This is a genomic window from Luteimonas sp. RIT-PG2_3, assembly GCF_054902115.1.
This window is the reverse complement of sequence record NZ_JBUBPF010000004.1, coordinates 403,318-460,988: the sequence shown is the minus strand read 5'-3', so window position 1 is coordinate 460,988 and position 57,671 is coordinate 403,318. Positions and strand designations below refer to the sequence as shown.

At 68.3% G+C, this 57,671-nt stretch carries 44 protein-coding genes, 1 tRNA gene and 1 pseudogene (2 of these 46 only partly in view); 22 read left to right on the top strand and 24 right to left on the bottom strand.

Annotated elements, in window-relative coordinates:
- The 7 genes from ACYX7E_RS08990 to ACYX7E_RS08960 form a co-directional block, all read right to left on the bottom strand.
- Positions 1 to 192: the beginning of a BatA domain-containing protein gene (locus tag ACYX7E_RS08990; protein WP_462080226.1), read on the bottom strand. It extends 1,074 nt beyond the left edge of the window; 192 of the gene's 1,266 nt are visible here — the first part of the coding sequence; the start codon lies at positions 190 to 192; its stop codon lies off the left edge, out of view.
- Positions 189 to 1,085, bottom strand: coding sequence for a DUF58 domain-containing protein (locus tag ACYX7E_RS08985; RefSeq protein WP_462080225.1), 897 nt, complete (start codon positions 1,083 to 1,085; stop codon positions 189 to 191). The genes ACYX7E_RS08990 and ACYX7E_RS08985 overlap by 4 nt, the downstream gene beginning before the upstream one ends.
- Before the next feature lie 13 nt (positions 1,086 to 1,098).
- A complete protein-coding gene (locus tag ACYX7E_RS08980; RefSeq protein ID WP_462080224.1) occupies positions 1,099 to 2,097 on the bottom strand; it encodes an AAA family ATPase in 999 nt (332 codons plus the stop codon).
- Between the two features lie 79 nt (positions 2,098 to 2,176).
- On the bottom strand, positions 2,177 to 2,848 hold the full coding sequence (locus tag ACYX7E_RS08975) for a DUF4159 domain-containing protein (protein WP_462080259.1): 672 nt from the start codon (positions 2,846 to 2,848) through the stop codon (positions 2,177 to 2,179).
- A gap of 565 nt (positions 2,849 to 3,413) precedes the next feature.
- Positions 3,414 to 4,748 carry a TldD/PmbA family protein gene (locus tag ACYX7E_RS08970; protein WP_462080223.1) on the bottom strand — a complete coding sequence of 445 codons (1,335 nt, stop codon included), beginning with the start codon at positions 4,746 to 4,748 and terminating at the stop codon, positions 3,414 to 3,416.
- 27 nt (positions 4,749 to 4,775) lie between these two features.
- Entirely contained in the window at positions 4,776 to 6,410 is a 1,635-nt protein-coding gene (locus ACYX7E_RS08965) for a TldD/PmbA family protein (protein ID WP_462080222.1), read from the bottom strand.
- Positions 6,411 to 6,675: 265 nt separating this feature from the next.
- Positions 6,676 to 8,319 (bottom strand): TldD/PmbA family protein, encoded by a 1,644-nt coding sequence (locus ACYX7E_RS08960; RefSeq protein ID WP_462080221.1) that lies wholly within the window; start codon positions 8,317 to 8,319, stop codon positions 6,676 to 6,678.
- A 312-nt stretch (positions 8,320 to 8,631) separates the two neighbouring features.
- On the opposite strand from ACYX7E_RS08960, the gene ACYX7E_RS08955 reads away from it, so the two are divergent.
- Complete coding sequence (locus ACYX7E_RS08955; RefSeq protein WP_462080220.1) at positions 8,632 to 10,440, top strand: DUF885 domain-containing protein; 1,809 nt, start codon at positions 8,632 to 8,634, stop codon at positions 10,438 to 10,440.
- Positions 10,441 to 10,658: 218 nt separating this feature from the next.
- On the opposite strand, the gene ACYX7E_RS08950 is transcribed toward ACYX7E_RS08955, so the two are convergent.
- Positions 10,659 to 11,606 carry a carbon-nitrogen hydrolase family protein gene (locus tag ACYX7E_RS08950; protein WP_462080219.1) on the bottom strand — a complete coding sequence of 316 codons (948 nt, stop codon included), beginning with the start codon at positions 11,604 to 11,606 and terminating at the stop codon, positions 10,659 to 10,661.
- A gap of 209 nt (positions 11,607 to 11,815) precedes the next feature.
- Positions 11,816 to 12,889: a substrate-binding domain-containing protein gene (locus ACYX7E_RS08945; protein WP_462080218.1), complete on the bottom strand. Its 1,074-nt coding sequence runs from the start codon at positions 12,887 to 12,889 to the stop codon at positions 11,816 to 11,818.
- Positions 12,890 to 13,179: 290 nt separating this feature from the next.
- Between ACYX7E_RS08945 and ACYX7E_RS08940 the strand changes: the two genes are divergently transcribed.
- The 4 genes and pseudogenes from ACYX7E_RS08940 to ACYX7E_RS08925 all read left to right on the top strand — a co-directional run bounded on the left by ACYX7E_RS08940 (position 13,180) and on the right by ACYX7E_RS08925 (position 18,538).
- A complete protein-coding gene (locus tag ACYX7E_RS08940) occupies positions 13,180 to 14,868 on the top strand; it encodes an OFA family MFS transporter (protein ID WP_462080217.1) in 1,689 nt (562 codons plus the stop codon).
- Between the two features lie 70 nt (positions 14,869 to 14,938).
- Positions 14,939 to 15,763: pseudogene (gene fdhD / locus ACYX7E_RS08935) on the top strand (formate dehydrogenase accessory sulfurtransferase FdhD); the annotation flags it as partial.
- A 116-nt stretch (positions 15,764 to 15,879) separates the two neighbouring features.
- Complete coding sequence (locus ACYX7E_RS08930; RefSeq protein WP_462080216.1) at positions 15,880 to 18,234, top strand: FdhF/YdeP family oxidoreductase; 2,355 nt, start codon at positions 15,880 to 15,882, stop codon at positions 18,232 to 18,234.
- A 37-nt stretch (positions 18,235 to 18,271) separates the two neighbouring features.
- On the top strand, positions 18,272 to 18,538 hold the full coding sequence (locus ACYX7E_RS08925; RefSeq protein WP_462080215.1) for a hypothetical protein: 267 nt from the start codon (positions 18,272 to 18,274) through the stop codon (positions 18,536 to 18,538).
- Between the two features lie 987 nt (positions 18,539 to 19,525).
- Here ACYX7E_RS08925 and ACYX7E_RS08920 read toward each other — a convergent pair.
- Positions 19,526 to 21,298, bottom strand: coding sequence for a serine hydrolase (locus ACYX7E_RS08920; protein ID WP_462080214.1), 1,773 nt, complete (start codon positions 21,296 to 21,298; stop codon positions 19,526 to 19,528).
- A gap of 243 nt (positions 21,299 to 21,541) precedes the next feature.
- Between ACYX7E_RS08920 and ACYX7E_RS08915 the strand changes: the two genes are divergently transcribed.
- The 3 genes from ACYX7E_RS08915 (at position 21,542) to ACYX7E_RS08905 (ending at position 24,531) form a co-directional block, all read left to right on the top strand.
- Positions 21,542 to 21,988 (top strand): VOC family protein, encoded by a 447-nt coding sequence (locus ACYX7E_RS08915; RefSeq protein ID WP_462080213.1) that lies wholly within the window; start codon positions 21,542 to 21,544, stop codon positions 21,986 to 21,988.
- Between the two features lie 147 nt (positions 21,989 to 22,135).
- Positions 22,136 to 23,110, top strand: coding sequence for an aldo/keto reductase (locus ACYX7E_RS08910; RefSeq protein ID WP_462080212.1), 975 nt, complete (start codon positions 22,136 to 22,138; stop codon positions 23,108 to 23,110).
- Positions 23,111 to 23,193: 83 nt separating this feature from the next.
- Entirely contained in the window at positions 23,194 to 24,531 is a 1,338-nt protein-coding gene (locus ACYX7E_RS08905) for an NTP/NDP exchange transporter (protein WP_462080211.1), read from the top strand.
- A gap of 37 nt (positions 24,532 to 24,568) precedes the next feature.
- Here the strand turns inward: ACYX7E_RS08905 and ACYX7E_RS08900 are convergent, their stop codons facing one another.
- From ACYX7E_RS08900 to ACYX7E_RS08870, 7 genes are all read right to left on the bottom strand, one after another.
- Positions 24,569 to 25,411 (bottom strand): 2,3-dihydro-2,3-dihydroxybenzoate dehydrogenase, encoded by an 843-nt coding sequence (locus ACYX7E_RS08900; RefSeq protein WP_462080210.1) that lies wholly within the window; start codon positions 25,409 to 25,411, stop codon positions 24,569 to 24,571.
- A 64-nt stretch (positions 25,412 to 25,475) separates the two neighbouring features.
- A complete protein-coding gene (locus ACYX7E_RS08895; protein ID WP_462080209.1) occupies positions 25,476 to 29,477 on the bottom strand; it encodes an amino acid adenylation domain-containing protein in 4,002 nt (1,333 codons plus the stop codon).
- A complete protein-coding gene (locus ACYX7E_RS08890; protein ID WP_462080208.1) occupies positions 29,474 to 29,752 on the bottom strand; it encodes a phosphopantetheine-binding protein in 279 nt (92 codons plus the stop codon). The genes ACYX7E_RS08895 and ACYX7E_RS08890 overlap by 4 nt, the downstream gene beginning before the upstream one ends.
- Positions 29,749 to 30,384: an isochorismatase family protein gene (locus ACYX7E_RS08885; RefSeq protein WP_462080207.1), complete on the bottom strand. Its 636-nt coding sequence runs from the start codon at positions 30,382 to 30,384 to the stop codon at positions 29,749 to 29,751. Before ACYX7E_RS08885 ends, ACYX7E_RS08890 begins: the two co-directional genes overlap by 4 nt.
- Positions 30,384 to 32,069, bottom strand: a complete 1,686-nt coding sequence (locus ACYX7E_RS08880) for a (2,3-dihydroxybenzoyl)adenylate synthase (protein WP_462080206.1) — start codon at positions 32,067 to 32,069, stop codon at positions 30,384 to 30,386. The genes ACYX7E_RS08885 and ACYX7E_RS08880 overlap by 1 nt, the downstream gene beginning before the upstream one ends.
- A gap of 102 nt (positions 32,070 to 32,171) precedes the next feature.
- Positions 32,172 to 33,476, bottom strand: coding sequence for an isochorismate synthase (locus tag ACYX7E_RS08875; protein ID WP_462080205.1), 1,305 nt, complete (start codon positions 33,474 to 33,476; stop codon positions 32,172 to 32,174).
- Positions 33,473 to 34,672 (bottom strand): MFS transporter, encoded by a 1,200-nt coding sequence (locus ACYX7E_RS08870; RefSeq protein ID WP_462080204.1) that lies wholly within the window; start codon positions 34,670 to 34,672, stop codon positions 33,473 to 33,475. The genes ACYX7E_RS08875 and ACYX7E_RS08870 overlap by 4 nt, the downstream gene beginning before the upstream one ends.
- A gap of 482 nt (positions 34,673 to 35,154) precedes the next feature.
- Between ACYX7E_RS08870 and ACYX7E_RS08865 the strand changes: the two genes are divergently transcribed.
- The 6 genes from ACYX7E_RS08865 to ACYX7E_RS08840 all read left to right on the top strand — a co-directional run bounded on the left by ACYX7E_RS08865 (position 35,155) and on the right by ACYX7E_RS08840 (position 43,329).
- The gene (locus ACYX7E_RS08865; protein ID WP_462080203.1) at positions 35,155 to 37,281 is read left to right on the top strand and encodes a TonB-dependent receptor domain-containing protein; all 2,127 of its coding nucleotides are present in this window, start codon (positions 35,155 to 35,157) and stop codon (positions 37,279 to 37,281) included.
- Positions 37,282 to 37,611: 330 nt separating this feature from the next.
- A complete protein-coding gene (locus ACYX7E_RS08860) occupies positions 37,612 to 38,535 on the top strand; it encodes an alpha/beta hydrolase (RefSeq protein ID WP_462080202.1) in 924 nt (307 codons plus the stop codon).
- Between the two features lie 85 nt (positions 38,536 to 38,620).
- Positions 38,621 to 40,009, top strand: coding sequence for a YncE family protein (locus ACYX7E_RS08855; protein WP_462080201.1), 1,389 nt, complete (start codon positions 38,621 to 38,623; stop codon positions 40,007 to 40,009).
- Positions 40,010 to 40,316: 307 nt separating this feature from the next.
- Entirely contained in the window at positions 40,317 to 41,456 is a 1,140-nt protein-coding gene (locus ACYX7E_RS08850; protein WP_462080200.1) for a heme/hemin ABC transporter substrate-binding protein, read from the top strand.
- A gap of 74 nt (positions 41,457 to 41,530) precedes the next feature.
- The gene (locus ACYX7E_RS08845; RefSeq protein WP_462080258.1) at positions 41,531 to 42,535 is read left to right on the top strand and encodes a FecCD family ABC transporter permease; all 1,005 of its coding nucleotides are present in this window, start codon (positions 41,531 to 41,533) and stop codon (positions 42,533 to 42,535) included.
- Positions 42,535 to 43,329, top strand: a complete 795-nt coding sequence (locus ACYX7E_RS08840; protein ID WP_462080199.1) for a heme ABC transporter ATP-binding protein — start codon at positions 42,535 to 42,537, stop codon at positions 43,327 to 43,329. Before ACYX7E_RS08845 ends, ACYX7E_RS08840 begins: the two co-directional genes overlap by 1 nt.
- 75 nt (positions 43,330 to 43,404) lie before the next feature.
- Here ACYX7E_RS08840 and ACYX7E_RS08835 read toward each other — a convergent pair whose 3' ends face one another.
- The gene (locus ACYX7E_RS08835) at positions 43,405 to 44,307 is read right to left on the bottom strand and encodes a DMT family transporter (protein WP_462080198.1); all 903 of its coding nucleotides are present in this window, start codon (positions 44,305 to 44,307) and stop codon (positions 43,405 to 43,407) included.
- Positions 44,308 to 44,406: 99 nt separating this feature from the next.
- On the opposite strand from ACYX7E_RS08835, the gene ACYX7E_RS08830 reads away from it, so the two are divergent.
- From ACYX7E_RS08830 to ACYX7E_RS08810, 5 genes are all read left to right on the top strand, one after another.
- The gene (locus tag ACYX7E_RS08830) at positions 44,407 to 45,291 is read left to right on the top strand and encodes a LysR substrate-binding domain-containing protein (protein WP_462080197.1); all 885 of its coding nucleotides are present in this window, start codon (positions 44,407 to 44,409) and stop codon (positions 45,289 to 45,291) included.
- A 69-nt stretch (positions 45,292 to 45,360) separates the two neighbouring features.
- Positions 45,361 to 46,302 carry a DMT family transporter gene (locus ACYX7E_RS08825; RefSeq protein WP_462080196.1) on the top strand — a complete coding sequence of 314 codons (942 nt, stop codon included), beginning with the start codon at positions 45,361 to 45,363 and terminating at the stop codon, positions 46,300 to 46,302.
- Between the two features lie 108 nt (positions 46,303 to 46,410).
- Positions 46,411 to 46,968 carry an RNA polymerase sigma factor gene (locus tag ACYX7E_RS08820; RefSeq protein WP_462080195.1) on the top strand — a complete coding sequence of 186 codons (558 nt, stop codon included), beginning with the start codon at positions 46,411 to 46,413 and terminating at the stop codon, positions 46,966 to 46,968.
- A gap of 68 nt (positions 46,969 to 47,036) precedes the next feature.
- Positions 47,037 to 47,705 carry a serine/threonine protein kinase gene (locus ACYX7E_RS08815; protein ID WP_462080194.1) on the top strand — a complete coding sequence of 223 codons (669 nt, stop codon included), beginning with the start codon at positions 47,037 to 47,039 and terminating at the stop codon, positions 47,703 to 47,705.
- A gap of 77 nt (positions 47,706 to 47,782) precedes the next feature.
- Positions 47,783 to 48,034 (top strand): RNA-binding S4 domain-containing protein, encoded by a 252-nt coding sequence (locus ACYX7E_RS08810; RefSeq protein ID WP_462080193.1) that lies wholly within the window; start codon positions 47,783 to 47,785, stop codon positions 48,032 to 48,034.
- 45 nt (positions 48,035 to 48,079) lie between these two features.
- On the opposite strand, the gene ACYX7E_RS08805 is transcribed toward ACYX7E_RS08810, so the two are convergent.
- Positions 48,080 to 48,664 (bottom strand): DUF4019 domain-containing protein, encoded by a 585-nt coding sequence (locus ACYX7E_RS08805; RefSeq protein WP_462080192.1) that lies wholly within the window; start codon positions 48,662 to 48,664, stop codon positions 48,080 to 48,082.
- Between the two features lie 165 nt (positions 48,665 to 48,829).
- On the opposite strand from ACYX7E_RS08805, the gene ACYX7E_RS08800 reads away from it, so the two are divergent.
- A complete protein-coding gene (locus ACYX7E_RS08800) occupies positions 48,830 to 49,393 on the top strand; it encodes a LemA family protein (protein ID WP_462080191.1) in 564 nt (187 codons plus the stop codon).
- Positions 49,390 to 51,162 carry a DUF2207 domain-containing protein gene (locus tag ACYX7E_RS08795; RefSeq protein WP_462080190.1) on the top strand — a complete coding sequence of 591 codons (1,773 nt, stop codon included), beginning with the start codon at positions 49,390 to 49,392 and terminating at the stop codon, positions 51,160 to 51,162. The genes ACYX7E_RS08800 and ACYX7E_RS08795 overlap by 4 nt, the downstream gene beginning before the upstream one ends.
- A 105-nt stretch (positions 51,163 to 51,267) precedes the next feature.
- Here ACYX7E_RS08795 and soxR read toward each other — a convergent pair whose 3' ends face one another.
- Positions 51,268 to 51,696: a redox-sensitive transcriptional activator SoxR gene (soxR, locus tag ACYX7E_RS08790; protein WP_462080257.1), complete on the bottom strand. Its 429-nt coding sequence runs from the start codon at positions 51,694 to 51,696 to the stop codon at positions 51,268 to 51,270.
- Between the two features lie 698 nt (positions 51,697 to 52,394).
- Here soxR and ACYX7E_RS08785 point away from each other — a divergent pair.
- The gene (locus tag ACYX7E_RS08785) at positions 52,395 to 54,242 is read left to right on the top strand and encodes an ABC transporter ATP-binding protein (protein ID WP_462080189.1); all 1,848 of its coding nucleotides are present in this window, start codon (positions 52,395 to 52,397) and stop codon (positions 54,240 to 54,242) included.
- 140 nt (positions 54,243 to 54,382) lie between these two features.
- On the opposite strand, the gene ACYX7E_RS08780 is transcribed toward ACYX7E_RS08785, so the two are convergent.
- From ACYX7E_RS08780 to ACYX7E_RS08765, 4 genes are all read right to left on the bottom strand, one after another.
- The gene (locus ACYX7E_RS08780; protein ID WP_462080188.1) at positions 54,383 to 55,705 is read right to left on the bottom strand and encodes a COG3904 family protein; all 1,323 of its coding nucleotides are present in this window, start codon (positions 55,703 to 55,705) and stop codon (positions 54,383 to 54,385) included.
- A gap of 183 nt (positions 55,706 to 55,888) precedes the next feature.
- A complete protein-coding gene (locus tag ACYX7E_RS08775) occupies positions 55,889 to 56,290 on the bottom strand; it encodes an MAPEG family protein (RefSeq protein WP_462080187.1) in 402 nt (133 codons plus the stop codon).
- 126 nt (positions 56,291 to 56,416) lie between these two features.
- Positions 56,417 to 57,430 carry an alpha/beta fold hydrolase gene (locus tag ACYX7E_RS08770; RefSeq protein WP_462080186.1) on the bottom strand — a complete coding sequence of 338 codons (1,014 nt, stop codon included), beginning with the start codon at positions 57,428 to 57,430 and terminating at the stop codon, positions 56,417 to 56,419.
- 168 nt (positions 57,431 to 57,598) lie between these two features.
- Positions 57,599 to 57,671: transfer RNA gene (locus tag ACYX7E_RS08765), tRNA-Val, on the bottom strand (it continues 2 nt past the right edge of the window).

Below are 57,671 nucleotides of genomic sequence, written 5' to 3'. Positions count from 1 at the left end.
CAGGCGCAGCAACAGCAACAGCCATTCATCGAAACGCACGCGTCGGCGCGGTCGTGGCTGCTCGCCCAGCCAGCGCAATGCCGCGAAGATCGTCGGCCGCTGCTGTTCGCGCCGCGCCAGGTGGATCAGCAGCGGCAACAGCAGTGCCGCCAGTGCGGCCAGTGCAGCGGGAAACAACAGGCCCAGGCTCACGGCGTCCCCGGCGACGCATCGGCCGCGAACAATCGCCGCAGGGGTTCGATCAGCGGCCGGTCGAGCACATGCAGCGCATGGCGGATGCCGGCACTGTCGAAGCGCGCATGCAGCTCGCGCTGCGCAAGGCCGAAGCGCGCCAGGAATCCGCTGCGCAGGCTGGCCCCGTCGCCAGCCATCGCCTGCCCGGTTTCCGGATCGATGAAGCGCCGGCCTTCCTGGAACGGGAAATCGCGCTCGGCCACGGTCAGCAGCTGGATCACCGCGACATCGCGACGCGCGCCGGCAAGACGCGTCGCCAGCGACGCGCAGGCCTCGTCGAAACAGTCGCTGATGACGACGACCAGCGCGTCGGTGTCGATGCGCTCCCAGACCGGCAGCAGGCGGTCGGCCTCGGGGCACGCGCCCTGCGCGGTCAGTGACTGCAGTTGCAGCAGCAGGCGATCGCGCTGTCGCGAGCCGGCGCCGATCGGCAGCAACTGCACCCCGTCTCCGCCCAGCGTCACCAGTCCGAAGCGGTCGCCCTGTTGCAACGCGACCTCGGCGATCGCTGCGGCCAGGGCCTTGCCTGCGTCCAGCCGCGCCCAGTCGGCACGCGTCTCATCGGCCTGCCCCATCGAGGCACTGGCATCGAGCACGATCCAGATCGCCAGCGGACTGTCGCGCTCGGCTTCGCGGACGAAGAAGCGATCGCTACGCGCGTACAGCTTCCAGTCGATCCGGCGCGGCTCGTCCCCGGGTTCATAGCTGCGGTACTGCGCGAACTCCAGCCCCGCGCCGCGATCGCGGCTGCGATGCGCGCCACCGCCACGCAAGGCACTGACGCGGCGCGCAGCCAGGCGCAGCGAGCGCAGTTCTGCACGCAGCGCCGGCGGCAGCAGGTCGCGTGACATCGGACGCGGAACCTCAGCGGCCGGGGTACGGCACGTCGCGCAGCAGGCCCGCGATCACGTCGTCGGGCTGCTTGCGCTCGGCTTCGGCCGCGAACGACAGCAGCAGGCGATGGCGCAGCACCGGCGCGGCCAGCGCGACGACGTCCTCGCGGGTCGCGGCCAGCCTCCCGTGCAGCAGCGCGCGCGCCTTCGATGCTAGCACCAGCGATTGCCCGGCACGCGGTCCCGCGCCCCAACGGACGTAGTCGCGCACGATGGCCGGCGCGCTCTCGCCCGGACGGCTCGCACGCACCAGCCGGGTGATCCAAGACAGCAGTTCGTCGCCCACATGCACCTGCCGTACCAGTGCCTGCAGGGCCATCACTTCCTGGCCATCCATGACCCGCGGCACCCGCGCCGTCGCGCTGCCAGTGGTCTGGGCCAGGATCGCGCGCTCCTCGTCCTCGCCCGGATACTCCAGCGCGATATGCAGCAGGAAGCGGTCGAGCTGGGCCTCGGGCAGCGGATAGGTGCCGGCCTGTTCGATCGGGTTCTGCGTCGCCAGCACGAAGAACGGCGCGGGCAAGGCATGCGTCACGCCGGCATAGCTGACCGTGTGTTCCTGCATCGCCTCCAGCAGTGCCGCCTGCGTCTTCGGCGGGGTGCGGTTGAGCTCGTCGGCCAGCAGCAGGTTGGTGAACACCGGTCCCTGCTGGAAACGGAAATGCCGATGCCCGGTGCCGTGGTCCTCCTCCAGCAGCTCGGTGCCAAGTAGGTCGCTGGGCATCAGGTCGGGCGTGAACTGCACGCGCCGGAACTGCAGCGCCAGCGCCTCGCCCAGCGTGCGCACCAGCAGCGTCTTGCCGAGTCCGGGCACGCCTTCAAGCAGGCAATGGCCACCTGCCAGCAGGCCGATCAGCAACTGTTCCACCACCGCATGCTGGCCAACGACCGCCTGCCCGATCGCGTCGCGCAACGTGGCCAGCCGGGCGACCTGCGCCTGGACCTGGGAATCGGTGATGTCTTGGCTCATACGGGGAGTTCGCTCGCGAGGCTGTGGCGGTGGGGTGGCGGATGATCTGCAGGCCTGCACGCGTCTGGCTGCATGGGCGTCAGGTGCTCAGGGCATAAATGACGATGTTGACGGCGAACCGGGTGTTGTCCTCGGCCAGGAAGCGCTTGTTGCGCCAGTCGTAGTCCCATTCGCAGCCATAGTCCTTGTTGCTGTAGAGCAGGCCCAGCCGGCCATCGAGCTCGATGCCCTTGAGGTAGTCATGGACCAGGTCGTCGCCCCAGCCATTGAGTTCGAAACTGGTCGCCGGCGGACCCTCGGGAAACTTGAAGAAGCTGCTGTAGATCGGATGCCGGTTCGGCAGCTTGCGCAACGCCGTCGCCCCGAAGATCGACGCCACCTGCGCCTCGAAGGAGGTCGCGAACAGGCCATCGATGTCGTGGTTGCAGTCATCGACGAAGACGAAACCGCCACTGCGCAGGTAACGCTCGAAGTTGCGCCGCTCGGCCGGGTTGAACTCGACCAGCTTGTGCCCGGCGAGGTAGCAGAACGGCGCCTGCAGCATCTTCGGGTCGGCCAGCTCGACCACATGTTCTTTGGGGTCCACGCGCAGGCTGGTGTAGTCGACCAGCGAGGTCAGCACGTTGGACGGCATCCGCGCATCGACGTCCCAGTCGCCGGAATCGTACTTCAGCCGGGTGAACCAGAAATCGTAAGGCGTGGATTGGGCCCGGAGCGGGGCGAGCGCAAGCGCGGCGGCACCGCCGAGCATCAGTTGCAGGGACATCCGGCGATTCAATGTGGAGTCGCTCCAGCCAGATCAGAAACCGAAGCATTCATCCATTCCTTTTGGGGTCTACCAAAAGAAATGAATTCGGCCCCGCCGGTGGACGAAAACCTTTCGAGCTTCCCATGAGGGCCGCGAGCGTCAAAAGCAGATGCGAACGCTTCCACTCGCCTGCGGCGAGCGTGTTCATTTCTTTTGGAAAGCGCCAAAAGAAACGAACCAAAGAAAAACGCTTCCTCGAGCAAGCAGCCCCACTTGTCATTCGTTCCGGGATTTTCCGACTCGCCATCCGTGGCTCGGTCGGAAAACGCCGCACATCCATGTGCGGCGCTCCTTGGGTCTGGATAGACGTGCATCAATTCGGGGGAAGCGCCGAAACTTCCCATCGTTTCAGCAGCCCGCGCGCCAAAAGAAATGAACTCGGCCGCGTCAGCGGACGAAAGCCTTTCGCTCCTCCCGTAAAGTCCGCGAGCCGCAGAAATGCCCCTGCATGCATTCCTACGGTCAAAACGAAAACAGAACACTGGACGCCGTCCCCGTCAGGCCAATCTCACACCGCATCCGACAACGACGTGAACGTGAAATCGCGCAAGCGCATCGGCGGGATCACCATCACCAGCTGGCTCTCATCGCCCCCCACCCGTACCGGCTTGCCCAGCTCGTCGATGTTGTTGAGCATGATCACCGGCGACTCGTTGAAGCGGAAATTCTTCAACGGGTATTTGATCTGGCCGTTCTCGATGTAGAACGTGCCGTCGCGGGTCAGGCCGGTCAGCAGCACGGTCTGCGGATCGACCATGCGGATGTACCAGGTGCGCGTCACCAGGATGCCGCGCTGCGTGCCGGCCACCAGTTCAGCAGTCGACTTGGTGCCGCCCGACATGATCAGGTTGCCGGGGCGGCCGATGGCGCGCTTGCCCTGCTGCTGCGCCCAGAAGCGCGAGTAGTTGAGGTTGGTGACCTTGCCGTCCTGGATGATCGGCATCTTCTCGCGCGGCAGGCCTTCGCCGTCCCAGGGCAGCACCGGTGCGGTCTCGTGCCAGGGGTCGCCGACCATCGTCACCTGCGGGTCGTAGATCTGCTCGCCCAGTTTGTTGCCGCCGCCTTTTTTGGACAGGAAGCTGCGGCCTTCGTCGGCGCTGCGGGCGTCGAAGAAGTTCAGCATGAACGAGATCAGCCCGGCCGCGGCGGCCGGCTCCAGGATCACCGTGTACTTGCCGGGCTCCAGCGCGCGCGCCTCGGACGAATCCTGGGCCTTGCGCATCGCGATGCGGATGTCGCGGTCGGCGTTGAAGTCGCTGGCGTCCCTGACGCTGCGGCCAACCCAGCCCGAACCGGTGCCGTCCTGGGTGCGCACGGTGCAGGTGTAGCCGAACGAGGTGCCGCGCTGGTACGCGAAGTTGCCGTTGCTGTTGGCGATCGCGACGAAGTTCTGGCTGTCTTCGAGGAAGCCCGCGGCGATCAGGTTCTCGGCCTTGCACGGGGCGATCGAGTTGGCGGCGACCTGGGCCCGGAAGTCCGGCGTGATCGCAGCGGTCGATTCGCTGAAGGTCGGGCTGGCCTGGTAGGTCTGCTTGCCGATGGCGGGGACGAACTCCGGGTTCTCCGGCGCCAGCCGGGCGAGGTCCTCGGCACGACGGACGACGCGTTCGAGCGAGGCATCGTCGAACTCGTTGATGGTCGCGGTGCCCACGCGCTTGCCGAACGCGACCTGCACGCCGAGCTCGGCGTTGCTGACGATGCCGCTGGTGGAGACGTTGTTGAGCGCGAACCGGATGTTGCCTTCGACGGCACCGGTCAGGCTGGCGCTGCATTCGTCGGCGCTGGACAACGCGACGACCTTGTCGAGGATGGCCTTGGCCTGGGCTTCGGTAAAGATGGTCATTACTTGGATTCTCCTGTTACCGGCCGGTCAGCCGAGCGAGCGCGCGGTGTTGATGACGTTGATGCCGTCGAAACGGGCCGTACTGGACCCGTGCGAGACTGCCGACACCTGGCTGGGTTGTCCCTTGCCGTCGAAGAACGAACCGCCGAGGCGATAGTCGCTGTCGTCGCAGATCGCGCTGCAGGCATTCCAGAATTCGGGTGTGCGGATCTGGTAGGCCACGTCCTCGATCATGCCGGTCAGCTTGCCGTTCTTGATCTCGTAGAACAGCTGGCCGCCGAACTGCGCGTTGTAGCGCTGCTGGTCGATCGAGAACGAGCCGTCGCCGACGATGTAGATGCCGTTCTCGACGTTCTTGATCAGCTCGTCGACGCTGAGCTTGCGCTTGCCGGCCGCCAGCGAGACGTTGGCCATGCGCTGGAACTGCACGCTGGACCAGGAGTCGGCATAGCAGCAGCCGTCGGACTCGGTCTTGCCGAGGATATGCGCCTGGTCGCGGATGGTCTGGTAGTCGACCAGCTTGCCGTCGCTGACCAGGTCCCAGCGCTTGCACTTGACGCCCTCGTCGTCGTACTCGACGGCGCCAAGGCTGCCCGGCTGGGTCTTGTCGGCGAACAGCGTCACCAGCTCGCTGCCGTACTGGAAGCGCTGTTCGCGCTTGTCCAGCGTCGCAAAGCTGGTACCGGCGTAGTTGGCCTCGTAGCCGAGCACGCGGTCGAGCTCCAGCGGATGGCCGACCGACTCGTGGATGGTCAGCCAGGTATGTGAGGGATCGAGTACCAGGTCGTACTTGCCCGGCTTGACCGACGGCGCCTTGAGCTTCTCCTGCGCCTGCCTGGCCGCGGCGACGGCGTCCTCGCGCATGTCGTAGGACAGGCCGTAGTTGATCACGCCATTGGGCGAGACGAATTTCTGCGAGGCATCGCCATCGAGGTATTCGTAGCCCAGCCCCATCGGCGAGGACAGTCCCTCGCGGGTGCGGAACTTGCCGCTGGCCTTGTGGATCGCGGTAACCGTCAACGGCGCCCAGATCCGGTGCACGTCCTGGTCGATGTAGGAACCATCGGTGCTGGCGAAGTACTTCTGCTCGTTGACCAGGAACAGCGTCGAGTTGACGAAGCTGGCGCCCGCCGCGGTGGCGGCGGCATTGACACCGAGCAGCAGCTCGACCTTGTCCTTGATCGGCACTTCCATCGCGTTGCGGCGGATCGGGGTACGCCACGACACCTCGCCGACGCCGGGCGCCTTGGCCAGCTGCACCGGCTCGAACTGGACCTTGGCGTTGGCATTGGCGATCGCGGCCGCCTGGCGCGCGGCCTGCGCGACGCCCTGCTCGGTCAACTGGTTGGTCGCCGCAAAGCCCCACGCGCCCTTGACCAGCACGCGCACGCCGACGCCGGTCGACTCGGCGTTGACGACGTTCTGGACCTTGTCCTCGCGGGTCATCACGAACTGCCGCAGGTAGCGGCCGATGCGCACGTCACAATAGGTGGCGCCGGCACTGGTGGCCGCGTTCAAGGCCACGTCGGCGAGTTTTTTCTTCAGTCCGACATCGAGCGTGGACAGCAGCTGCTCGGCGGCGATCGCCTTGCCGAAGAACGAAGGCAGCGCCAGGCCACCCACGCCAAGCCCTCCGAGGGCCAGAAAGTCGCGTCTTTGCAAGGCAGATTCTCCCGTTGTCGGACCCGTGCGCGATGTCGCTGCGGGCCCTGGATCAAGTGAGCCGGACCCGTCGAGCTGGATCCATTGCGTGGATGCGGCCGTGATGCCGGCCGCGGCGGTGCCCCGATTCTTGCCGGCCCCTGCCGGAGCGTCCAGTGACTTTTGGCATAGACGCCGGCCGGGCGCCATGACGGCTGCGCCGGCGCCACGACAGGCACCGGTACGACAGGCAGCGCCCCGGCAGGCAGCGATGTCGCTGCCAAGTTCAACCCAGCGAGCGCGCGGTGTTGATGATGTTGATACCGTTGAAGCGCGTGGTCGCCGAACCATGCGACACCGCCGAGACCTGGCCCGGCTGGCCCTTGCCGTCGAAGAACGAGCCGCCGAGGCGGAAATCGCGCTCGTCGCAGATGCCCACGCAGCCGTTCCAGAATTCGGGCGTGCGGATCTGGTAGGCGGCGTCCTCGACCATGCCGACGATCTCGCCGTTGCGGATCTCGTGGAACAGCTGGCCGCCGAACTGCGCGTTGTAGCGCTGCTGGTCGATCGAGTAAGAACCGCGGCCATGGATGTACAGGCCGTGCTCGACGTCCTTGATCATCTGCTGCACCGTCAACGGCGTCTTGCCTGCGGCCAGCGAGACATTGGGCATGCGCTGGAACTGCACGCTCGACCAGGAATCGGCATAGCAGCAGCCATCGGACTCGGTTTTGCCGAGGATATGCGCCTGGTCGCGGATCGACTGATAGTCGACCAGCACACCGTCGCGCACCAGGTCCCAGCGCTTGCAGGTCACGCCCTCGTCGTCGTACCCCACGGCTCCCAGGCTGCCGGGCTGAGTCTTGTCGGCGAAGAAGTTGACGATGTCGCTACCCCAGCGGAAGCCCTGCTCGCGCTTGTCCAGCGTCGCGAAACTGGTGCCGGCATAGTTGGCCTCGTAGCCCAGGACGCGGTCGAGCTCCAAGGGATGGCCGACGTTCTCATGGATCGTCAGGAACAGGTTGGACGGGTCGATGACGAGGTCGTACTTGCCAGGCTTGACCGACGGCGCCTTGAGCTTGTCGCGGGCCTGCCGGGCCGCGGCCACGGCATCGGCGCGCATGTCGTAGGCCTTGCCGTACATCACCACGCCGCCGGGCAGTTCGAAGCGCTGGGCAGGATCCGGATCGAGGTACTCGTAGCCCATGCCCATCGGCGCCGACAGCCCGTCACGGGTGCGGAACTTGCCGCTGGCCTTGTCGATCGCGGTCACCGTGAACGGCACCCAGATCCGGTGCACGTCCTGGTCGATGTAGGAACCATCGGTGCTGGCGAAGTATTTCTGTTCGTTGATCAGGAACATCTGCGAGTTGACGAAGCTCGCGCCAGCCTCGAGTGCCGCGCCGTTGATCGACAGCAGCAGGTCGAGCTTGTCCTTGATCGGCACTTCCATGGCATTGCGGCGCAGCGGAGTGCGCCAGGACACTTCGCCAAGGCCCGGCGTCGCCGCCAGCCGCACCGGCGCGGTGCCGAGTGCGACGTTGACCTTGGCGTTGGCGCTGGCGATCGCAGCCGCCTGGCGCGCGGCGTCGGCCACGCCCTGCACCGTCAACTGGCTGGTGGCCGAAAATCCCCAGGCGCCATTGACGATGACGCGCACGCCGGCGCCGCTGGACTCGCCATTGACGACATTCTGGACCTTGTCCTCGCGCGTCTGCAGCGATTGCCGCAGATAGCGCCCGATGCGCACGTCGCAGTAGCTGGCGCCGGCGGCGGTCGCGGCCTCCAGCGCGGCATCGGCCAGTAACTTCCGGCGCGCGACATCGACGGGGGCGAGCAGCTGCTCGGCGGCGATCGCGCGGAAGCCCGGCAGCCACAGGGCGCCACCCACGCCCAGTCCGCCCAGCGCAAGAAAGTCACGTCGTTGCATCGCATTCCCCCTTGAAGACAACAGCAGTGGATCGGGCCTGGGCTCGCGGAAGAGATCCCGCGCGCACATCGCGCAGACGCCTTGCACAGACCGATGGCATCGCCCTGCCGCATGCATCTCCGCTCCAGAGTGCGGGCAACGCGGCGACCACCCGATTCTTGCCACTCGCGCCCGCAGCGTCAAATCGCGGCGGCCTCGTCCGACTGCCGACACGGGTCTTGCGGGCCCGCACCGACGATGGTGCATCCGCACATGCGCGGGGATCGGACGCGGACTATCCTTTCCGGCTTCCGTTCCCGTTGCAGGCCTTCCATGCGCAAGCTCGTGCTCTGTGTCGCCCTTTCTTCGGCCCTGGTGGCCGGCTGTTCTCCGTCGCCCCCGTCCAGCGAGGCCACGCCGGCGACCGCGCAGGCGAGCGTCGATGCAGCAGCCGACAGCGCATTCAGCCTGCTGTCCAAGCGTTACCTCGAAGAGGGACTGGCGTTGTCGCCGGTCTCGGCGACCAGCATCGGCGAACACCGCTACGACGGCGACATCGACGACCTCAGCGCGACCGGCCGCCAGGCGTCGCTGGACTTCACGCGCAAGCTGCTGACCGAACTCGATGCCATCGATGCCAGCCGCCTGTCGCGCGACAACCAGGTCGACGCGCAGATCCTGCGCAACACCCTGCAGTATGCGCTATGGGATACCGAGACCCTGCAAAGCTGGGCCTGGGATCCTCAGGTCTACAGCTCGCTGGCCGGCGGTGCGATCTATTCGCTGATGGCGCGCGAGTTCGCGCCGATGCCCGAACGCCTGGCGTCGGCCACCGCACGCATCGAGAAGCTGCCGGCGCTGTTCGCGCAGGCGCGCGCCAACCTCGATCCCGCGCGCGTGCCGAAGATCCACGCCGAAACCGTCGCCCGCCAGAACGCCGGCGTGCTGGTGCTGCTGGATACCTTCATCACGCCCAACGCCGACCAGCTGTCGGGCGAAGCGCGCAGCCGACTGGATGCCGCCGTAACCGCCTTGCGCGCGGCCGTCGGCGAACACCAGAAGTGGCTCGACGGTACCCTGGTGCCCAACGCCAAAGGCGACTTCCGCATCGGCACCCAGCGCTACGACGAGAAGCTGAAGTTCTCATTGAACGCCTCGCTGTCGCGCGACGAGATCCGCAGCCGCGCCGAAGCCGCGCTGGCCGACATCCGCGAGCAGATGTACCAGGCCGCGAAGGTCGTGCTGAAGGACAAGCCCGGCGCCGTCGCGACGCCCGACGCGCCCAGCGAAGCGCAGCGCCAGCAGGCGATCGAAGCGGCGCTGGAGTTCGCCTATGCGCAAAGGCCGGCCCGCAACGAGGTCGTCGATTTCGCCAGGAAGACGCTCGAACACGCGACCGCGTTCACCCGCGAGCACGACCTGGTGACGGTACCCGACGATCCGGTCAAGATCATCCTGATGCCGGAATTCCAGCGCGGCGTCGCGGTGGCCTACTGCGATTCGCCCGGTCCGCTCGACAAGGGCCTGGACACCTATTACGCGATCTCGCCGATCCCCGACGCCTGGAACGACAAGCAGGCCGATTCGTTCCTGCGCGAGTACAACAACTTCATGATCCACCTGCTGAGCATCCACGAGGCGATGCCCGGCCATTACCTCGAAGGCGTGCATTCTGTGAACCATCCCTCGGTCCTGCGCGCGGTCTTGCGCTCGGGCCCGTTCGCCGAAGGCTGGGCGGTCTATACCGAACGCATGATGGCCGACGCCGGCTACCTCGACAACGATCCGCTGTTCCGCCTGGTGCAGTTGAAGTTCTACGCGCGCTCGGTCGCCAATGCCCTGCTCGACCAGGGCGTGCATGTCGACAACTGGAGCAAGGAACAGGCGATGGACCTGATGGTCAACAAGACCTTCCAGCAGCAGAGCGAGGCCGAGGGGAAATGGGTGCGTGCGCAGCTGTCTTCGGCACAGCTGGCGACGTACTTCGTCGGCGCGCAGGAACACTTCGACGCCCGCAAGGCCGCCGAGGCCAAGCTCGGCGAACGCTTCAACCTCAAGCAGTACCACGACGGCATCCTCGCCCAGGGCGCGCCGCCGGTGCGCTTCGCGCGGCAGCTGCTGCTGGACGAACCGATCCGGTGATCGCAGGCACCCTGTCGCATGCGCAGGCATGCGGCAGGGTGGCGGCAACGGCCGTTGAAATTCCGGTCGACGCCGGCTCACGCACGCCGGCTCACGCACGCCGGCTCAACGCACGCAAGATCGACGCGCGCCAGCTCCAAGCACGCAAGCTCGACGCATGCCAGATCAACGCAGGGTCATGGCCCGGCGCATGTGCCGATCACGCAGCCTTGCGCGGTCTATTCCTCGCGCACAGCCTCGTCGTCGCGCTCGAAGACCACCGCCTGCTTGCGGCGGGTATCGACCTTCAGGCTGAACACGTCCGGGCGCGCGTAATGCCCGGTGACATCGAAGTCGTAGCGCGCCTGCACGATGCGGTCGGTCTCGATCTCCGCGATCACCAGGCCGCTGCTGTCGAGCAACGGACCGGCCAACACTTCGCCCAGCGGATCGACGATCAGGCTGCCGCCGCGGATCAGCGGACGGTCGCGGTCCCAGCCCGGCGCATCGATCCCCAGCGCCGCCGGCGAGGGTTGCACCTGGCAGGCGCTGACGACAAAGCAACGCCCTTCGAACGCGATGTGCCGCATCGAGGCCTGCCAGATCTCGCGATCGTCGACGGTCGGCGCGCACCAGATCTGCAGGCCCTGCGCATACATCGCGGTGCGCAGCAGCGGCATGTGGTTTTCCCAGCAGATCACGGCGCCGGCCAGACCGGCCGCGGTGGGAACCACCGGCAGCGTGGAGCCATCGCCCTGCCCCCAGATCAGGCGCTCGGCGCCGGTGGGCATCAGCTTGCGATGCTTGGCGACGAGGCCCTGCGCGGGATCGAAGAACAGCGCCGTGCAGTACAGCGTGGCGCCGACGCGCTCGATGACGCCGATCACCAGCGAGGCCCCGGTGCGCCGCGACAGCTCCGCCAGCGCCGCGGTTTCGGGTCCCGGCACGTCGATCGCGTTGGCGTGGTAGCGCGCGAAGGCTTCGCGGCCTTCCGGCAAGCGGTAGCCAAGTCGCGTACCGAAGATCTCACCCTTGGGATAGCCGCCCAGCAGCGCCTCGGGCAGCACGACCAGGCGCGCACCCGACGCGCGGATGTCGGCCTCGTACGCAAGCACCTGGTCCAGCGTGGCCTGCTTGCCTTCGGGTGCGGCGCCGATCTGCAACGCGGCAACGATCGATCGTGTCATGGCGGGTCCTGTTCAACGCGGAGAAAGGGAACATGCCGGCCGGTCATGGCCCGATGGCGCAGGCCGACCGGCGGGGCGGCTCACAGTGGACCGCCGCCCCGGCGCGCGCAAGCGGGAACGACGCGACGCGCCCATGTCGCTGGCACTTCCAGCCCGGATGCGATGCCTGGACGCGATCCCCGTATTGCGCCCCGACGCTCCGGCCACCGCTAGCGGGCGGCGGCGAAAGCCTCGGGCAGGGTCTGCACGCGCCCGCAGTAACTGGGGTCGTAACCGGGCAGCAGGCCCAGCGCGCGCCGGAAGCCGTCGCTGCGCAGCAGTGCCAGCAATTCGGCCAGCCGGCCCGACGCCAGCACGTCGTCGTGGCACAGGAAGAAATAGTGCTCGGTGACCAGCGGGAAGAAATCCAGCCCGTACTTGCGTGCCGGCGGCTCCAGCGCGAAACCGACATCGGCCAGTCCGCTGGCGACGTAGGCGGCGACCGCGGCATGGGTCAGCTCCTCGACGTCACAGGCGCGGATCGCCTCGAAGTCGATCGCGTGCCGCGCCAGCATCGCCTCCAGCAGCAGCCGGGTGCCGGATCCGGGCTGGCGCTGGATCATGCGGATGTCGGGCCGCTGCAGGTCCTGCAGCGTCTCGATGCCCAGCGGATTGCCCGGCGCCAGTACCAGCCCCTGCCGGCGCATCGCCAGGTGGATCACGCGGTCGTCGGCAAGGTCCAGGCGGTCGCGGTAATGCGCGAACAGCGCAGGTTCCAGATCGCCGATCGGCAGATGCAACCCGGCGACGTCGCAGGCCCCGCTGCGCAGTGCCATCAGCGCATCGTCGGGGCTGCGGTACTTGAGGTCGAGCGGCAGCTCGGCCTCGGCCATGCAGCGGCGCAGCGTCTCGACGCCGAAACCGTGTGAGGCATGGATGCGCAGCGGCGAGGCATGCGCGCTGACCGCACGCTCGAGTTCGGCTTCCAGTTCGGTCGCCAGGCTGTCGAGCATCGGCGACAGCCGCGCGGCGATGCGGTTGTCGGCCCAGACCAGGCGCTCGCCGATCGCGGTCAGCCGGGCGCCGCGCCCGCGCGTCATCCGCAGCAGCGGCTGGCCGAACACCGCGCGCGCGTCCTGCAACTGCCCCCAGGCATAGCGATAGGACAGTCCGACCTTGCGCGCCGCCGCCGCCAGCGAGCCCGAGCCGCGCACCGCGACCAGCAGGTCGACCAGGTGCGCGGGCAGCCGCGTGCCAGCGGCGTTCTCGAGCTCCCAACGCGGATGGATCCGCACCTTGTACATCACCGTTCTCCATAGGCCGACGCCGTCGATGCTGCGCCGCAACGCCGGCCAGCCACTGATTCAATATGCTCTGGAAAGCCTGATATTCGACCATTGGGATGCCGCATACAAGGCGAACATGGCCTACCCTTGCGACAAATTGCCGCAGCTAATATGCACTCAAGAACATAAGCAGCCGCACGATCCCTGTCTGCACCACCCTGCGCCGCGAGGCGCCGCGACACCCCAGTCAGCGCTCCAGCCGACATTCAAGCCGACGCTCCAGCCGACTCATCCACCCGGGAGGCAACATGGCCAACAGCACCGCAAGCACCGACATCCCCGTCAGCGGCGCCCGCGAGGGCGGGCTGCTTTCGAAAGAACGCATCATCGCCAGGCCCGGCTTCAACCGCTGGTTGGTCCCGCCCGCTGCGCTGGCGATCCACCTGTGCATCGGCATGGCCTACGGCTTCAGCGTGTTCTGGCTGCCGCTGTCGATGGCCATCGGCATCCAGTCGCCGATCGCCTGCGGCCCGGAGATGGGCTTCTTCGCGCGCATCACCTCGGCCAGCTGCGACTGGCAGATCAGCGAACTGCAGTGGATGTACACGCTGTTCTTCGTGCTGCTGGGGTGCTCGGCGGCGATCTGGGGCGGCTGGCTGGAACGGGTCGGCCCGCGCAAGGCCGGCGTGGTCTCGGCGCTGTGCTGGTGCGGCGGCCTGCTGATCTCGGCGATCGGCATCAAGACCCACCAGATCTGGATGCTGTGGATCGGCTCGGGGGTCATCGGCGGCATCGGCCTGGGCCTGGGCTACATCTCGCCGGTGTCGACGCTGATCAAGTGGTTCCCCGACCGCCGCGGCATGGCGACCGGCATGGCGATCATGGGTTTCGGTGGCGGCGCGCTGATCGGCAGCCCGCTGGCCGACATGCTGATGCGCCACTTCGCGACCCCGACCTCGGTCGGCGTCATGGAAACCTTCCTGGTCATGGCCGCGGCCTATTTCGTCTTCATGATGTCCGGTGCCTTCGGCTATCGCGTGCCGCCGACCGGCTGGAAGCCCAAGGGCTGGACGCCGCCGCCGGCATCGACCAACGCGATGATCACCCGTGGCCACGTGCACGTCCGCAAGGTCTGGGGCATTCCGCAGTTCTGGCTGGTCTGGGCGGTGCTGTGCCTCAACGTGTCGGCCGGCATCGGCGTCATCGGCATGGCCTCGCCGATGCTGCAGGAAATGTTCGGCGGCAAGCTGATCGGCGTGGACGCCGGCTTCGGCGCGCTGACGCCCGAGCAACTGGGCATGACCGCCGCGATCGCGGCCGGCTTCACCGGCCTGCTGAGCCTGTTCAACATCGGCGGCCGCTTCTTCTGGGCCTCGCTGTCGGACAAGCTGGGGCGCAAGCTGACCTACACGGTGTTCTTCGTGCTCGGCCTGGTGATGTACGCCAGCGCGCCCAGCCTCGGCGGCGCCGGCAGCATCGCGCTGTTCGTCGCGGCATTCTGCGTGATCCTGTCGATGTACGGCGGCGGCTTCGCGACCGTACCGGCCTACCTGGCCGACCTGTTCGGCACCCAGATGGTCGGCGCGATCCATGGCCGCCTGCTGACCGCCTGGGCGGTCGCCGGCATCGTCGGGCCGATGGTCATCGGCTACATGCGCGAGTACCAGCTGGGCCTGGGCATGCCGCCTTCGCAGGTCTACAACACCACGATGTATATCCTGGCCGGCATGCTCGTCCTCGGCCTGATCTGCAACCTGCTGGTGCGCCCGGTGAACCCGAAGCACTTCATGACCCCCGAGCAACTGGCGCACGAGAAGCGGCTGGCGCACGAGAAGGTCGACGCCAGCGGCGTGTCGCTGATCTCCCAGGACGAGATGGACCGCATCGGCAACGGCGGCAATCCCGTGCTGATCGCACTGGCCTGGGCCGCCGTCGGCATTCCACTGGCCTGGGGCCTGTGGAAGACGCTGCAGAAGGCGCTGGTGCTGTTCACCTGACCACGCCGCGGTCGCCTCACGGACCACCGCGAGCGGCCGCCTCCCAAGAAGCGCATCGATGACCCGCACCATGCCGCGTTCCACCACCGTCCCACCCGCTGCCGCCTCCTCCCCGGGCAGCGTGGTGCGGCCGGTCGAGCGCTGGCGCCACGGAAACCGCCATCTGCTGGACGACCACATCGCCGAGGAAGTCCCGGTAGCGTTCGTCTACAACGACGTCCCGTTCGCGGTGATGATGGCCACGCCCGCCGACCTTGAGGATTTCGCGCGCGGTTTCGCGCTCAGCGAAGGCATCGTCGAGCGCATCGACGATGTGGTCGTCGAACGCGTCGAGCCGTTCATCGAAGGCATCGAGATCGGCCTGCGCATCCCGGCCGCACGTGCCGACGCGCTGGCGCAGCGGCGTCGCAGCATGAGCGGACGCAGCGGCTGCGGTGTCTGCGGCAGCGAACTGCTGGAAACCGCGCTGCGCTATCCGCCGCCGATCGCGACCGACATCCGCATCGAAACCGCCGCACTGCGCCGCGCCCTGCACGGTCTGCGCGCGGCGCAGGCCCTCAACGACCTGACCGGCGCCACCCATGCCGCCGGCTGGGCCGGACGGGACGGCGAGCTGCAGCTGCTGCGCGAGGACGTCGGTCGCCACAACGCGCTCGATAAACTGATCGGCGCCATGTCTGCAGACCAGGTCGATGTCGCCAGCGGCTTCCTGGTCGTCACCAGCCGTGCCAGCTACGAGATGGCGATGAAGGCCGCCAGCGTCGGCATCGCGCTGATGGCAGCGGTGTCGGCACCGACGGCGCTGGCGATCTCGCTGGCCGAACGCGCCCACCTCACCCTGATCGGATTTGCCCGCAACGACGGGCATGCCATCTACACCCACGCGCAGCGACTGCTACCGGAACCGGCCACGACCGGGCAGGAATCGATCCAGGCGGCCATGCAGCCGCACGATTCCGCCCCGACGCAGCTGGCACCGGCACACCCGCGCCCAGGCAGGAGTACCACGCCATGAGCAACGACACGATCCGCAAGTACGACGGCCCCGCCGGTGGCTGGGGCGCGCTGAAAAGCGTCGCCAAGCACTTGCTGGAACAGGACATCGCCGTCAGCGGCGCCAAGACGCTGCTGAAGGCCAACCAGCCCGACGGCTTCGACTGCCCCGGCTGCGCCTGGCCCGACCGCGACCACACCTCGACCTTCGAGTTCTGCGAGAACGGCGCCAAGGCCGTCGCCGCCGAAGCCACCCGGCACCGCGCAGGTCCCGACCTGTTCGCGCAGTACAGCGTCGCGCAGTTGTCCGAATACAGCGACCACTGGCTCGAGAACCAGGGCCGGCTGACAACGCCGATGCGTTACGACGCCGCCAGCGACCACTACGTGCCGATCCGCTGGGACGATGCGTTCGCGCTGATCGCCGGCCACCTCAATGCGCTGGCGTCGCCGGACGAGGCGATCTTCTACACCTCCGGTCGCACCTCGAACGAGGCGGCGTTCCTCTACCAGCTGTTCGTGCGCGAGTTCGGCACCAACAACTTCCCCGACTGTTCGAACATGTGCCACGAATCGTCGGGCACCGCGATGAAGAAGCAGATCGGCGTCGGCAAGGGCACGGTGTCGCTGCACGACTTCGAACTCGCCGATGCGATCTTCATCTTCGGCCAGAACCCGGGCACCAACCATCCGCGCATGCTCGGCGAGCTGCGCGAGGCCTCCAAGCGCGGCGCCAGGATCGTGTCGTTCAATCCGCTGCGCGAGCGCGGGCTCGAGCGCTTCGCCGACCCGCAGGACAAGCTGGAGATGGTGACCTACGGCTCGACGAAGATTTCGTCGGACTATTTCCAGCTCAAGATCGGCGGCGACCTCGCGGCGGTCAAGGGCATCATCAAGCACGTCCTCGAACGCGACATCGAAGCCACCGGCAACGGCGCGCCATCGCTGCTCGACCTGGACTTCATCGCCGAGCACACCAGCAATTTCGAAGCCTTCGCCACCGACGTGCAGGCAGAATCCTGGGATACCATCATCGCCGAGTCCGGGCTCGACGAGGCCCAGCTGCGGCGCGCCGGCGAGCTCTACCTGCAGGCCGGCAAGGTCATCATCTGCTGGGGCATGGGCATCACCCAGCACAAGCATTCGGTGGCCACGATCAACATGCTGGTCAACCTGCTGCTGCTGCGCGGCAACATCGGTCGCCCCGGCGCCGGCCCGTGCCCGGTGCGCGGCCACAGCAACGTGCAGGGCGACCGCACGATGATGATCTACGAGAAGCCGCCGGCCGCGTTCCTGGACCGCATCCGCGACGTGTTCGGCTTCGAGCCGCCGCGCGAGGACGGCTACGACACCGTGGGGGCGATCGAGGCCATGATCGACGGCCGCGCGAAGACCTTCTTCGGCATGGGCGGCAACTTCGCGGTCGCAACGCCCGACTCCGATGCCACAGCGCGCGGGTTGCGCAACTGCGCGCTGACCGTGCACGTGACCACCAAGCTCAACCGCAGCCACCTGATCCATGGCCAGGAAGCGTTGATCCTGCCCTGCCTGGGCCGCACCGAGATCGACATGCAGGCCGGCGGCGCGCAGGGCGTGACCGTCGAGGATTCGATGAGCATGGTGCACCTGTCGTCGGGCATCAATCCGCCAGCCTCCGACACCCTGCTGTCGGAACCGGCGATCGTCGCGCGCCTGGCCGAGGCCACGCTCGGCGCGCGCAGCAAGCTGCCCTGGCGCTGGCTGGTCGAGGACTACGACCGCATCCGCGAACTGATCGCCAAGACCTTCGACGACTTCCATAATTTCAATACCCGCGTGCGCGTCCCCGGCGGCTTCCAGCTGTCGAACGGCGCGCGCGACCGCAAGTGGGCCAACCCCGCCGGCAAGGCGGTGTTCTTCGCCTGCCCGGTGCCCACCGACAACCCGATCCACCGCGCACGCCGTGCGCATGGCACGCAGCCGGTATTCAACCTCGCCACCACGCGCTCGCACGACCAGTACAACACCACGATCTACGGCCTCAACGACCGCTACCGCGGTGTCTTCGGCGAACGCCGCGTGTTGTTCACCAACGCCGACGACATCGCCGCGCTGGGCATGAAGGCGGGCGACTGGGTCGACCTGGAAAGCCTCTGCGACGATGGCGTGCGCCGCCGCGCGCGACGCTTCCTGCTGGTCGAATACAACATCCCGCACGGCTGCCTGGCCGCGTACTACCCGGAGACCAATCCGCTGGTGCCGCTGTCGAGCTTTGCCGACGAGTCGCGCACGCCGACGTCCAAGTCCGTGCCCGTCATCGTCACCGCGCATGTGCCCGATACCGATGCGCAGGCGCCGCGCCAGCGCGACATCCCCGCCGCCGTCGTCCGCTGACGCTGCCGGCTGATGTTGTCCGTCGACCGTACCCACTGTGTCTGCTGACCCCGCGCTGTCGCTCGCGCTGCTGGCCGAACTGGCTGCGCACCCTGCCGGCATGTCGCTGCCACGGCTGTGCAAGCGGCTGGGCGTGCGCATGAGCGTGCTGATGCGCACCCTCGCCTGGCTGTGCGAGGACAGCATCGGCGGCGTGCCCGGTGCCGGCTGGGTGCGCACGGTCGAGGACGGCGAGCGCACGCTGGCGCTGCTGACCGATCGCGGTCGTGCGGCCCACGACGCCGGGCCACCGCCGCAACCGTAGCCGCGGCTACGTATACGCGCCCTTTTCGGCTTCTCCGATGTGAGGGAAGTGTCTCAGTCGCGTCCCAGAGTGGGGCTTCATCGGCGTCGGAAGCCGCATCGCCCCGTCCAGGGATTGCTGGTCGGCTCGTTCAGCCATCGATGGCCCGCTCTCCGCAATGCCCGGCAGAGGCGACGTTCTGGCGTCGGATGGGCCGGCGTCTTCGATGGGGCCATGCGTCGATAACTTGCCGAGGCCGCCATCGTGACGCTCGCGGCAGTGGCGGGTTGGGCGGAGGCTGCGCCAAGCACGCCATGGATGGCGTGCGCCCGAGTCAGGGCAGGATGCTCTGACCGAGGGAAGAGCAGCCGCAGCCCGACACGCTGCTGCAGATCCAGCACCGCCGATCCGGCTTTTGCCCTTTTCTCTTCCAAGCGAAGCAAAGCAGACACGTTTTCGGCTTCGGAGCCCGCGTCGCCGCGCCCAGGGCTTGCTACTCGGCTCGGTCAGCCCGTGCCGCTGTGTGGCCCGGTCCGGGCCGGCGCAGCACGCCGGGCGTTCGCATGGGCTGCGCGGCATGCCGCGCAAGCAGCCCCTGCTCACCCTAGGCTGACTCGCCGCCGCGGGCCATCCATGGCCCGCTTTCCGCAATCCCCGGCCGAGGCGACGTTCTGATCTCGGATGGCCCAATGTCTTCGACGGGGCCTACGTCGAAAACTTCACCGACGCCGCAATCCTGACGCTCGCGGCAGTGGCGGATCGGGCGGAGGCTGCGTCGAACACGCCATGGATGGCGTGCGCCCGAGTCAGGGCAGGATACCCTGACCGAGGGAAGAGCAGCCCCAGCCCGACACGTCGCTGCGGTTCCGGCATCAGTAATCAGGCTTTGAGGGCTTTTCTCCTATCCCGCATTAACAAGAGCGGAAACGGCATCCGCTTCTCCCGCTGTATCCATCGCCCCACCGGACACACCCACGCAGGTATCCCGATGGGCGACGGAAACCGCGCCTACTTCACCGGCGTCAGCCGCAGGTCCTGGAAGTCGAAGCTGAAATCGGTCAGCGGCGAGATGGCCTGCATCCGCGCCTCGCGCGGCTTGCCGTCGACGTCCAGCGTGAAGGTGACGAACGCATCGGCGTTCAGCGCACGATCGCGCCAGCGCACGATGAAGGTATCGTGCTGCCAGTGTTCAAGATCGCCGAGCAGTTGCGCGGTCTTCGCGAACTGGATCTCCAGCGCGCGTCCGTTCTGGCGCAGCATGACGTCGCCGTACCAGGGATCGCGCCAGGTGCCGGCGTAGCCGGACAGCGGCAGCGACGGCCGCGACTTCGCATCGCGCGCGTCGACATGCTTGCGCCAGCTCTCCTCGGCCTTGCCCTGGGTCGCCGTCAGCGATTTGGCGTAGGCCGCGATCCAGTCGGTCTGCGCCGGGACCGATGAGGCCGACGCACTTCCCAGCATCAGGTCCAGCGCATGCAGGGTCACGGCATGGAACGCAGCGCCAACTTCCTGGTTGGTCAACACCACGATGCCGAGCTTTTCTTCCGGCACCAGGGTCAGCCGCGACACCATGCCGGGCCAGCCGCCGGTGTGCCAGACCAGCTTGCGGCCGCGGTAATCGCTGAGGCTCCAGCCCTCGCCGTAACCCGAGAAATTCGGGCGCATCGGCACGAGCTCGGGCACCGCCGGCTCCGGGATCGGAATCGGCGTCACCAGCGACCACATCGCCTTCTGCCGCGCTGCGCTGAACAGGCGCGTTTCCTTGCCCGGACCGTCGCCGGCCGAGATCACGCCACCATCGAGCTGCACGCGCATCCAACGGGCCAAGTCGTTGACGCTGGAATAGATGCCGCCGGCGCCGGCGTTGTTGGACCAGCTCATCCTCGGCACCGTGCTGAGCCTGCTGAAATCGGACTTGGCGTGACCGCTGGCGACATTGGTGTCGTCGTCGCGCAGATGGTCGCTGTTGAAGCGGGTATGGCGCATCTGCAGCGGATCGAACACACGCGACTGCAGGAACTGCGCATAGGTCTGTCCGCTGGCGGCTTCGATGACCAGTTGGGCGACGCCGTAGAGGATGTTGTCGTAGGCGTACTGGGTACGGAAGCCCCCGGTGACCGGGACGTCGCGCAGGCGCTCGACGATCTCGCGCGTGCTGTAGGTGGTCTCCGGCCAGTACAGCAGGTCGCCGGCGCCGAGGCCCAGCCCGCTGCGGTGCACCAGCAGGTCGCGCAGGCGCATCTCGCGGGTGACATAGGCATCACCCATGCGGAACCACGGCAGGTGGTCGATGACGCGATCGTCCAGGCTCAGCTTGCCGTCGTCGGCCAGGATCGACAGCGATGCCGAGGTAAAGGCCTTGGTGTTGGATGCGATCGCGAACAGGGTGTCGGCATCCACGGGTTCCGGCCGGCCGATCTCACGCACGCCGTAACCGCGCGCATGGAGGATCCTGCCATCCTTGATGACCGCGATCGCGATGCCGGGGACATCGAACGTACTGCGGGCGTGCTCGACGGTGGCATCGAAGGTCTGCCAGTCGATCGCGGTGGTGGTCGCCACGCTGCGCTGCATGTCGCCGACCACTTCGCGGGCCTTGGCAGTCGCATACGGCAGCGACGCCGCCAGCAGGACCACCAGGCCATACCGCATTCCCCACGCTGCCAAGTTCATGCACGTTCCCGAAGTCGTTGGATCTGGTTGTTGGCGCCGGCGGCTGTCGCCGGCTGTTGTCACCGGCTGTTGTCTCTGGTGACGGCAGCAGGCCATTCGAGCCGGCATTGTAGCGGCGCCGGGCAGCGCGCCGGGCGTCCGTTTGCCATGACGGCAGGCCGTCTCCACCCCCGTTGCGGGCATCGAGGCCGTCGGTCGCGCTAAGCTGGGCGCGCTTAGAACAGGTTCTTACCGCGCAGGAACGGCTTGCTGGAGCCGCTCCCCCCGCGAACCCGGGTGCGCAGATCATCGCGCGTACCCGCGCATACCCGCCTGGCACCCCGTGTGCCCGTCAGCCCGGAGGACAGCCGCATGCAAGCTCCCGCATCCCTTGCCGCCGATACCGTATCGACGATCATCCCCTGCTTGCGCTATCGCGATGCCCCGGCCGCGATCGACTGGCTGTGCCGCGCATTCGGCTTCGAGCGCCACGCGGTCTATGCCGAGGGCGACATCGTGCACCACGCGCAACTGACGTTCGGCAACGGCATGATCATGCTGGGCTCGACCGACAACGCCAGTGAATGGGGCCGGCAGATCGTGCAGCCCGGCGACGTCGGCGATCGCCAGACACAGAGCCCCTGCGTGATCGTCCGCGATGCCGACACCCACTACGCCCGCGCCGTCGCCGCCGGCGCGGTGGTCGTCCAGGACATCAGCGACCAGGCGTACGGTGGGCGTGGCTATTCCTGCCGCGATCCCGAGGGCCACCTGTGGTGGTTCGGCAGTTACGATCCATGGAAGGAAGCCGGCGGCTGAGCCGCCAGGCAACGCGATCGGCGCCGCCGGTCCGTCGCTTCACCCGCACCATCGTTCCACCGGGGCTGCCGCTGGCCCGCCCCGCCGACCCGCCGCCACACCCGTCCCTCACCGACGCACGACCCCACACCACAGGAGCCCTGCCCGATGACCTCCCGACGCGATTTCCTCGCCCTCGCCAGCCTTGCCACCGCTGGACTGTCGCTGACGCCGCTGGCCGCCTGCAGCCAGCAACCGCCCCCTGAGCGGCCGCGCGCTGAACCCACCGGCGCCATCGCCGACGTCGTGCCGTTCACCGGCCCGCTGCTGACGCGTGCGATCCCCGCCAGCGGCGAGCTGCTGCCGGTCATCGGCGCGGGCACCTCGGGCAGTTTCGAAGTCCCGTCCGGATCGCCCGAGTACGAGGCGCTGAAGGACGTGTTGAAAATCTTCTTTGGCGCGGGCGCGTCCCTGATCGACGTATCGCCCAACTATTCCAACGCCGACACCATCCTCGGCGAGCTGCTCGCCGACGGCGGCTGGCGCGACCGCTGCTTCCTGGCCACCAAGATCGCCGAGGACAGCCAGCCGGCGATCGAAGCGCAATGGGCCGAGAGCCTGCGCCGCCTGAAGACCGACAAGGTCGAGCTGCTGCAGATCCACAACCTGCGCAACATGGCGCAGGCCTGGCCTTACGCGCGTGCGCTGAAGGAACAGGGCAAGACCCGCTACATCGGCCTGACCCATTACCTGGAAAGCGGCCACGCCGAGCTCGAGCGCCTGATGCGCGCCGAGAAGCCCGACTTCATCCAGATCAACTATTCGGTCAATGCGCCGCAGGCCGCGCGCTCGCTGTTGCCGGCCGCGCAGGAGCTCGGTGTCGCCGTGCTGGCCAACCGCGTCTTCGACGATGGCAAGCTGTTCGCCAAGGTGCGCGGGCGCGACCTGCCGGGCTGGGCCCCAGAGGTGGGTGTCGAGTCCTGGTCGCAGATGTTCCTGAAGTTCGCGATCAGCCATCCGGCGATCACCGCGGTGATCCCCGCGACCGGCAAGCCCGAACGTCAGGCCGACCAGCTCAAGGCCGGTACCGGCGCCTTGCTGAGCCAGGCGCAACAGGACGAACTGATCGCCGCGTTCGCCTGATCCAGGCGTACCGTGCACACCGGGGTCGGAGAACGTCGACGCTGACCCGGTCTTCTTTCAACCGCACAGGAATCCATCGCACCATGTCCAGCCCGACGCCCCGCGAACGCGCGCGACCGGCCTTGCTGCAGCAGGTCTTCAATCTGCGTCGCGGCGAGCTCGCTCCGGTCATCATCGCGAGCCTGTTCTTTTTCTTCATCCTGACTGCGCTGATGCTGCTGCGCCCGGCGCGCGACGCGCTGGGCATGCAGCGCGGCATCGAGAGCATCCGCTGGCTGTTCATCGGCACCGCCGTGGCCACGCTGCTGGTCAATCCGGTCTTCGGCTGGCTGGTCAGCCGCTTCCGCCGGCTGCATTTCATTTCCGCGACGTATGCGTTCTTCGCGTTGAGCCTGGTCGGCTTCTGGGCGCTGCTGTTGCTGGCGCCGCAGGCCGTCGGCGAGCGCAGCGGCCAGGTGTTCTATGTGTGGTTCAGCGTCTTCAACCTGTTCGTGACGATGGTGTTCTGGGCGCTGCTCGCCGACCGCTTCACCAGCGAACAGAGCAAGCGCTTCTTCGCCCTGATCGCCGTCGGCGGCACGCTCGGTGCGATCTTCGGGCCCTGGCTGACCTCACAACTCGCCGAGCCGCTGGGCACGCCCAGCCTGCTGCTGATCGCAGCGGCCTTTCTTGGCCTGGGCATCGTCTCGGCGTGGTTGCTGGTGCTGATCCAGCCCGATCGCGAGCGCCAGCGTTCGACGGCAACCGATGAGGCGCCGGCAGCGCAGGTGCCGCAGGAACACGAGCGCATCGGCGGCAGCCCCTGGGCCGGCATCCGCGCGGTGTTCTCGTCGCCCTACCTGATGGGGATCGCCGGCTACGTGATCCTGATGACGATCATGGCGACCTTCATCTACTTCACGCGGTTGCAGATGGTGGCCGCGGCCGAAGCCGACACCGATGCCCGCGCCGCGTTGCTGGGCAACATCGACATGTGGACGCAGGTCGCCGTGCTGGTGCTGCAGCTGACGCTGACCGGACAGATCATCAAGCGCTTCGGGCTCGGCTTCGCGCTGGCGCTGTTGCCGGTGGCGACCGCGATCGGCTTCATCGGCCTGGCCGCGTATGGATCGTTCGTCGTACTGATCCTGCTGGAGGCGACCAACCGCGCCTTCCAGCGCGGCATCACGCGTCCGGCCCGCGAAACCCTGTACACCGTCGTCAGCCGCGAAGACAAATACAAGGCCAAGGCCTTCATCGACACCTTCGTCTATCGCGTCGGCGACGTGGTCGGCGCGCAGACCGAAGGCCTGCTGGGACGTCTCGGCCTTGCCCTGGCCGGACTGGCCAGCGTGGTGCTGCCGCTCGCGCTGGTCTGGGCAGCGTTGGGCCTGTGGCTTGGCCGCCAGCAGCAGCGAAGAACGCCGAAGGCGGAAGGATAACGCCGGGAGACACCTGCCCCGGCTTTCCGTTGCCGGCTCAGCCGCGCAGGGTGGCGCCGCCGTCGACGTAGAGGTCCGCCAGTGCGACGTGGCCGGCCTGGTCGGACAGCAGGAACATCACGGCGTTGGCGATGTCGGCAGGCGTGGCGAGCTTGCGCAACGGGATGCCGGTCCTGTAGACCTCGGGCAGGCCATCGATGACGCGCTGCTCGCCCTGCTCGTCGTGCCACATGCCGGTCTGCATCGGCGTCAGCGTCGACCCCGGTGCGACGATGTTGCAGCGGATGCCCAGCGGCGCCAGTTCGAGCCCCAGGCAACGGGTGAACATCGTCGCCGCCGCCTTCGATGCCGCGTAGGCCGCCATGCCGTCGCGCGGGATGCCGGCGGCATTGGAGCCGACCGTGACGATCGCGCCACGTCGGCGCGGCGACATGTGCCGCGCCAGCGCGCGCGAGACATGGAACACGCCGTCGGCATTGACCGCAAACACCTGTCGCCAGTCGGCATCGGAGGTGCTGTCGACACGACCGGTCGCCAGCACGCCGGCGACATTGACGCCGATGTCGATCGGGCCGATCTCACGTTCCACGCGCTCAAGCAGCGCATCGACGTCCTCGCTGCGGGTGACGTCGAGTGCGAAAGCATGCACCGCAGCCGCAGCATGACGCGAGGTATCGCGCTCGTCAGCAGCGCGCACGTCAGGAGGACGCGCCAGCACGGCGGGCGCCTCGAACGCAGGCACCTCGAATGCAGGCGCCTGCAGGTCGGTCGCGACCACGGTGCAGCCGCTGGCGCGCAGCAGTGCTACCAGCGCGGCACCGATGCCACCGCCTGCGCCGGTGACCAAGGCGATCCTGTTGTCGAATCCCGTCAGTTGCATCGCGTCCCGCCCTGGTTGAATCGGGAGCGGCAGGATGCCACTCCGCCTTTGTCATCACACCGCGTCACGACGCACCACGATCCCATCCGCGCAGGCGCGCGTCCAGCAGCGGCGCGATCCGGGCAGCCGCATCGCGACCGCTCATCTGTGCATGCAGGAACGGCAGATCGACCGCTTCGACATGATCGGCATACGGCGCCCACAACGCGGACTGCAGTTGCGGTCGCGCGGCATGGTCGTTGCCCGCACGCAGGTGCAGCAGTGTGCCGGCGGCGCAGCCATGGTGATGTTGGCGAACCAGCCGGTTGGTGTCGGTGACCGCGCGCACGACGCCATCGAGCACCACGTCCGGCAGGTTGCCGAGCGCGCTGTCGCCGCGACGCAGGAACGCGACGATCTTCGCGCGCGTATCCAGTTCGGGAAACTGCTCCGGGTCGTAGCCGGCGATCGCCAGCAGCGCACGCAGCGCGGCCACAGGGTCGGGCTCGGGTTCGGCCCGCCAGCATTCGCTCGGATACGCATCCAGCAGCGCCAGCACGCCGACCTGGCGTCCCATCGCCTGCAGTCGGACGGCCATCGCCTGCGCGAGGATGCCGCCGACCGACCAGCCGGCCAGGTGCATCGGCCCATCGGGCTGCAGCGCGACGGCGCGACGCGCGTAGTCGTCGGCCAGCGCGTCGATGCTGGCCGGCAACGGCTGCGCGGCATCCAGGGCGGGCGACTGCAGGCCATGCACATGCCGGCGGGGCTGCAGTGAACGCGACAGGTCGCGATAGTTCCAGGCGATGCCGCCGGCAGGGTGCACGACGAACAGAGGCGCCAGCGACGGATCGCCTTCGACCAAACGGATCACCGGCGCCAGGCCGTGGTCGGTCCCGGTCTCGCCGGCGTCGATCCGTGCGGCCAGTCCGGCGACGGTCGGGGCCGCGAACAATGCGCCCAGGCCCGGATCGCGCGACCAGCGCTGCTGGATCGCCAGCAGCAGGTGCACGGCCGACAGCGAATCGCCGCCGAGCGCGAAGAAATCAGCATCGGCGCCAAGCGGGCGATCGAGGTCCAGGACCTGCGCGAACAGCGCTGCCATCGCATGCTCGCTGTCGGTCTGCAGGGGCTCGCCCTGCCCGGCATCGAGTGCAGGTACCGGCAAGCGGTTGCGGTCGAGCTTGCCGTTGGCGGTGACCGGCCAGTCGTCGAGCACGACGCGTGCCGCCGGCACCATGTAGTCCGGGACGCGCGCCAGCAGGTGCGTGCGCAGCGCATGCGCATCGAGCGCTCCGGCGCCATCGCGCAGTTGCAGGTAGGCGACCAGGCGTCTGTCGCCGGGACGATCCTCCCGCACGATGACCTCGCCGCGTTCCAGCTGCGGGAACGCGCGTAATGCGGCTTCGATGTCGCCCAGCTCGATGCGCAGCCCGCGCAGCTTGACCTGGTGGTCGCTGCGGCCGAGGAACACCACCGCGCCATCCTCACGCCAGCGCGCAAGGTCGCCGGTGCGGTAAATGCGCCCGCCACGGACGAAGGGATCGTCGATGAAGCGCTCGGCGGTCAGGTCGTCGCGGCCGAGGTAGCCGCGCGCGAGCTGCACGCCGCCCAGGTACAGGTCGCCGACCACGCCGGCAGGCAACGGGCGCATCCGCGCATCGAGCACGTACAGGCGCGTGTTCCACACCGGGAAACCGATCGGCACCGGCAGCGAGCGATCCTCGCGGCTGGCCGGCCAGTAGCTGACGTCGACCGCGGCCTCGGTGGGGCCATAGAGGTTGTGCAGTTCACCGACGATGCGGGCATGGAAACGGTCGCGCAGGTCGGTGCCCAGTTCCTCGCCGCTGCAGAACACGCGGCGCACCTGCAAGCCGTGGCTCGCGGGCACGGCGAGGAAGGCCGACAGCATCGACGGCACGAAATGCAGGGTGGTGATCGCACGTTCGCGGATGATCCGCGCCAGCGCGACCGGATCGCGATGCGCGTCCGGCGGCGCCATCACCAGGGTCGCGCCGCTGAGCAGGGGCAGGAAGAATTCCCAGACCGACACATCGAACGTCGCCGGAGTCTTCTGCAGGATGCGGTCGCCGGCCGCAAAGCCGTAGTGCGTGCGCATCCATTCCAGCCGGTTGACGATCGCGCGATGCTCGACCAGCACGCCCTTGGGCTCGCCGGTCGAACCCGAGGTGTAGATCACGTAGGCGGCATCGTCCGGCCCTGCAGGATCCGGCAAAGCGAGGTCCTCCAACGCGAAGTCCGCCAACGCGAAACGATCGCCATCGGCGCGCGGATCGGAGGGCGCGAGCGGTGTCCATGCCTCCGGCGACAGCACGGGCACCGCGCCGAAACGCGCGGCGTCTTCCGCAGCGGCGAGCACGCAGACCGGTGCGGCGGACGCGAGGATGCGGGCGATGCGGTCGTCGGGATGGGCCAGGTCCAGCGGCAGGTAGGCGCCGCCGGCGCGCTGGACGGCCACCAGCGCAATCTCGAGTTCCAGCGAACGCGGCAAGGCGACCGCGACGATGGATTCGCGGCCGACACCCGACGCGCGCAGCTGCAGGGCCAGCGCGCGCGTGCGTTGTTCGAGCTGCGCATAGCTGAGCGTCTGCCCCAGGTATTCCAGCGCCGGTGCGTCAGGCGTCGCGGCCGCCTGCGCCTCGAACAGCGCGACCAGGGTTGTCTCCGGCAGCGGATGCGCGGTGTCGTTGACATCGAACAGGTAGCGCTGCGCTTCGGCCGGCGTCGCCAGTGCGATGTCGGCCATGCTGCCGCCGCGCGTATGCGCGTCGAACGCCGACGACAGGAACGCGAGCAGGCGATCGCCATGCGCCTGCAGCTGCGGCTGCGTGTACAGCGCGGGGTTGGCCTCGATCTCAAGGTCCAGCATCGTCACGGTGTCGCCACGGAAACCCAGGGTCACGTCGTCGACCGGGCCGGTCGCGAGGATGTCCAGCGTCACCCGCGTCCCGCTCAACTGCGGCGGACGATAGAACGGCTGCACGTTGACCAACGGGCCATGCAAGCGTCGCTGCCCGCCCAGCAGGCCCAGGTCACGCCGCAACTGCTCGCCGCGATAACGGCCATGCCGGCGTCCGCGCACCAGCGAGCGGCTCAGCGCCTGCACATAGGCAGCGACGTCCAGCGTCTCGGCCGCGGCGACGCGCAGCGGCAGCACGTTCATGACCATCGCTAGCACGCGCGCGGAGGCGCTGCCCAGCCGGCCCATGAACGGCACGCCGACCACGGCTTCGGCAACGCCGGACATGCGCTGGCAATACGCCGCGGTCAACGCGGTCAACACATCGGGCCAGGGCTGGCCGATCGCGTCGGCCACGGCATGCAGGCGTTCACGCAACGCCGGCGCGACCGGCTGCACATGCCGCAGGCAATCCTGCGCAGCATGCGCGAACCCGGGCCCGAGGCCTACGGGCGCGGGCATGCCGGCCATGGCATCGCGCCAGTACGCGGCATCCGCGCTGCGTCGTTCCGAGCTGCGGTACTGCAGGTCTTCTGCCAGCGCCGCGTCCAGCGCGGCCAATGGCAGGCCGCTGTCGCCCTGGCCGAGGACCGCGGCGTACAGGGCGCAGATGCGCTCGGTCAGCAGCGCCATGCCGTAGCCGTCGGTGGCCAGGTGATGCACGCGCAGGTACCAGGCATGGCGATCCGGACCGAGGACGTACAACTGCTGCAGCGCAAGGCGATCGCGCACGGGATCGACCGGCACCTGTCGCTCGCGCAACATCGCCGCGCGCGCGGCAGCCTGGGGATCGGCCTCCTGCGAGACATCAACGATCTGCAGCCGCGGCAGCAGGCTGTCGTCGACGCCCTGGACCGGACCGCCGGCCCCGTCGCGCATCCGCAGCGACAGCGCCTCGGCTTCGGCCACGCCGCGGTTCGCGGCCTCGGTGAAGGCCGGCACGTCCAGCGGACCTTCGATCCAGAGCGCATGCGCGGTGTTGAACGCGGCATTGTCCGGCGCCATCCGCTGCGCGTACCACAGCCCTGCCTGCGCTTCGGTCAGGGCGACATCGTCCGTGCGCACGTTAGCCGGCGTCGCGGAGAGCACGCTGGCAAGTGCATTCATGACGCGGCGGCCTGTGCCTGGAGCCTGCGCACCACCTGCCACCAGCCGGCCAGCGTGGTGTGCTCGGCCAAGTGCGAGAACTCGAGCGCGAGACCGGTCTTGCCCCAGGCCATCACCAGGCCGAGCATGCGCATCGAGTCGAGCCCCAGGTCGATCAGGTTGTCGTCGTCGCGCACGTCCTCCGGGGCTTCGCCCAGCAGCCTGGCGATGTCGATGCGCATGCGTTCGAGCGTCAACGGTTCGGGGGTCGTGGCGGGGGACATGGACAGCGTCATTGCAAGGACTCCAGCAATTGCGAAGTGGTCAGCGGAACCCCGCAGCAGCGGGCGATCCAGTGCAGCGCGAGATCGTGGTCGGCGCGCGAGAAGTCGGCGACGGCGTCGGCCGCGACAAAGGTTTCGATGTCGCGCTGGAAGGCTTCGGCGGCGGTCGCCATGACACCGATGTGTGCATAGACGCCGGTCACCAGCAACTGGTCTCGGCCGCGCGCGCGCATCAGCGTGTCGAGGTTGCTGCGCTGGAATGCGCTGTAGCGATGCTTGACCAGGACGTGGTCGTCGGCGGTCGGCGCCAGCGCATCGACGATACCCTCGTGGCTGCTGATCGCGCGCATGCCCGGGCCCCACAGATCGGCCTGCAGGCCGCGATCGCAGCGTTGCTGGTGTCCGCGCTGGGCGGTGTAGAACACCGGGATGCCCTGCGCGCGCGCATGTGCCAGCAGGCGCGCGATGTTGCTGATCACCGGCGTCAGCGGCGAGGCATCCGCAGTGAACGCCGACAGGAAATAGCGCTGCATGTCATGCACCAGCAGCGCGATGCGCGATGTCTCCGGCCGCCAGGCGCCGCGCGGCGTCGGCAGCTCGCCGACGGTCGGCAAGGCATAGGCGGGAATGCTCGGCAGGGCCATCAGGATTCCTTGTTCGCGTCGGGCGCGTCTGCGGCCGCGTTCGTCTCGAGGAACTGCCGGCGCAACTGCGCCCGCAGCTCGCGTCGACTGATCTTGCCGACCGCCGTGGTACCGAACGCGTCCACGAACACGATCTGGTCCGGCACCTTGAACGCCGCCAGTCCGCGTCCACGCACCCAGGCCTTCAGCTCGGCCGGGCGCGGACGCTGCTCGCTGCCGCCGTTGGCGATGACGAACGCGCAACTGCGCTCGCCGAGATAGTCGTCGGGGATCGATACCACGGCCGCATCGAAGACCTGCGGATGCGCGAGCAGGTGATCTTCGATCTCTTCGGCGGAGATCTTCTCGCCGGCACGATTGATGTGGTCGGTCGCCCGCCCTTGCACCACCAGATAGCCCTCGGGCGTCCGCAGCACCATGTCGCCGGTGCGGTAGTAGCCGTCCTCGGTGAACGCGCGCGCGTTGGCGGCATCGTCGTTGTGGTAGCCGCGGATCGTGTACGGACCACGCGTCAGCAGGTGACCGGTGTCGCCGTCTGCGACCGGGGTGCCGTGGTCGTCGACGATCAGCACCTCGTCGTCCGGACTGATCGGCCGACCCTGGGTGCCGATGACCAGGTGCTCGGGATCGTCCAGGCGCGTGTAGTTGACCAGGCCTTCGGCCATGCCGAACACCTGCTGCAGCGTGCAGCGCATGCCGGCGATGACGCGGCGCGCCGCCTCCGGCACCAGCTTGGCGCCGCCGACCTGCATGACCTGCAGGCTGGACAGGTCGTAGGCGCTGCCCTCGGCCGCCTGTGACCACAGCAGCGCCAGCGGCGGCACCAGGCCGACGCAGGTCACGCCTTCGCGCTCGACCAGCGGGAAGGCCACGTCCGGCCCCGGCCCCGGGCTCAGCACCACGCGACCGCCGGCATACAGCGCACCGAAGAAGCCCGGCGAACTCATCGGGAAATTGTGCGCGACCGGCAGCGCCACCATGTAGACGCTGTCACGGCCGATGCCGCAGAGCTCGTTGCTGGCGCGGAAGCTGTAGATGTAGTCGTCGTGGGTTCGCGGAATCAGTTTCGACAGGCCGGTGCTGCCGCCGGAGATCTGCAGGAACGCGACCGACTGCGGATCGGGGTCGCCCGGCAACCGCGACGGATCGGCGACGAAACCATCGAACGCCGCAAACTCCTGCGCGTCGCCGACCACGACCACATGCCGCACGGCCGGCACGTCGGCCTGCAGGTCGCGCGCCAGCGTGCGGTAGTCGAACTGCCCGTAGCGCTCGGCGACGACGTAGGCCGAGGCCTCGGATTTGCGCACGAAATGCGCGATTTCGGTCAGCCGGTGCGCGGGCAAGGCATACACCGGCACCAGCCCCGCGCGGAACAGCCCGCAGACCACGGCGACGAACTCGGGAATGTTGCCAAGCTGCACAACGACGCGATCGCCCGGGACGAGCCCCAGCGCGAGGAAGCCGGCCGCGGCGGTCTCCGCCCGCTGCCACAATTGCGCGTACGTCCAGCGCGCGTCGCCGCCCGGGCCGGCCCCGACGACGGCGATGTCGTCGGCGAAGTCGCGTGCGCGCTCGCGCAGGAATCCGGGGAAGGTTTCCCCGCGCCAATGGCCAGCCTCGCGATAGCGCTCCACGAAGGCCTGCGGCCATGCCTGTCGCAGCGGAACCCGTTGGTCATTCATGTCTGTCCCCTTGTTCATGCCTGCCCCTTGTCCATGCATGCTGCCCGCACCCTGGCGAGCACGCTTCGATGTCGATCCTGATGTCGATGCCGGTCCCCATGCTCACAGCACGCTGTTGTCCGGGATGCCCATGGCGTTGAGCATCGCCATGAACTTGGCCGAGGTCTCTTCCACTTCGAGCGCCGGCACCGAGTCGGCGACGATGCCGGCACCCGCGAACAGCCGCATGGCATGTCCCTGCAGGTGCGCGCAACGGATCGACACGTACCAGTCGCCATCACCGGCGGCGTCGCTCCAGCCGACCGCACCGGCATAGAAGCCCCGGCCCTCCGGCTCCAGTTCGCGGATCGTGCGCAGCGCCGGCAGGCTCGGCGTCCCGCAGACCGCAGGCGTGGGATGCAGGATGGCCGCCAGCGCCGCCGCCGAGATGTCCGGATCCTTCAGCACGCCGGCGATCCGCGTGCCGAGGTGCCACATGGTCGCGGTGGCATGCAGCGACGGTTGCGTGGCCGCCTGCAGCCGCGTGCACAGCGGCGACAGACCATCGAGGATCGCCTCGACCACGAAATGATGTTCGTTCTGGTCCTTGTCCGATGCCAGCAGCGCATGCGCCGATTGCCGGTCCGCCTGCGCATCGGCGGATCGTCGCGCCGATCCGGCCAGCGGATGCGACAGCACCGCGCGCCCTCGCCGCGAGACCAGCAGTTCCGGTGTCGCGCCGACCAGCCAGGCCGGCGGTTCGCCATTGGCGACCGGCAACGAGGCGACGAAGGTCGTCACCGCAGGATCGACGTCGAGCCTGGCCGCCAGCGCGAACGGATCGATGCGGCGGTGGGCCTCGACATGCAGGCTGCGCGCCAGCACGACCTTGCGCAGCGGCCCCGACGCCGCGCGCCAGGCCACGCGTTCGCCGGCAGTGGACGGTGACGTGCCCCCCACACTGCGCAATCGCGCCACGCATTCCGCGACCGCATGCGCATAGTCGGAGACCGTCGGTTGCTGCCGCGCATGCAGGCCCTCGGGATCCAGCAACGGGGCCGATGGCACCGTCCCCTGCATACGCGCCGCATCTGCCATCGAGAACCGCAGCGGCTGGTACAGATGATCGTGCTGCGCCGGATCGAACGGCAACGCCCCCACCAGCACGGCAGGCGTGTCGCCGGGCACGGTCTCGGCAAAAAACGCGTCGACACGCGCCGCCAGCGTCGTCGTCGTGCCGGGCACCAGCCTGCGCCGGCAACCGGTCCCTTCGCGCAGGCCATCCGGACCACGCAGCAGGAAGCGCGCCTCGGCCACGTCCGCGAGCGACGCCACCGCAGCCGGCTCAGCCGACCGGTCCATCAGCGCGACCTCGCCCGACACGCGGTCGATCTCGCCCAGCGACGACGGGCGGCGGTCGTGTTTCATGCGCCCGGTCCGCGCTTGAACATCGCCGCCACGGCCAGCCCCACCAGGACCACGCCGACCGCAAGGTACGGTGCCGCCGGCGACCAGCGATAGATCAGCGTGCCCAGCAGCGGGCCGGCCATCATGCCCATGCCCTGCATCGACGCGACCGTGCCGGCGGCCGCGCCCTGCTCGTACGACTGCACCGAATCCGCGGTCAAGGCCTGGAAGGCGGGAAACACGAAGCCCATGCCGAAAGCCGCCACCGCATACGCCACCAGCAGCTGCCCTTGGCTCGCCGCCAGCGCCACCGACGAGAACCCGATCGCCGAGATCCACGCGCCCAGCACGATCCAGCGCCGGGCCGGCACCGACTTCATCCGCATCACCAGCGCCTGCGCCAGGATCAGCCCACCACCGACCGATGTCAGCGCGAGGCCCGCGACGCGCGCGCCTTCGGCCGGCGTCAATCCAAGGCGATCGATCGCAAAGAAGCCGACCGTCACCTGCGCGATCGACACCGACACCATCGATGCGAACGCCGTGAAGGCAGGCAGGCGGATGCGCGGGTCCAGCAGCGCCAGCGTCGGCCGCTTGCCGCCACCGGCCGATGGCTTCGGCGCGGTCGCCGGCAGCCGCCACCACAGCACCAGCCACGACAGCAGCGGCAAGGCCGCGGCCGCATACAGGGCGAGAGCGATATCCCTTGTCGCCAGCCAACCCGCCGCGGCGGGCCCGAGCACCATGCCCAGCGCATTGGCCGTGCCGAGCTTGGCCATCGCCGAGGCACGCGCGCCGGGCTCGACTTCATCGGCGACCACCGCCGCCGCAGTCGGCGGCACCGCGGCATAGAACGCGCCAATCGCGGCACGGGTCGCGACCAGCACGATCACCGACACGATGACTCGCGGCGGATCGCGCAGCGCCAGGTCCACGAACAGGGCCATCAGCAGATAGATCAGCGCATAGGCCGCCAGCGCGATCAACAACACGCGACGCCGGCCGATGCGATCGCTGAGCGCGCCCCAGCGTCGCGCCAGCAGCATCCAGAACACGCCGGCCGCGGTGACCGACAGGCCAGCGTGCCACTCGGCCAGGCCGAGCACCCGCACCACCGGACCGACCACGGCGACGAACGACATCATCGCCATCGTCCCGGCCAGCGCGGTGAAGACCAGGGCGGGCAGCGACGACACGGATTTGGGGGCAAGCGACATCGTGGGGACTTCTTCCAATGAGTGCGGCGACCGCCGGAGCGGCAGGGCGCGGCACGACCGCGGGCAACGGGGCTGGCAGGCGCCAAGGGCATGGGCGGATCAGGCGGAGGCTGCTACGACCGGGCCCGGCCGGACAGGCACGCCTGCCAACCCATGAATAATAACAGTTCGCATTCGCGCGAGGATTCTCAAACGTGTTGCGCAGCGAACGCTTGCTTGCTCTAAGGGTCACGCACAGCCGCTGGAACGCTGCGTGCCGTGAAATCGATGAGGGACTCCCGTTCTGGCCACGGATCGTGCTGCGACGCCGCCCGTGCCAGGCCGCCGCATAACGCTGGTGGGCGCGATCGGTGCACACAGGCCCCGATCAATATTGAGAATAATTCCCATTACGTTCAAAATCCGTGTGTTGTCTCCCCCTCCGATCGTCCCCCAGCCGCCGCCACAGGACCCGGGCCACACTCATTCCGGAGTTCTTTGCGATGTCCCGCTCCCACTCACTCTCCACGTCACGCGCCAACAAGGCCTGCGCCAGCACGCGCCTCCCGTCCTCTTCCCCGGTCTCCCTGCTGCGCGCCTCGACGGGCCTGCTGGCGGGGGCCATCGCCCTCACGCTGGCGGCCCCGGTGCTGGCCGATGCCGACACCGACACGGCCGACGCCCAGAGCGCCAAGACCTTCGACACCGTCGTCGTCACCGCCTCCGGCCACCAGCAGTGGATCAAGGACGCACCGGCCAGCATCAGCGTGATCACGCGTGAAGAGATCGAGCGCAAGCCGGTCAGCAGCATCGGCCAGTTGCTGAGCACGATCCCGGGCGTCACCGGCGGCTATGCACTGTCGGGCGCGCAGTCGAAGATCCGCCTGCGCGGCCTGCCCGAGCAATACACGCTGATCCTCATCGACGGCCGCCGCCAGGGCAATTCGGCCGGCGTGAACTATCGCGACGACCTCGGGCCGCAGGACCTCAATTGGTTGTCGCCGGACATGATCGAGCGCATCGAAGTCGTGCGCGGGCCGATGTCCTCGCTGTACGGCTCCGACGCGATGGGCGGCGTCATCAACATCATCACCCGCAAGATCGCACCCGAATGGCGCGGCACGGCGACCTACAACTACAGCCGTCCCAGCGCCTCCGAGCGCGGCGATACCATCCAGCTCGGCGCCCAGTTCAGCGGACCGCTGACCGACAACCTCGGCCTCCGCGTCGGCGCCAACCTGACCGACCGCACCTCCGACACCGGCGCGCGCCAGACCCCCGGCAACAAGGCCGAAAACGCCAACGCGCTGTTGAACTGGCGCATCAACGACAACCACAGTCTGGCCTTCGAGGCCTCGCGTGGCGTGCAGCGCGCCAGCGGCGCCGGTGCTGTCAGCGCCTGGGGCCTGTCGAAGCTGGAGCACACCGGTTACGTGGTCAGCCATGACGGTCGCTATGGGGAAGCCACGACCTCCAAAACCACGCTGGTCGACAACGAGTACGAGGACACGGGCAGCCAGGTCGGCGCATGGTCGAAGGAAACCGTGTTCGACACCGCCTTCAGCACCGGCTTCGACTGGATCTTCGCGCACTCGCTGAATGTCGGCGCGCAATGGAAGCGCGAGGAACTGCAGAACCCGGACACCATCGGCACCGTACCGGTGACCTGGAACGACAGCGGCCGCATCAGCCCGAACAGCCAGGCCGACTCCTGGGCGCTGTTTGCCGAGGACCACATCTCGCTGCGCGACAACCTGGCGCTGACGCTCGGCCTGCGCCTGGACAACACCGAGAACTACGACGACAACCTCAGCCCGCGCATCTATGCGGTCTGGCATCCGTCCAGCGACTGGACCGTGCGCGGCGGCGTCTCGCGTGGCTTCCGCGCGCCCAACCTGAAGCAGGGCAGTGCCGGCGCGGCCACCCAGTCGGGCGGCAACGGCTGCCGCAGCCTGGCCGTCGACGGCTGGACCAGCCAGTCGGTCAACGCCGACGGCACCCGCGGCTGCTACATGGCCGGCAATCCGGACCTGGAACCCGAAACCAGCACCAACTATGAAATCGGCGGTGCCTTCGACCGCAACGGCTGGTCCGTGTCGGCGACCTACTTCCTGACCGATTTCGAAGACAAGATCGAGCAGGTTCCGCTGAGCACCCTGCCCGGCTTCACCACCAGCCTGGTCAACGGCTACTGGTGGACGGTCGCGCAGAACATCCAGGAAGCGCGCACCCGCGGCGTCGAAGCCAGCCTCAGCGTGCCGCTGCACGAGCGCGTGAGCTGGACGACCAACATCACCCGCATGCTGGAGTCCAAGAACCGGACCACCGGCGCCAACCTGCTGGTCGTGCCCAAGATCACCGCCAACACCTCGCTCGACTGGCAGGTGACCGAGGACTGGTCGCTGTTCCTCAGCGGCCAGCACATCGGCGAGCAGCTGATCGCCGCCGCGAGCTCCACGTTCGCCAAGTCCTACACCACCTGGGACCTGGGGACCGGTTACGACGTCAACGCCGGCCTGACCCTGCGAGCCGGCGTCCGCAACCTGACCGACGCGTCGACCCTGGAAGAAGGCAACAACTACGACGGCGGCGCGCGGACCTACTTCATCGGGCTGACCGCCCGCTTCTGAGGCAGCTGTGGCGCGCTCCCATCGGGGGCGCGCTGCAGGCCCCGCCCGTCATCCCAGGCTACGCGCGGCGACATGGACCTGCCCCGCGCATGCACGGTTGAGAATAAGTCGCATTCACCTTAAGATCCGGACGTTGGGGAATGCGCCGGTGTCATCGCGCCGCTGCTGCACGGCCTCCGCGCACGACGATCCACACCGGCTCCCCGGACCTCCCGCTTTACAACCCGAACCGAGCGCATGCCCGCCTTGTCCGCACGATCCGTCCGCCGCTCCGCTTCACGCGCCACCGCGCTCGCCGTCCTCGCGGGTCTGTTCGCACTGTCCAACGCCATGATCATCCCGACCGTGAACGCACAACAGCGCAACCCGCTGCAGACGATCGGCGAAACCGTCGCCGACCACGCCTCCGCGCACTACCGCTTCGAGCGCTTTACGCTCAGCAGCGTGGACGGCAGCCGCATCTGGCGCGTCCACGTCGGCATTCCCAAAACCGCCGCACCCGAGCAGGGCTTCCCGTCGTTCTGGATGCTCGATGGCAATGGCGCGCTGATGGAGTTCGACGACGCCCTGGTCGCGGAACTCGCCCAGCAGGCACGGCCGCAGGTGCTGGTGTTCATCGGCTACGACAATGAACTGCGCATCGATTCCGCAGCGCGTACGCGCGACTACACGCCGGAGCTGACGCCCGACGACCAGCACGACACCACCACGCATCCGTTGACCGGCGGCGCCGATGCGTTTCTGGACGTGATCGAACGCCGCATCCGACCGGAGATCGAACGCAGGGCCATGATCGACCCGGACCAGCGCACGCTGTGGGGACATTCGCTGGGCGGCCTGTTCGTGCTGCACACGCTGTATACGCGGACGGGCGCCTTCCAGACCTACGCATCCGGCAGTCCCTCGATGTGGTGGCAGAACGGCCTGGCCATACGCGAAGGCGAGCGCTTCATCACCCACAATGCCGGCCACCCCGCGCGCGTGCTGATCCATCTGGGGGGAGCCGAGCGTGTCGGCGATCGCGGCCAGCGCGACATGAGCAATCCGCGCGTTGTCGCCCACCTCGAGCGCGTCAAGGGTGCGCCGCCGGATGCTGCAATGCAGCTCGCCCAGCGCCTGCAGGGCGTGCCCGGCATCGACGCCCGCTACCGCGAATTCGAAGGCCTGGGCCATGGCCCGATGTTCCGCGCCTCGCTGATGAGCGCGCTGCACAGCGTCACCGGCGTCGCCGACCGCAGCGGCGGCAAGCCATGACCGTCGTGCGCCGGCACGCGGCGTCCTCTCTCCCCTGCCCGGCCCGCGATGGCGCCGGCCGTCCTCTTTTCTTCAGGAGTCTGCAATGAACAAGACCACGTCACGTGCCCCCCGCCTGCGGCTTGCCGCGCTTGCCCTCGCCCTGTCGGGCATCGCCGGCATCGCCTCCGCGCAGGTCTTCGACCAGCCCGATACCGGCTTCAAGGGCGCCGTCCGCGCAGCCTCGCAGAACGTGCTGCCCGGCAGCGACGTCGAATTCAACGGCAGCAACTTCAAGCCCGGCCAGCAGGTGACCCTGCTGCGTGGCGCGACCGTGCTCAATGCACAGCCCTTCACCGCCGATGCCGAGGGCAAATTCAAAGGTACGGTCAAGATCCCGGCCGATGCGGTCGCTGGGCGCCACCCGATCATCGTGCGCGCCGACAACCCGGATGCCGCCGTCGTGTTCGACCTGAAGATCTCCAAGGACATCCCGCTGTCCGGCCAGGACCGTTTCGACGCGGTCAGTGAACCGATCACCCGCGGCCTGTACCAGTCGGCGTACAGCGCCAAGGAAAACGCGGTCTATGTCACCGCCGCGATCGGCCGCCCCCCGGTGACCGAATCCGAGCTGATCAAGGTCGATGCCGATACGCTGAAGATCGAGGCGCGCATCACGCCCGCCAGGATCCCGGGCCATGACGACAACCGCGTCTACGCGGTCTACGGCGTCGCCGTCGACGACGTCAACGGCAACGTCTGGGTCACCAACACCCGCGACAACACCGTCGCCGTCTATCGCCAGTCGGACCTCAAGCTGGTCAAGCAGTTCGAAGCCGGCACGGTGCCGCACGGCCGCGATGTCATCGTCGACGGCGAGCGCGGACGCGTCTACGCCTCGTCGGTCGAGGAACCCAAGATCGCGGTGTTCGACGCCAGGACGCTGCAGAAGCTGCCCGACATCGAGATCGCGTCCGGCGTGCGTGGCGAGAAGTTCTCGCCGATGAGCCTGGACCTGGACCGCAGCACCGGCAAGCTGTTCACCGTCAGCATCTCGACGCCGGAAGCCGCAGTCATCGACGGCGTTTCCGGCAAGACCGAGAAGGTCATCGCCCTGACCAATGCCGCCAGCGCCTCCGGCGTGGCGTGGGACAGCGACAGCAAGCGCCTGCTGGTCGCCTCGCAGGGCAGCGACAACCTGCTGATCGTCGATCCGGTCAGCGGCAACATCGTGCACGACGTCTACGTCGGCAACGGATCGTTGAACGTGGTCTACGACCCGGTCATCAAGCTGGCCTTCGTCAGCAATCGTGGCGCCGGCACGGTCACCGCGGTGGATGCCAGCGGCAAGATCGTCGCCAACCTCGAAGCCGGCACGCTGCCCAACCACCTGCACGACGATGGCCGTGGCCACGTGTACTCGGTCAACAAGTCGCGCGGTGCCGAAGATCCGCGCGGCGATCGCCTGACCCGTTTCTCGCTGAAGTCGAAGTAAGCCCCAGGCAACGCCGGTTCGCCGGTGTTGCTCCAGGAACCTGTCCACGATCTTGCTGCGCTTGCCATCTGGCGCGCCTGCGGTGCTCGGTTGCTCATGTACCCGCACGTACACTGCGCTTTCTGCCTGCTCTTCACTGGCATGCACACCATGCACCACCTGGCTGCGCTCGCGACAGATCGTGAACAGGTTCTAAAATCGACGACGAGACGCCGGGTGCCGCGTGCGCCCGGCGTTTCCGCTTTCGGTGCAGCGCCCTCCGAGGCCTTTGAACGGGCCTGACCAGACACCCCATTTGGATTCCGAGATGTCCAGCCTGAAGCACTCCGCCCTGTTCGCCCCAAGCCTTTTCGCATCGCGCCTTCCGGCGCCGCGCCTGCTCGCCGTGGCGCTGTCCGCCCTGCTGGCGACGGTCGCCTGCTCGCCGTCGCAGCCTACTTCGTCCTCTGCGCCCGTCACGCCCGCTGCCGACGCAGCGACCGCTGCGACCACGCACAACGCCGCCACCGATGCCAACGTCGATGAGGCGCTGCCGGCCGCCTGGCTGGCCGTCACCGGCACCGACGTCCCCAGCGTACCGGCCTCGCAACAGGACCTGCCGGCTACCGTGCGTTCGGACGACGACGTCGAGGTCACCATCGAAGACACCCGCCGCACCATCGCCGGCAGCGACGACATCATCGCGGTCATGGAATCGCTGGGCCTGGCCGACCATGTGTTCGCCGCGCCGCGCAACTCCGTCACCGCCGCCGGTCGCGCCGCGAAGCAGCAGTTCCTGTTCAACCGCAACACCGGCGTCGAAGGCGTGCTGAGCCTCGACGGCACCCTGTTCGTCGGCAACAGCCTGCGTCGCCACGCGCAGAGCGGCCTGGCGCAGAAGCTGCGCGATGCCGACCTCGATGCGCTCATCGTCGACGACCTGCAGCCGGCGCCGGACAAGGTCCGCAAGATCGCCGCGATTTTCGGCCATGCCGATGAAGGCATCACGCTGGCGACGCAGGTGCAGGCGCAGCTCGACCGCGCCGCGCAGATCGCCGCCTCGCATCCGCGCAAGCCGCGCGTGATCCACCTGTCGGCCACCGGGGCCGGCGGCATGCCGACCGTCGGCGGCGCCGATACCGCGGCGGCCGGCGTGATCCGCGTGGCCGGCGGCATCAACATCGGCGACGAAGCCAAGGTGTCCAACTACTCGCAGCTCAGCAATGAAGGCATCGTCGCCGCGGAGCCCGAGATCATCCTGCTGACCCGCAACGACCTGCGCCTGCTCGGTGGCGAGGCCGGTCTGTGGAAGGCCTACCCGTCGCTGAAGGAAACGCCGGCCGGCCAGGCCAACCGCGTCTGGGTCATGCCCGACATCCAGCTCAAGGCGACCAGCGTCGCCTCCGGTGCGGGCGCGATCGCACTGGCCGAAGCGCTCGCCGCGTTCGCGAAGCAATCCGGGACATGAGCCAGGCGGCAAGGCCGGTCCGGCCGCTCCCGACCTCCCGCAGCGGCACCGTGCGCCGTCCCAACGGCGCCCTGCTGCTCTGCGCCGGACTGGTGCTGCTGGTGCTGGCGATCCTGCTGTCGTTCGGCACCGGCCCGCTGAAGGTGCCGGCCGGCGACGTCATGCACGCGATCGGCGTGCAGTTGGGGCTGGCCGAACCGGGCAACCTCAGCCAGCGCGACATCTCGGTGGTCTGGAACATGCGCATCCCGCGCGCGCTGCTCGGCGCGCTGGTCGGCGCCTCGCTGGCGATGGCCGGTGCCAGCCTGCAGGGCCTGTTCGGCAATCCGCTGGCCGACCCGGGCATCGTCGGCGTCACCAACGGTGCCGCGCTCGGTGCGGTGGCGGCGATCGTGCTCGGCCTGACCGCGTTCGGCGCATGGACCGTGCCGGTGTCGGCCTTCATCGGCGGCGCACTGACAACCTCGCTGATCTACGTGCTCGCGCGTCCCGGACGCGGCAGCGGCACCGCGACGCTGCTGCTGGTCGGTATCGCGATCGGCGCCGCCTGCTCGGCGGCGATCGGCTTCTTCACCTATGTCGCCAACGACAACGAGCTGCAGTCGCTGGTGTTCTGGCAGATGGGTTCGCTGGCATCGGCCAGCTGGTCGCAACTGGCCTCGGCCCTGCCGGCCTTCGTCGTCGGCGCGATCGCATTGATGTTGCTGGCCACGCCGCTGGACATGCTCGCGCTTGGCGAACGCCAGGCCCAGCACATCGGCCTGGACGTCAAGCGCACGCGCGCGATGCTGGTCGCCTGCAGCGCGCTGCTCGTCGGCAGCGCGGTCGCGTTTGCCGGCTCGGTCGGCTTCGTCGGTCTCGTGGTGCCGCATTTCGTGCGCCTGCTGGCCGGCCCCGGGCATCGCTGGCTGTTACCATTGTCGGCGATCTGCGGCGCCCTGCTGATCGTCATTGCCGATACCGCGGCACGTACGCTCGACCCGCCATCGGAGATCCCGCTGGGCCTGTTCTCGGCTGCGCTCGGCGCGCCGTTCTTCCTGTGGCTGGTGTTGCGCCAGAAGCCCGGGGGCGCGCACTGATGTCCGCCGCCTTGGAGGCCTCCTCGACGGGCACCGCGCTGCTGCGCCTGCATCGCATCAGCCTGCTGATCGGCGGCCATCCGCTGGTCAACGACATCTCGCTGGATTTCGCGGGCAGCGGCCTGACCGCGCTGGTCGGCCCCAATGGCGCCGGCAAGTCCACCCTGCTCGGCATCGCCGCAGGCGACACCTTGCCAACGTCCGGTGAGGTCTCGCTGGCGGGCAAGCCGATGGCCGCCTGGCGCGCACGCGCACTCGCGCGCGAACGCGCGGTGATGCCGCAGGACCATGCCGTGCGTTTTGCGTTCAGCGTCGCCGAAGTGGTCGCGATGGGCCGCCTGCCGCACACGCCGGACCCGGTGAAGGACGAAGCCATCGTCGAGCAGGCGCTGGCCGCGTCGGACATCACCCGGCTCGCCGACCGCAACGTGCAGACGCTGTCGGGCGGCGAATCGGCGCGCACCGCGTTCTCGCGCGTCCTGACGCAGCAGACCCGACTGATCCTGCTCGACGAGCCCACCGCCGCGCTCGACATGCATCACCAGGAAACCACGCTGCGCCGGTTGCGCGAGCTGGCCGATGCTGGCGCCTGCATCATCGTCGTGCTGCACGACCTGAATCTCGCCGCGGCCTATGCCGACCGCATCGTCATGCTCGAAAGCGGCCGCGTCGTCGCCGACGGTGCGCCACGCGAGGTGCTGACCGAGGAGATCATCTCGCGCGTCTATCGCCAGAGCGTGCACATCATCGAGCACCCCACGCGCGGCATCCCGCTGGTCGTCGTGACAGGCTGATCCCCGGACGGCCTGCTCGACGGCAGGAGCGGCCATGCCACCTGAGCGGACGTCGGGCTTGTCGACGTCAGGCCGTCATCTGCGCCGCTGGCTCACCGCCACGCTGCCCAGGATCAGCGCACCGGCCAGCGCCATGGTCCAGGTCAGCGGCTCATCCAGCAGCCACCACGCCCAACCCACCGCGAACAACGGGATCAGGTAGGTCACCGTCGACGCCCGGCTGGCGCCGATGCGCGCGATCAGCCGGTAATAGAGCACGAAGGCCGCGCCAGTGCAGAGCACGCCCAGCGCCAGGGCCGCCGCCCAGGACGCCGATGGAATCGGCGCCGTCGGCCAGGTCCACAGTGCGAACGGCAGCAGCAACAGCGACGACACGCCCAGCGTCGCCGATGCCACCGCGGCCGCGGGCAATCCGGTCAGGTGGCGACGCACCAGGTTGATACCGATGCCGTACAGGAACGAAGCCGTGGCCCCGGCCACGACCGCCCAGCCGATGCTGACGCCGGCGATCTTGCCGCTGGCCAGCACCACGACGCCGGCAAACCCGATCAGCAAGGCGGAGGCCTGCCGGCCGCCGATCTTCTCGCCGAAGAACAGAAACCCGACCAGCGCGGTGAACAGTACCGTCATCGCATTGGCGATCGCGCCAACGCCGGCCGGTGCGCGTTGCGCGGCCCAGGCGAACAGGATGAACGGTACCGCCGAGTTGATGACGCCGATCAGCGCAAGCTTCGGCCACAGCGCCAGCGGAAAACGCAGGCGTTCGCGCCACAGGAATGGCAGCAGCACCAGCGCACCCGCAGCCAGCCGCACCTCGACCAGCGGAACCGCACCGAAGTCCTTGGCCGCGATCCGCATGAACAGGAAGGACGCGCCCCAGATCGCCCCCAGCAAGCCGAGCTCCAGCGGCGTCAGCCAACCCGACAGCGCCGGTGCCTGCGCGGTATGGCCGGTGGGAGTGGCATGGGGCGTCGACATGGCATGGGCCGGACTGGAGGAGCGGTCATTGTGCTTGTCCGCCTGCGCCGCACAAGCGCATACTTTTCGACCAAGACATGAATCAGATTTGTGGCTCCGATGACGCTGCGGTCCGACTGGCTACCTGCACTTGCCGCCTTTGAATCCGCGGCCCGCCACCAGAACTTCGCCCATGCCGCCGAAGAGTTGCACCTGACCGCGAGCGCAGTCAGTCACCATGTCCGCAAACTGGAGTCGCGTCTCGGCGTGACCCTGTTCCAGCGCCATGCGCGCGGGGTCTCGCTGACCGCCGAGGGCCGCCATCTTGCCGACAGCGCCAGCAATGCGATCAACGACATCGACAGCGTCATGCGCGACCTGCGCGACCGTCGCGACGACCGCCACAAGGTCAGCCTGACGACGCTGCATTCGTTCGCCTACACCTGGCTGATCCCGCGCCTGCCCGCGCTGGTGGCGGCCCACCCCGAGATCCGTCTGCGCATCGATACCGAGCTCGCCTTGACGCGGTTCGACGAGAGCGGCCCGGACCTCGGCATCCGACTGGGGCCCGGGCACTGGCCGGGCCTGAGCTCGCAGTTGCTGATGGAAGAATCGCTGTTCCCGGTCGCGGCCCCGGCGCTGGCCGGCGTCGCCGGCGTGTGCACGGCCCGCGGGGTCGCGGCCCTACCGTTGATCGCCGATCTGTCGCACCAGGGCTGGCACGACTGGTTCCGCAGCAATGGCGTGCACGGCGTCGATGTCGACGAACGCATCGTCTTCAGCGACAGCACCGACATGCTGCGTGCCTGCAGCCTCGGGCTGGGCGTCGCCCTGGCCCGCGAGCGGATCGTGACGCCGTGGCTCGACAGCGGTCAGCTGCTGCGCCTGCCGGTCCCCACGATGCCAGGCCGCTACGCCTACCATGTGGTGCACGCCGGGCACCGCCGCCTGCGCCCGGCCGCACGCAAGGTCCTGGACTGGCTCAGGAGCGTTGCGAATGAATGACGTCTCCGGCGCCGGCCCACGCGCCCACCCCAACACCTCTTCTCGACACCGCAGCATGGCCCGCCCCGCATGACACCGACCACCAAGGCCCAATGGCAGATCCACCTGTGCGTGCTGCTCTGGGGGTTCACCGCGATCCTCGGCAAGCTGATCACGCTGCCTGCCTTGCCGCTGGTCTGGTGGCGGATGCTGCTGGTGGTCGCCGCCTTGCTGCTGGTGCCGCGTGTCTGGCGTGGCCTGCGCGCGCTGCCGGCCAGGCTGCTGCTGTCGTATGCCGGGGTCGGCGTGCTGGTCGGAATGCACTGGCTGACGTTCTACGGCGCCATCAAGCTGTCCAATGCCTCGATTGCCGCCACCTGCATGGCGCTGGCGACGGTGTTCACCGCATTGATCGAACCCAAGCTGACCCGGCGCGCGGTGTCGCGTCGCGAAGTCATGCTCGGCGTGGCCGTGCTGCCCGGCGTCGCGCTGGTCGTCGGCGGTATTTCCAGCGACATGCGCATGGGCGTCGCGGCGGGTGCGTTGTCGGCGCTGTTCGTGGCGCTGTTCGGCTCCTTGAACAAGCGCCTGGTGCACCACGCCGATCCGCTGACCGTGACCGCCATCGAGCTGGGCGCCGGCACGCTGGCGCTGACGCTGCTGGCACCGGCGATGCCCTGGCTGTTCCCGGTCTTCGCCGGCGACCTGCTGGTGCTGCCCGGCCTGCACGATGCCATCTACCTGTTGCTGCTCGCATTCGCCTGCACGCTGTTCCCGTTCGCCTTGTCGCTGGCGGCGTTGCGGCATATCAACGCCTTCTCGGCGCAGATGGCCGTGAACCTGGAGCCGGTCTACGCGATCATGCTGGCGATGCTGCTGTTCTCCGAGCAACAGGAGCTGAGCCTGACGTTCTACCTGGGCGTCGCGATCATCCTGGCGGCGGTATTCGCGCAGTCGCTGTTCGATCGCCGGCCCCGGATCCGCCATCCGGAGGTGCTGGGGACGTCCGAGGCCAAGGGCATCGTCGATTGAGCCGCCGCGCGTGCTGATGGCCGCGCTGTGACAAATCCCGCTGCCGTGCGAATCACCTTGCAACGGGCGCTTTTGCCCGGACCACGGGATGGAGAGCCTAACGTCAGCATGGACATCGGCAACGACAACGCGGACACCTGGCCGGCCGACAGCCGGCAGGCTTTCGTCGAACGGGTCCATCGGCATCGCGGCATCGTGCTGAAGGTGGCCAGCACCTATGCCAGCCACCCCGACGATCGCGCCGACCTGCAGCAGGACATCCTGGCCCAACTGTGGCGGGCCTGGCCCGGTTACGACGAGCGTCGGGCGTTCTCCACCTGGATGTACCGGATCGCGCTGAACGTGGGCATCTCGTTCCTGCGCGGCCAGCAGCAACGGCAACGGCACGCGGTGCCGTACGACGACAGCGTCCACGATGCCGTCGACGAGCACGGCCACGATCATGAAGCCGCCGAACAGCTGCAACTGCTGCAGCAGTTCATCGCGACGCTGGCACCGCTCGACCGCGCCCTGCTGCTGCTCTATCTCGACGACCGCAGCACCCGCGAGATCGCCGACGTCCTCGGAGTGGGCGACAGCAACGTCACCACCAAGATCAACCGCCTCAAGCAGCGGATCCGCAACTACGCCGCACCTGCCGCGCCGGCATCCACCACTGCGACGTGAGCGCAGGCAAGACCGGCAAACGACCGAACAACCGACCGAACAACCGACTGACCACCCGACAGAACCGCATGGACACCACGATGGAACTCGACGACCTCAAGCAAGCCTGGCAGACCCTTGGCCGCCAGCTGGAACGACACGACGCGCTGAACCTGCAACTGCTGCGCGACAGCAAGCTCGACAAGGCCCGCGGCAGCCTGCGACCGCTGTTCTGGGGACAGATCGCGCAGATCCTGTTCGGCCTGCTGCTGCTGTCGATCGGCGTCGGCTGCTGGACCCAGCACCGGGATATCCCGCACCTGCTCGCCGCCGGCCTGTCGGTGCATGTGTTCGGCGTGGTCACCATCGCGATGGCCGGCGTGACGCTGGGCATGATCGCGCGCCTCGACCATGCCGCGCCCGTCGTCACCATCCAGAAGCGCCTGGCACGGCTGCGGCGCTTCTACCTGATCAACGGCATGAGCACCGGCCTGCCGTGGTGGGTGATGTGGGTGCCGGTGGTGATGTCGCTGGCCGGCCTCAGCGGCGGCGACCTGCTGGCCAGGGCCCCGCAGATGGTGGCCTGGGGACTCGCCGTCGGCATCGTCGGCCTGCTGGGCACCTGGTGGTTCCATCGCTGGGTCCACCAGCCCCGGCGTGCCGATCTTGGCCGGCGACTGGATGAAGGCGCTGCCGGCAGCAGCATCCTGAAGGCGCAGCGCCTGATCGAAGAACTCGCACAATTTGAACGCGAATAGGCCGATGCAGCACACGTCGGCGATGTTGGCCGATGCTGCGACCATAATGACGCCCACCCATCTGTCCGGAACACCGCATGCCCATCATCGACTTCACGCTGGAAGAGGACTACATCGCGTTGAACCAGTTGCTGAAACTGACCGACCTGTGCGACAGCGGCGGCGCCGGCAAGCAACTGGTGGCCAGCGGCGTGGTCAGCGTCGATGGTGCGGTGGAGCTGCGCAAGACCTGCAAGATCCGCGCAGGCCAACGGGTCGAAGTACAGGGGCAGCAGATCCTGGTGCACGCAGGCACCGATCACCACGACGGCGGCGATCGCGAAGGCTGATGGCGGCCGCGTGACCCGCCGGCAGCCGGCGGTTCGCTCGCGCGATCAGGGCTTCGACACAGGCGGAGACACAGGGGTTGCCGGAGCAGCGCCTGCGGACGGTTCGGCGGCTCGCAGCGTGTAGCCGGACACGCGCAGGGTCCGATCCTCGTCGAGACGGAACGACACCAGCTCGCGGATCGGCTGCGGCTGGCCGACGAAGGTCGTGGCCATGGCCACGCTGAGATACAACCCTTCCGGCACCTCCGCACCCGCCGGCACACGGGCACGGGTCACGACCGGCCTGGCACGTCCGGACACCGCGCCGAGCCGCGCCCGGTCCGCGGCAATCCCGCTGACGAAGGCCTCACGGCTGACCACGCGCTTGATCGCGTCCGATGCGCCATCCCAGACCTCGCCGATACGACCGGCATCGACCCACTGCATGACCTGGCCGGCGGCGCGCGTGACCTCGGCATCCTGACGGGCAAGCTGCGCCTGCTGCTCGGGGGTTAACGGCGGCGCCTGCGTCGGCGTGCCGACGACTGCCGACGGCGCCGTCGCCTGCTGCGCGGACGCTATGCCCATGCACGCCAGCGTGGCGGACAGCACGACGCTGACGGTGGCCTTGATCTGGCGAGTCGCTTGCATGGACATCCCTTGCGTCATCCTGGGGCACGGTGCCGCCGAGTGTACGCGAGCGCACGTGGACAAGCCCGCGCCCGCGCCGACGGCTCCATCCAGCAGGGCATCGCCACCACTGTCGTACACTCGCGGCGGCAGCGCCTGCCGCCGCATCCATGCCCGGAGTCCGCCATGATCAGCCTCGTGACCGTTCTGCTTGCGCTGGCCGTCGTCGGCCTGCTCGCCTGGAGCCTGTGGACCTACAACGGCTTCATCCGCCTGCGCAACCAGGTCGCGACGGCCTGGGCCGATATCGACGTGCAGCTGATGCGCCGGCACGATCTGGTGCCGCAACTGGTCAGTGCCGTGCAGGGCTACATCGGCCACGAACGGGCCACGCTGGAACTGGTGACGCAATTGCGCGCGAAGGCGATCCAGGCCACGGCACCTGCGGCGTTGGGCGACGTCGAACATGCACTGTCGCAGGCCATCGGCCAGGTGCTGGTGTTGCAGGAGGCCTATCCGGACCTGAAGGCCAGCGCGAACTTCATCCAGTTGCAGCGCGACCTCGTCGATGTCGAGGAGCAGTTGCAATACGCACGCCGCTTCTACAACGGCGCAGTGCGCGACTACAACGATGCGATCCAGCGCGTGCCGGCCAATGCGGTCGCCTCGATGACCGGATTCGATGCGCGCGAACCCTTCCAGGCGGGCGACAGCGCGCGCAATGCCGTCCAGGTGGAGCTGGCCCGATGAGCCGCGCCGCGATGCCTAGCGCCGACCATCCCCGCCTGCTGCGCCTGCTGTGCTGGCTGGCCCTGCTGGCCCTGCTGGCCTGCGCGTTGCCGCTGCATGCGCAGGAACGCATCCTGTCGTACGACAGCGTGGTCCGGATCGCCAGCGATGGCAGTCAGGACGTCACCGAGACCATCCGCGTGCGGGCCGAGGGCGACAACATCCGTCGCGGCATCTACCGAGACTTCCCGACCCGTTATCGCAATGCACATGGCAACCGCGTCGTCGTCGACTTCACGATGCTCGATGTGCAGCGCGATGGCCGCACCGAACCCTGGTTCACCGAGACGCGCCCGAACGGCGTACGCATCAATACGGGCAACGACGACTTGCTGCCGACACCGGCCGAGTTCACCTACACCCTGCGTTACCGCACGTCGCGGCAACTGGGCTTCTTCGCGCGGAACGACGAGCTGTACTGGAACGCCATCGGCACCGGTTGGGATTTCCCGATCGAACGCGGCAGCATCGAGGTCGTATTGCCCGCGCCGGTCCCGGTGGCGGAGCTGCACGCCGAAGGCTATGTCGGCGTCCAGGGCGCCGCCGACCAGGACTACACCGCAGCCCTGCCCGCGCCGGGGACCGCACGCTGGGAGCTGACGCGCCCGCTGCAGCCACGTGAAGGATTCTCCGTGGTGCTGACATTCCCGAAAGGCCTGGTCGCCGAGCCCTCACGCGCGCAGAAACTCCACTGGCTGCTGCGCGACAATCGCGGCGCCCTGCTCGCCTTCGCCGGACTGCTGGGGTTGCTGGCGTACTGCATCGCGACCTGGCGCCGGATCGGCCGCGACCCGTCCGCGGGCACGATCATCGCGCGCTACGATCCACCTGCAGGCTACTCGCCCGCCGGCCTGCGCTTCATGCAGCGCATGGCCTACGACACGCGCTGCTTCTCGTCCGAGCTGCTGTCGCTGGCGGTGGCCGGCGGACTGACGATCCACCGCGACAAGCAGCTGTTGAAAGATCACTGGGACCTGAAGAAGGGGGCCGGCGCCGCCACCGGCCTCGTGCCCGAACAGCGGGTGTTGCAGCAGGCCCTGTTCCAGGGCCGGAATGAACTGGAACTCGACAACGGCAATGCCGCCGAGATCCAGTCGATCCTGCGCAAGCACACCAAGGCACTCGAAGCCCGCTTCAAACCGGCGATGTTCTCGACCAACGGCGGCAAAGCGCTGATCGCGTTGGCGATCGCGATGCTGGCCATCATCGCCGCCCTGCTGTTCTCCGGCGGCACCGGCATCCTGCTGATCCTGCCCTCGGCCTTGCTGATGCTGGTGACGGTCATCGTGTTCGCGTTCGTGGTACGCGCACCGACGCCGCAGGGGCGCCGGCTGCTCGACGAGATCGAAGGCTTCAAACGCTATCTCAGCGTCGCCGACCAACCCGACCTGCAACGTCTCAAGGGGCCGGACGCGCCGGAGCCGTCGCTGGATGCCGGGCGCTTCGAAGCACTGCTGCCATACGCGGTCGCGCTCGAGGTCGAAGATGCCTGGACGAAGAAGTTCACGCTGGCCGTCGGCGCCGCTGCAGCCGCAGCCGCGACCACTGCGATCGGCTGGTACAGCGGAAGCCATCTGGGCAACGACCTGGGCGGATTCACCAAGGCGCTCGGCAGCAGCCTGGCATCGCAGATCTCGTCATCGGCGTCGCCGCCGGGTAGCGCATCGGGCAGCGGCGGCGGCGGATTCTCCGGCGGAGGTGGGGGTGGCGGCGGTGGCGGCGGACGCTGAGCGCGGCACATGACGCCTGCATAGCATCCCCATGGGCAGGAGGAGGCCGCCGTCATGAGGCGCGTGAAGCAGCCCCAGACAGCGCCGTCGCGCCGATGGCGCCTGCTACGCGTCGCGATCCAGCCAGCTGGCGCCCGGGCCCCGCGCGGCCATTTCGTCGGCCGGGTTGCGCAACGGGCATTCCTTCAGAGACAGGCAGCCGCAGCCGATGCAACCGTCCAGATCGTCGCGCAACCGGGTCAGGCGTGCGATGCGCTCGTTCAACGACAAGGTCCACTGCCGCGACAGGCGGGCCCAGTCCGAGGCATTGGGCGTGCGCGCATCCGGCAGCGTCGCCAGCGCGTCGCGGATCTCGGCCAGCGGGATGCCGGTGCGCTGCGCCACCCGGATCACGGCGACCCGACGCAGCACATCGCGCGAATAGCGACGCTGGTTGCCGGCGTTGCGCCAGCTGTGGATCAGGCCGCTGCTCTCGTAGAAATGCAAGGTGGACACCGCCACGCCGCTGCGCGCCGCGACCTGGCCCACGCTCATTTCCTTTGGCGACGCACGCAATGGTCGCTCGTTCCCCATGTCCGGCCTTGACCTCAAGCAATCTAGAGGTTGCATCATACCAACCCCGCCTTCACCGATCACCCTGCCCATGCCGATACGGAGCGCAGCCGACATCCGCTTCAGCCGCGCTGCGGTCGGGCGCGGCCCTCGCTCGCATGCCATCGCCCGCATGCGATCGCCCGCCTCCCATCGCCGGTGACGGGAGCGAGCATGACTGGCGCAAGACCGCCCGATGGCCACGCGCCTTTGCCGATGACGACGGCAGAGTACAATCGCCGCCATCGGGTCTTCCTGAAGCCAGTCGTCGATGCAGGCCATGATCGCGGGAACGCCGGGAACCGGCGTTGTTCCATTGCCGCTACCGTGCTGCAGCTCCGGCAGCCCGGTGCCCGCACCGCGTCATCCGGCGACGATGTGCCGCTTCACGGCCAGAGACCCGCACACGCGTATCGATCGACCGCGTGGCCGCGACCTGACATGCGATACGCGCCCCCGCCGTCCACGGGTGGCCCGTGAGCACCTTCGTCGCGACGCCGGTGCTGCGAAGGATTGAACCGATCCTGCGCCCGGCACTTCAGCGCGCATCGGCATGACGACGGCGACCGCCCCCCGCCTGTCGCGCCACCGCACCACCCGCCACCACCCCATGACTGTTGTACTGCAAGGATGATCCACTGATGTTCCGCTGGTTCGAAAGCCGCCTCAATCCATTCCCCGACGCCCTGCCCGCGCAGCCGCCGAAGTCGCTGTACGCGTTCTGCCGCCATTACACCCGCGGCGCCGAACACTGGCTGCTGGTGATGGCGGCGTTGACCGCCGCGATCGCGGTCGCCGAAGTCTCGCTGTACGCCTTCGTCGGCAGCCTGGTCGATCGCCTCGGCAGCCATGGCACCGACACCTTCCTGGCGGCCGAGGGCCGCAGCCTCGCGGTCATGGCCGTCGTGGTGCTGCTGGTGTTGCCGGTGCTGACGCTGTTCAACTCGCTGGTCATCCACCAGGTGCTGCTGGGCAACTACCCGATGCGCATCCGCTGGAACGTGCACCGCTACCTGTTGCGGCAGTCGATGGGCTACTTCCAGGACGAGTTCGCCGGGCGCATCGCGACCAAGCTGATGCAGACCTCGCTGGCCGTGCGCGAAACCGTCCTCAAGCTGCTGGACGTCGGCAACTACGTGCTGGTGTACCTGAGCGGCGCGCTGATCGTCGCGGCCTCGGCGGACTGGCGGCTGATGCTGCCGTTCATCGCGTGGCTGGTGGGCTATGCGGTACTGATGCGCCATTTCGTCCCGAAGCTCGGCGAGGTCGGCGCACGCCAGGCGGATGCGCGCTCGGTGATGACCGGGCGCATCGTCGACAGCTACACCAACATCGCGACCGTGAAGCTGTTCTCGCACTCGCGGCGCGAGCAGGCGTATTCGCGTGAGGCCATGGACGGCTTCCTGGGCACCGTGCACGAGCAGATGCGACTGGTGACCTGGGTCCACAGCGCCAACTACGCCCTGAACATGCTGATGCTGTTCTCGGTCGCTGGGCTGGGCATCTGGCTGTGGATGGGCGGCGCGGTCAGCATCGGCGCGGTCGCCGTCGCCATCGCGCTGGCCCTGCGGATCCTGGGCATGTCGCAATGGATCATGTGGGAGCTGTCGGCGCTGTTCGAAAACATCGGCACCGTCAAGGACGGCATCAATTCGATCTCGCTGCCGCCGACCGTCGACGATGCCGAAGGCGCCACCGCGATCGCCCCGGTGCGCGGCGACATCCGCTTCGACAACGTCAGCTTCCACTACGGCAAGGACAGCGGCGTCATCGAACAGCTCGACCTGCACGTGCGCCCCGGCGAGAAGATCGGCGTGGTCGGCCGCTCGGGCGCCGGCAAGTCGACGCTGGTCAACCTGCTGCTGCGCTTCCACGACCGCGAACGTGGCGCGATCCTCGTCGATGGCGTCGATATCGCCAGCGTCGAACAGGACTCCCTGCGGGCGCAGATCGGCGTCGTCACCCAGGACACCTCGCTGCTGCATCGTTCTGTCCGCGACAACATCCTCTATGGCCGCCCGGATGCGACCGAGGCCGAGATGCTGGACGCGGCCCGGCAGGCACGCGCGCACGAGTTCATCCTCGAACTCTCGGACGGCAGCGGACGCCACGGTTACGACGCGCACGTCGGCGAACGCGGCGTCAAATTGTCGGGCGGCCAGCGCCAGCGCATCGCGATCGCGCGGGTCCTGCTGAAGAATGCGCCGATCCTGGTGCTGGACGAAGCCACGTCGGCGCTCGACTCCGAAGTCGAAGGCGTGATCCAGGAAAACCTGTACCGGTTGATGGCGGGCAAGACCGTCATCGCAATCGCGCATCGCCTGTCGACGATCGCGGCGATGGATCGGCTGATCGTCATGGACCACGGCCGCATCGTGGAACAGGGCACGCATGAAGACCTGATCGCATCCGGCGGCCTGTACGCGCAACTGTGGCAACGTCAGTCCGGCGGCTTCATCGATGCCGGCGCGGACGCAGTGCCCGCCTGATCGCAGAGCATGTGGGGCGGGCAGCTCTGGGCTGCCCCGCCCGATCGGGTCGGTTGATCGGCCCCGTTGATCAGGCCGACTATCAGGCCCGTCCAATCAGCCCCCGTCAGATCAGGCCCCGCCCAATCCGGCCTGCCCGCTCAATCCGCCCCGGTCCTGCGGGCCGGACGCGTCACCGGGACCACCGGGCCGCCACGCGTCGCATTGCCCTGCGTCGCCCCTGCCGAAGATGAGGACCCGGGCGTCCCTGCGAGCCCAGTCTCCGCCGCGACCCCTTCGGGATGCGCCGTTTCCACGGGCCTGGACACAGGCGGTAGCAGGCTCACCGGGATCAGCCGCTGCAGATCGGCATCGGCCATGCCATCGAACTCCGACATCGGGCTCTCCGCCGGGCAGGCCTCGTCCGGGAAACCGAACTGCTTGCGCAGGTCCAGACCGCAGCTGTTGAGCGTCTCGAGTTCGGTGTCGGGCGCCTTGCAGCGCAGATCGAAGGCCCGCACGAACGCGTCCCGGCGCGCGACGAAATCCTGCCCGCACTTGCGCATCAGTCTCAACCGGTCGAGGTCGTCCTGCGCCGGATTGATGCCGTCGAGGCCATACAGCTGCAGTTCGTCGGAGGTCAGCAGGCGCAGATTGCGGTTGGGCACGGCCATCATCAGGTCGGCCACGGCGGTCGCGACACCGTTGCGCTCCAGATAGTCACGCACGCGCTCGTAGACGGCACGCAGTTCCTTGTTGAGCTCGACCCGCGTCGATGCGGTCGAACTCATGCGGATGATGCGGTGGATGCCCACCCGCCCGCTGATCATGCGGACATCGCCCGCCCCCAGCACGAACACGCAGGCGCTGTGGCAGACCGCGCCTTCGCGTACCCAGATCGTCCAGCGCGACTCGGCGATCAGGTCGCCGGCCTTGATCGCATCCTCGACCAAGCCGCCGCTGGAGTTCAGGTCGAGCACGCGCTTGTTGATCGCCATCGCGTCGGCGACATCGGCCACGCGCTGGATCAATGCCGTGAACTCGGCGGTGATCTTGCCGGCGTAGCGCAGGCGCAGGACGCCACGCTCGCGACAGGGCTCGAGCAGCGCGGCGATGCGCTCGCGCGACAGCTCCAGCAAGGGCTCGCCATCGCCCTGTGCGGCATAGTCCAGCTCGCAGCTGATCGACGTGGTGCCTTCGGGCAAGGCCAGCGGCGACCAGTCGATCTGCGGAGGTACCGGTGCCGCCGCTGGCGCTGTTGGCGCATGCGGCTCGTCGGCGACCGGGCCGGTACTGACCGCGCCACCATCTTCAGGGCTGTCGACCGGGACGGTTTCGACCGCCGCCGCGACCGGTACGGGTTCAGACGGCTGGCACGCCGCAAGCAAGCCGACGACCACGCAGCCCAAGCCGAACAGCCGCAGGGCGGACGGGCGGACGCAGTGTGGATGCGTGGCAACGGCTGTGGGGAACGGCGCGGTCACGGCAGAGACAGGAAGAGTCGACAACGACCCCCAGTGTAGAGGTGGCCCATGGTGGCAGTCGAACATTCGATGAACACGCCGCCATCGATGCCGCCATCACGCCCATCTGCGTGACACCACGCCCGACTGCCGATCGCGTCCGCGCCCCGCCAGCCGGCGCATGCCCCCGCGGCGGCGTTCGCGTCAGAACAGCGCCCACAGGATCCGCAGGATGCCCAGCACTGACACCGTCCAGACCAGTGAGCGCAGGTAAGGCACTCCCGCCAGATACAGCGGCACATAGGCCACGCGCGCCCACAGGTAGAGCTGGGCACCGAGCGCGGTCGTGGCATCGGCGCGACCTGCCGCCACGACCGCCAGCACCGCGGCCGCGAAGAACGGGAAGGTCTCGAGAAAGTTGCGCATCGCCCGGTCCGCGCGTGCGGCCACGCCGGTCAGGGGCCGGGCCTCGCCGTCACGCGCACTGGCATTCCAGGCCAGGCCGCGCTGCCGCGTCATCAGCGCCGAGGCCAGCGTCAGCTGCACGAACCCCAGTACGATCGCCCAGGCCAGCATCTGCAGTTCAATCGTCATCTCGAAGGGCATCGCGGCACGCTCCTGCTACGGGAATGATCGAGCCTAACCTCAGCGCGAAGCTGGCGCGCGCCGTCGATCGGGATATCCGAACCGGCGTCTGGCCCGCGCCGCAGGCCCGGTCTTTCGCATCCGCGCTCAAGGCTGCAAAGCCGCCAGCTCGCGCAGCAGCGCTGCATGGAAGACCGCCGGTGCCTCGACCTGCGGCGAATGGCCCAGCTCCGGAAACGACACCAGGCGTGCCCCGGGAATGGCGTCGGCCGCGCGCTGGCCAAGCACCGGATAGTCGCCCAGCCTGGCCGCAAGCTCGGGCGGCGCCCGGTTGGCACCCGGCGCGGTGCGATCCTTGCCGCCGATGATCAATACCGTCGGCATGCGCAAGCGTGGCAACTCGTGCACGACCGGCTGCGTGAACAACATCTCCGAGGTCTGGGCCTGGTTCAGCGCCACGACCTCGCCATCGGGACCGGCATACATCCCCGCCAGCATCTCGACCCAGCGGTCGTAGCGCGGCGCCCACTGGCCGTTGTAGTAGTACTTCAGCTGGTAGGCCTTGATGCTGTCGGCACTAGTCTTGCGCTCGCCGGCCAGCAGCGTGTCGATCGAGGCATAGGGCACGCCTTCGGCCTGCCAGTCCTCGAGCCCGATCGGATTGACCAGCACCAGCTGCTCGACGGCCTGCGGATGCATCAGCGCAAACCGCACCGCCAGCATCCCGCCCATCGAGTGGCCGACCAGGGTGACCCGGTCCACCTGCAGCGATTGCAGCAGGGCCTGCGTATGGCTGGCCAACTGGGCAAAACTGAACTGGTACCCGCGCGGCTTGCTCGACCCGCAGAAGCCGACCTGGTCCGGCGCGATCACGCGGTAACCCGCGCCCGTCAGCACCTGGAGGGTGTCGGCCCAGGTCGCCCCGCAGAAATTCTTGCCATGCAGCAACACCGCCGTGCGCCCGTTCGACGCCGCCGTCGGGGCAACGTCCATGTACGCCATCGTCAAGGCCTGTCCCTGCGACTGCAGCGCGAACTGCTGGCGCGGATGCGGGTAAGCGAAGCCCTGCAGTTCCCCGCCGTAACGCATGGGCTCGGCCGCAGATGCAGAGGCAAGAAGGCCAGGCAGCAACAGCAAGGCAAGCAGGCAGGTCGATCTCATCGCGATTCCCGGACGCAGGCAGCGATCAGGGTAATCGACGCCGCGTGCAGGGGGAGTGGGCCCAGGACCGGCCTCACGCAGGAACCAGACGCCCAAATAGACCAAATAGAAACGGCGCAAGCCATCTGGCTGCGCCGCATCGGGTCTTCGGGTCCACGCCGTAAAGCGTGGTGGGCGGTACAGGGTTCGAACCTGTGACCCCTACCATGTCAAGGTAGTGCTCTACCGCTGAGCTAACCGC

Bases quoted from the DNA above. Each gene is read 5' to 3' on its own strand.
- ACYX7E_RS08985 (WP_462080225.1), bottom strand. From the start codon at position 1,085: ATGTCACGCGACCTGCTGCCGCCGGCGCTGCGTGCAGAACTGCGCTCG.
- ACYX7E_RS08980 (WP_462080224.1), bottom strand. From the start codon at position 2,097: ATGAGCCAAGACATCACCGATTCCCAGGTCCAGGCGCAGGTCGCCCGG.
- ACYX7E_RS08975 (WP_462080259.1), bottom strand. From the start codon at position 2,848: ATGCTCGGCGGTGCCGCCGCGCTTGCGCTCGCCCCGCTCCGGGCCCAA.
- ACYX7E_RS08970 (WP_462080223.1), bottom strand. From the start codon at position 4,748: ATGACCATCTTTACCGAAGCCCAGGCCAAGGCCATCCTCGACAAGGTC.
- ACYX7E_RS08960 (WP_462080221.1), bottom strand. From the start codon at position 8,319: ATGCAACGACGTGACTTTCTTGCGCTGGGCGGACTGGGCGTGGGTGGC.
- ACYX7E_RS08955 (WP_462080220.1), top strand. From the start codon at position 8,632: ATGCGCAAGCTCGTGCTCTGTGTCGCCCTTTCTTCGGCCCTGGTGGCC.
- ACYX7E_RS08950 (WP_462080219.1), bottom strand. From the start codon at position 11,606: ATGACACGATCGATCGTTGCCGCGTTGCAGATCGGCGCCGCACCCGAA.
- ACYX7E_RS08945 (WP_462080218.1), bottom strand. From the start codon at position 12,889: ATGTACAAGGTGCGGATCCATCCGCGTTGGGAGCTCGAGAACGCCGCT.
- ACYX7E_RS08940 (WP_462080217.1), top strand. From the start codon at position 13,180: ATGGCCAACAGCACCGCAAGCACCGACATCCCCGTCAGCGGCGCCCGC.
- ACYX7E_RS08930 (WP_462080216.1), top strand. From the start codon at position 15,880: ATGAGCAACGACACGATCCGCAAGTACGACGGCCCCGCCGGTGGCTGG.
- ACYX7E_RS08920 (WP_462080214.1), bottom strand. From the start codon at position 21,298: ATGCCGGCTCGAATGGCCTGCTGCCGTCACCAGAGACAACAGCCGGTG.
- ACYX7E_RS08915 (WP_462080213.1), top strand. From the start codon at position 21,542: ATGCAAGCTCCCGCATCCCTTGCCGCCGATACCGTATCGACGATCATC.
- ACYX7E_RS08910 (WP_462080212.1), top strand. From the start codon at position 22,136: ATGACCTCCCGACGCGATTTCCTCGCCCTCGCCAGCCTTGCCACCGCT.
- ACYX7E_RS08905 (WP_462080211.1), top strand. From the start codon at position 23,194: ATGTCCAGCCCGACGCCCCGCGAACGCGCGCGACCGGCCTTGCTGCAG.
- ACYX7E_RS08900 (WP_462080210.1), bottom strand. From the start codon at position 25,411: ATGCAACTGACGGGATTCGACAACAGGATCGCCTTGGTCACCGGCGCA.
- ACYX7E_RS08895 (WP_462080209.1), bottom strand. From the start codon at position 29,477: ATGAATGCACTTGCCAGCGTGCTCTCCGCGACGCCGGCTAACGTGCGC.
- ACYX7E_RS08890 (WP_462080208.1), bottom strand. From the start codon at position 29,752: ATGACGCTGTCCATGTCCCCCGCCACGACCCCCGAACCGTTGACGCTC.
- ACYX7E_RS08885 (WP_462080207.1), bottom strand. From the start codon at position 30,384: ATGGCCCTGCCGAGCATTCCCGCCTATGCCTTGCCGACCGTCGGCGAG.
- ACYX7E_RS08880 (WP_462080206.1), bottom strand. From the start codon at position 32,069: ATGAATGACCAACGGGTTCCGCTGCGACAGGCATGGCCGCAGGCCTTC.
- ACYX7E_RS08875 (WP_462080205.1), bottom strand. From the start codon at position 33,476: ATGAAACACGACCGCCGCCCGTCGTCGCTGGGCGAGATCGACCGCGTG.
- ACYX7E_RS08870 (WP_462080204.1), bottom strand. From the start codon at position 34,672: ATGTCGCTTGCCCCCAAATCCGTGTCGTCGCTGCCCGCCCTGGTCTTC.
- ACYX7E_RS08865 (WP_462080203.1), top strand. From the start codon at position 35,155: ATGTCCCGCTCCCACTCACTCTCCACGTCACGCGCCAACAAGGCCTGC.
- ACYX7E_RS08860 (WP_462080202.1), top strand. From the start codon at position 37,612: ATGATCATCCCGACCGTGAACGCACAACAGCGCAACCCGCTGCAGACG.
- ACYX7E_RS08855 (WP_462080201.1), top strand. From the start codon at position 38,621: ATGAACAAGACCACGTCACGTGCCCCCCGCCTGCGGCTTGCCGCGCTT.
- ACYX7E_RS08850 (WP_462080200.1), top strand. From the start codon at position 40,317: ATGTCCAGCCTGAAGCACTCCGCCCTGTTCGCCCCAAGCCTTTTCGCA.
- ACYX7E_RS08840 (WP_462080199.1), top strand. From the start codon at position 42,535: ATGTCCGCCGCCTTGGAGGCCTCCTCGACGGGCACCGCGCTGCTGCGC.
- ACYX7E_RS08835 (WP_462080198.1), bottom strand. From the start codon at position 44,307: ATGTCGACGCCCCATGCCACTCCCACCGGCCATACCGCGCAGGCACCG.
- ACYX7E_RS08830 (WP_462080197.1), top strand. From the start codon at position 44,407: ATGACGCTGCGGTCCGACTGGCTACCTGCACTTGCCGCCTTTGAATCC.
- ACYX7E_RS08825 (WP_462080196.1), top strand. From the start codon at position 45,361: ATGACACCGACCACCAAGGCCCAATGGCAGATCCACCTGTGCGTGCTG.
- ACYX7E_RS08820 (WP_462080195.1), top strand. From the start codon at position 46,411: ATGGACATCGGCAACGACAACGCGGACACCTGGCCGGCCGACAGCCGG.
- ACYX7E_RS08815 (WP_462080194.1), top strand. From the start codon at position 47,037: ATGGACACCACGATGGAACTCGACGACCTCAAGCAAGCCTGGCAGACC.
- ACYX7E_RS08810 (WP_462080193.1), top strand. From the start codon at position 47,783: ATGCCCATCATCGACTTCACGCTGGAAGAGGACTACATCGCGTTGAAC.
- ACYX7E_RS08805 (WP_462080192.1), bottom strand. From the start codon at position 48,664: ATGCAAGCGACTCGCCAGATCAAGGCCACCGTCAGCGTCGTGCTGTCC.
- ACYX7E_RS08800 (WP_462080191.1), top strand. From the start codon at position 48,830: ATGATCAGCCTCGTGACCGTTCTGCTTGCGCTGGCCGTCGTCGGCCTG.
- ACYX7E_RS08795 (WP_462080190.1), top strand. From the start codon at position 49,390: ATGAGCCGCGCCGCGATGCCTAGCGCCGACCATCCCCGCCTGCTGCGC.
- soxR (WP_462080257.1), bottom strand. From the start codon at position 51,696: ATGAGCGTGGGCCAGGTCGCGGCGCGCAGCGGCGTGGCGGTGTCCACC.
- ACYX7E_RS08785 (WP_462080189.1), top strand. From the start codon at position 52,395: ATGTTCCGCTGGTTCGAAAGCCGCCTCAATCCATTCCCCGACGCCCTG.
- ACYX7E_RS08775 (WP_462080187.1), bottom strand. From the start codon at position 56,290: ATGCCCTTCGAGATGACGATTGAACTGCAGATGCTGGCCTGGGCGATC.
- ACYX7E_RS08770 (WP_462080186.1), bottom strand. From the start codon at position 57,430: ATGAGATCGACCTGCCTGCTTGCCTTGCTGTTGCTGCCTGGCCTTCTT.